Source organism: Shewanella sp. K8, assembly GCF_028823715.1.
Taxonomy (GTDB): Bacteria; Pseudomonadota; Gammaproteobacteria; order Enterobacterales; family Shewanellaceae; genus Shewanella; species Shewanella algae.
Genome location: NZ_JAPEHY010000005.1, coordinates 1 through 57,671, shown reverse-complemented (window position 1 = coordinate 57,671; position 57,671 = coordinate 1). Strand labels below are relative to the sequence as shown.

Annotated in this window: 48 protein-coding genes and 3 tRNA genes (1 of these 51 running past the window's edge); 29 read left to right on the top strand and 22 right to left on the bottom strand. The window is 52.3% G+C overall.

The features are described 5' to 3' along the window. Positions 1-277 carry the start of a DUF2989 domain-containing protein gene (locus tag ON072_RS04235; protein WP_082050296.1) on the bottom strand. It extends 671 nt beyond the left edge of the window, so the window shows 277 of its 948 coding nt (coding positions 1-277); the start codon lies at positions 275-277; the stop codon falls past the left edge of the window. Positions 278-481: 204 nt separating this feature from the next. Between ON072_RS04235 and ON072_RS04230 the strand changes: the two genes are divergently transcribed. The 7 genes from ON072_RS04230 (at position 482) to ON072_RS04200 (ending at position 7,039) form a co-directional block, all read left to right on the top strand. Beyond that, positions 482-1,924 (top strand): glyceraldehyde-3-phosphate dehydrogenase, encoded by a 1,443-nt coding sequence (locus tag ON072_RS04230; RefSeq protein WP_028779943.1) that lies wholly within the window; start codon positions 482-484, stop codon positions 1,922-1,924. Between the two features lie 643 nt (positions 1,925-2,567). Next, positions 2,568-2,643, top strand: a tRNA-Gly gene (locus tag ON072_RS04225). Between the two features lie 21 nt (positions 2,644-2,664). Beyond that, positions 2,665-2,738, top strand: a tRNA-Cys gene (locus ON072_RS04220). Between the two features lie 44 nt (positions 2,739-2,782). Continuing rightward, positions 2,783-2,869 (top strand) — tRNA-Leu (locus tag ON072_RS04215). 221 nt (positions 2,870-3,090) lie between these two features. Further along, a complete protein-coding gene (locus ON072_RS04210; protein ID WP_117201027.1) occupies positions 3,091-3,960 on the top strand; it encodes a CLCA_X family protein in 870 nt (289 codons plus the stop codon). Positions 3,961-4,052: 92 nt separating this feature from the next. Then, positions 4,053-4,742 carry an SDR family oxidoreductase gene (locus tag ON072_RS04205; protein ID WP_054744399.1) on the top strand — a complete coding sequence of 230 codons (690 nt, stop codon included), beginning with the start codon at positions 4,053-4,055 and terminating at the stop codon, positions 4,740-4,742. Positions 4,743-5,158: 416 nt separating this feature from the next. Further along, a complete protein-coding gene (locus tag ON072_RS04200; protein WP_144131049.1) occupies positions 5,159-7,039 on the top strand; it encodes a S8 family peptidase in 1,881 nt (626 codons plus the stop codon). A 122-nt stretch (positions 7,040-7,161) separates the two neighbouring features. Here ON072_RS04200 and ON072_RS04195 read toward each other — a convergent pair whose 3' ends face one another. After that, complete coding sequence (locus ON072_RS04195; RefSeq protein WP_037436989.1) at positions 7,162-8,286, bottom strand: hypothetical protein; 1,125 nt, start codon at positions 8,284-8,286, stop codon at positions 7,162-7,164. 161 nt (positions 8,287-8,447) lie between these two features. Beyond that, positions 8,448-9,512, bottom strand: a complete 1,065-nt coding sequence (locus ON072_RS04190; RefSeq protein WP_274625976.1) for a DUF3080 family protein — start codon at positions 9,510-9,512, stop codon at positions 8,448-8,450. Positions 9,513-10,057: 545 nt separating this feature from the next. Here ON072_RS04190 and ON072_RS04185 point away from each other — a divergent pair. Continuing rightward, a complete protein-coding gene (locus tag ON072_RS04185) occupies positions 10,058-10,330 on the top strand; it encodes a hypothetical protein (protein ID WP_044734518.1) in 273 nt (90 codons plus the stop codon). 129 nt (positions 10,331-10,459) lie between these two features. Continuing rightward, positions 10,460-11,911 carry a transporter substrate-binding domain-containing diguanylate cyclase gene (locus ON072_RS04180; RefSeq protein ID WP_144379746.1) on the top strand — a complete coding sequence of 484 codons (1,452 nt, stop codon included), beginning with the start codon at positions 10,460-10,462 and terminating at the stop codon, positions 11,909-11,911. 61 nt (positions 11,912-11,972) lie between these two features. Here ON072_RS04180 and dgt read toward each other — a convergent pair whose 3' ends face one another. Further along, positions 11,973-13,424 carry a dGTPase gene (dgt, locus tag ON072_RS04175; RefSeq protein WP_144379750.1) on the bottom strand — a complete coding sequence of 484 codons (1,452 nt, stop codon included), beginning with the start codon at positions 13,422-13,424 and terminating at the stop codon, positions 11,973-11,975. A 198-nt stretch (positions 13,425-13,622) separates the two neighbouring features. On the opposite strand from dgt, the gene ON072_RS04170 reads away from it, so the two are divergent. After that, a complete protein-coding gene (locus ON072_RS04170) occupies positions 13,623-14,081 on the top strand; it encodes a hypothetical protein (protein ID WP_096141944.1) in 459 nt (152 codons plus the stop codon). Positions 14,082-14,378: 297 nt separating this feature from the next. On the opposite strand, the gene ON072_RS04165 is transcribed toward ON072_RS04170, so the two are convergent. Further along, on the bottom strand, positions 14,379-15,119 hold the full coding sequence (locus ON072_RS04165) for a hypothetical protein (protein WP_071238184.1): 741 nt from the start codon (positions 15,117-15,119) through the stop codon (positions 14,379-14,381). Between the two features lie 436 nt (positions 15,120-15,555). Here ON072_RS04165 and ON072_RS04160 point away from each other — a divergent pair, with 436 nt between their 5' ends. From ON072_RS04160 to ON072_RS04140, 5 genes are all read left to right on the top strand, one after another. Next, positions 15,556-17,343 carry a DUF885 domain-containing protein gene (locus ON072_RS04160; RefSeq protein ID WP_144379744.1) on the top strand — a complete coding sequence of 596 codons (1,788 nt, stop codon included), beginning with the start codon at positions 15,556-15,558 and terminating at the stop codon, positions 17,341-17,343. A gap of 233 nt (positions 17,344-17,576) precedes the next feature. Next, the gene (locus ON072_RS04155) at positions 17,577-18,257 is read left to right on the top strand and encodes a response regulator transcription factor (protein WP_025010433.1); all 681 of its coding nucleotides are present in this window, start codon (positions 17,577-17,579) and stop codon (positions 18,255-18,257) included. 149 nt (positions 18,258-18,406) lie between these two features. After that, positions 18,407-19,534 (top strand): M14 family metallopeptidase, encoded by a 1,128-nt coding sequence (locus tag ON072_RS04150; protein ID WP_208159855.1) that lies wholly within the window; start codon positions 18,407-18,409, stop codon positions 19,532-19,534. A gap of 9 nt (positions 19,535-19,543) precedes the next feature. Further along, positions 19,544-19,861, top strand: a complete 318-nt coding sequence (locus ON072_RS04145; protein WP_144379742.1) for a zinc ribbon domain-containing protein — start codon at positions 19,544-19,546, stop codon at positions 19,859-19,861. Beyond that, entirely contained in the window at positions 19,858-20,139 is a 282-nt protein-coding gene (locus ON072_RS04140; protein WP_025887363.1) for a YeaC family protein, read from the top strand. The genes ON072_RS04145 and ON072_RS04140 overlap by 4 nt, the downstream gene beginning before the upstream one ends. A gap of 66 nt (positions 20,140-20,205) precedes the next feature. Here ON072_RS04140 and ansA read toward each other — a convergent pair whose 3' ends face one another. Next, the gene (ansA, locus tag ON072_RS04135; protein WP_044734515.1) at positions 20,206-21,222 is read right to left on the bottom strand and encodes an asparaginase; all 1,017 of its coding nucleotides are present in this window, start codon (positions 21,220-21,222) and stop codon (positions 20,206-20,208) included. 107 nt (positions 21,223-21,329) lie between these two features. Next, positions 21,330-23,183, bottom strand: coding sequence for a signal peptide peptidase SppA (sppA, locus tag ON072_RS04130; RefSeq protein WP_107111613.1), 1,854 nt, complete (start codon positions 23,181-23,183; stop codon positions 21,330-21,332). Positions 23,184-23,380: 197 nt separating this feature from the next. Between sppA and ON072_RS04125 the strand changes: the two genes are divergently transcribed. Both ON072_RS04125 and ON072_RS04120 read left to right on the top strand, forming a co-directional pair. Continuing rightward, positions 23,381-25,402, top strand: a complete 2,022-nt coding sequence (locus tag ON072_RS04125) for an oxidoreductase (RefSeq protein WP_274625975.1) — start codon at positions 23,381-23,383, stop codon at positions 25,400-25,402. 107 nt (positions 25,403-25,509) lie between these two features. Then, entirely contained in the window at positions 25,510-26,001 is a 492-nt protein-coding gene (locus tag ON072_RS04120) for a YciI family protein (protein ID WP_232785997.1), read from the top strand. Positions 26,002-26,036: 35 nt separating this feature from the next. Here the strand turns inward: ON072_RS04120 and ON072_RS04115 are convergent, their stop codons facing one another. The 10 genes from ON072_RS04115 to ubiG form a co-directional block, all read right to left on the bottom strand. Continuing rightward, positions 26,037-27,002 carry a hypothetical protein gene (locus ON072_RS04115; RefSeq protein ID WP_144225175.1) on the bottom strand — a complete coding sequence of 322 codons (966 nt, stop codon included), beginning with the start codon at positions 27,000-27,002 and terminating at the stop codon, positions 26,037-26,039. Beyond that, entirely contained in the window at positions 27,002-28,222 is a 1,221-nt protein-coding gene (locus ON072_RS04110) for a glycosyltransferase family 4 protein (RefSeq protein WP_274625974.1), read from the bottom strand. Before ON072_RS04110 ends, ON072_RS04115 begins: the two co-directional genes overlap by 1 nt. Then, the gene (locus ON072_RS04105; protein ID WP_025010425.1) at positions 28,212-28,631 is read right to left on the bottom strand and encodes a hypothetical protein; all 420 of its coding nucleotides are present in this window, start codon (positions 28,629-28,631) and stop codon (positions 28,212-28,214) included. Before ON072_RS04105 ends, ON072_RS04110 begins: the two co-directional genes overlap by 11 nt. Position 28,632: 1 nt before the next feature. Further along, positions 28,633-29,490, bottom strand: a complete 858-nt coding sequence (locus tag ON072_RS04100; protein WP_071238179.1) for a hypothetical protein — start codon at positions 29,488-29,490, stop codon at positions 28,633-28,635. A gap of 44 nt (positions 29,491-29,534) precedes the next feature. Continuing rightward, positions 29,535-30,773, bottom strand: coding sequence for a glycosyltransferase family 4 protein (locus tag ON072_RS04095; protein WP_274625973.1), 1,239 nt, complete (start codon positions 30,771-30,773; stop codon positions 29,535-29,537). 98 nt (positions 30,774-30,871) lie between these two features. Next, on the bottom strand, positions 30,872-31,201 hold the full coding sequence (gene yfaE, locus ON072_RS04090) for a class I ribonucleotide reductase maintenance protein YfaE (RefSeq protein ID WP_037436974.1): 330 nt from the start codon (positions 31,199-31,201) through the stop codon (positions 30,872-30,874). After that, entirely contained in the window at positions 31,176-32,306 is a 1,131-nt protein-coding gene (gene nrdB / locus ON072_RS04085; protein WP_025010421.1) for a class Ia ribonucleoside-diphosphate reductase subunit beta, read from the bottom strand. The genes yfaE and nrdB overlap by 26 nt, the downstream gene beginning before the upstream one ends. A 59-nt stretch (positions 32,307-32,365) precedes the next feature. Beyond that, positions 32,366-34,654 carry a class 1a ribonucleoside-diphosphate reductase subunit alpha gene (gene nrdA, locus ON072_RS04080; protein ID WP_274625972.1) on the bottom strand — a complete coding sequence of 763 codons (2,289 nt, stop codon included), beginning with the start codon at positions 34,652-34,654 and terminating at the stop codon, positions 32,366-32,368. Between the two features lie 483 nt (positions 34,655-35,137). Next, positions 35,138-35,806, bottom strand: a complete 669-nt coding sequence (locus tag ON072_RS04075; RefSeq protein ID WP_274625971.1) for an HAD family hydrolase — start codon at positions 35,804-35,806, stop codon at positions 35,138-35,140. Positions 35,807-35,810: 4 nt separating this feature from the next. Next, positions 35,811-36,521 (bottom strand): bifunctional 2-polyprenyl-6-hydroxyphenol methylase/3-demethylubiquinol 3-O-methyltransferase UbiG, encoded by a 711-nt coding sequence (ubiG, locus tag ON072_RS04070; protein WP_025887373.1) that lies wholly within the window; start codon positions 36,519-36,521, stop codon positions 35,811-35,813. Between the two features lie 358 nt (positions 36,522-36,879). Here ubiG and gyrA point away from each other — a divergent pair, with 358 nt between their 5' ends. Both gyrA and serC read left to right on the top strand, forming a co-directional pair. Continuing rightward, positions 36,880-39,519, top strand: a complete 2,640-nt coding sequence (gene gyrA, locus ON072_RS04065) for a DNA topoisomerase (ATP-hydrolyzing) subunit A (RefSeq protein WP_218997477.1) — start codon at positions 36,880-36,882, stop codon at positions 39,517-39,519. Positions 39,520-39,579: 60 nt separating this feature from the next. Next, positions 39,580-40,674 (top strand): 3-phosphoserine/phosphohydroxythreonine transaminase, encoded by a 1,095-nt coding sequence (serC, locus tag ON072_RS04060; protein WP_093982819.1) that lies wholly within the window; start codon positions 39,580-39,582, stop codon positions 40,672-40,674. 86 nt (positions 40,675-40,760) lie between these two features. On the opposite strand, the gene ON072_RS04055 is transcribed toward serC, so the two are convergent. Then, a complete protein-coding gene (locus ON072_RS04055; protein WP_025010416.1) occupies positions 40,761-41,957 on the bottom strand; it encodes an amino acid aminotransferase in 1,197 nt (398 codons plus the stop codon). Between the two features lie 462 nt (positions 41,958-42,419). Between ON072_RS04055 and aroA the strand changes: the two genes are divergently transcribed. From aroA to ON072_RS04010, 9 genes are all read left to right on the top strand, one after another. Continuing rightward, complete coding sequence (gene aroA, locus ON072_RS04050; protein WP_274625970.1) at positions 42,420-43,700, top strand: 3-phosphoshikimate 1-carboxyvinyltransferase; 1,281 nt, start codon at positions 42,420-42,422, stop codon at positions 43,698-43,700. 155 nt (positions 43,701-43,855) lie between these two features. Further along, positions 43,856-44,551 carry a (d)CMP kinase gene (gene cmk, locus ON072_RS04045; RefSeq protein ID WP_025010415.1) on the top strand — a complete coding sequence of 232 codons (696 nt, stop codon included), beginning with the start codon at positions 43,856-43,858 and terminating at the stop codon, positions 44,549-44,551. A 99-nt stretch (positions 44,552-44,650) separates the two neighbouring features. Further along, complete coding sequence (rpsA, locus tag ON072_RS04040) at positions 44,651-46,318, top strand: 30S ribosomal protein S1 (protein ID WP_025010414.1); 1,668 nt, start codon at positions 44,651-44,653, stop codon at positions 46,316-46,318. A 70-nt stretch (positions 46,319-46,388) separates the two neighbouring features. Next, positions 46,389-46,676, top strand: a complete 288-nt coding sequence (gene ihfB / locus ON072_RS04035; RefSeq protein WP_025010413.1) for an integration host factor subunit beta — start codon at positions 46,389-46,391, stop codon at positions 46,674-46,676. 122 nt (positions 46,677-46,798) lie between these two features. Continuing rightward, positions 46,799-47,068 carry a LapA family protein gene (locus ON072_RS04030; RefSeq protein WP_025010412.1) on the top strand — a complete coding sequence of 90 codons (270 nt, stop codon included), beginning with the start codon at positions 46,799-46,801 and terminating at the stop codon, positions 47,066-47,068. A gap of 1 nt (position 47,069) precedes the next feature. After that, positions 47,070-48,230: a lipopolysaccharide assembly protein LapB gene (gene lapB, locus ON072_RS04025; RefSeq protein ID WP_274625969.1), complete on the top strand. Its 1,161-nt coding sequence runs from the start codon at positions 47,070-47,072 to the stop codon at positions 48,228-48,230. Positions 48,231-48,251: 21 nt separating this feature from the next. Next, positions 48,252-48,947: an orotidine-5'-phosphate decarboxylase gene (gene pyrF / locus ON072_RS04020; protein ID WP_208141677.1), complete on the top strand. Its 696-nt coding sequence runs from the start codon at positions 48,252-48,254 to the stop codon at positions 48,945-48,947. Between the two features lie 71 nt (positions 48,948-49,018). Beyond that, the gene (locus ON072_RS04015; protein WP_208141676.1) at positions 49,019-49,837 is read left to right on the top strand and encodes an SDR family oxidoreductase; all 819 of its coding nucleotides are present in this window, start codon (positions 49,019-49,021) and stop codon (positions 49,835-49,837) included. An 18-nt stretch (positions 49,838-49,855) separates the two neighbouring features. After that, positions 49,856-50,401 (top strand): DUF2058 domain-containing protein, encoded by a 546-nt coding sequence (locus ON072_RS04010; RefSeq protein WP_101058767.1) that lies wholly within the window; start codon positions 49,856-49,858, stop codon positions 50,399-50,401. Between the two features lie 86 nt (positions 50,402-50,487). Here ON072_RS04010 and adhE read toward each other — a convergent pair whose 3' ends face one another. Next, on the bottom strand, positions 50,488-53,091 hold the full coding sequence (gene adhE / locus ON072_RS04005) for a bifunctional acetaldehyde-CoA/alcohol dehydrogenase (RefSeq protein WP_107111335.1): 2,604 nt from the start codon (positions 53,089-53,091) through the stop codon (positions 50,488-50,490). A gap of 342 nt (positions 53,092-53,433) precedes the next feature. Between adhE and ON072_RS04000 the strand changes: the two genes are divergently transcribed. Beyond that, positions 53,434-54,066 (top strand): YchE family NAAT transporter, encoded by a 633-nt coding sequence (locus tag ON072_RS04000; protein WP_025010407.1) that lies wholly within the window; start codon positions 53,434-53,436, stop codon positions 54,064-54,066. Between the two features lie 51 nt (positions 54,067-54,117). On the opposite strand, the gene ON072_RS03995 is transcribed toward ON072_RS04000, so the two are convergent. The 3 genes from ON072_RS03995 to ON072_RS03985 form a co-directional block, all read right to left on the bottom strand. Further along, positions 54,118-55,452: an anti-phage deoxyguanosine triphosphatase gene (locus ON072_RS03995; protein WP_167715992.1), complete on the bottom strand. Its 1,335-nt coding sequence runs from the start codon at positions 55,450-55,452 to the stop codon at positions 54,118-54,120. Between the two features lie 11 nt (positions 55,453-55,463). Beyond that, on the bottom strand, positions 55,464-56,051 hold the full coding sequence (yfbR, locus tag ON072_RS03990) for a 5'-deoxynucleotidase (RefSeq protein ID WP_025887388.1): 588 nt from the start codon (positions 56,049-56,051) through the stop codon (positions 55,464-55,466). A gap of 118 nt (positions 56,052-56,169) precedes the next feature. Further along, on the bottom strand, positions 56,170-57,384 hold the full coding sequence (locus tag ON072_RS03985) for a pyridoxal phosphate-dependent aminotransferase (protein WP_129979660.1): 1,215 nt from the start codon (positions 57,382-57,384) through the stop codon (positions 56,170-56,172). Positions 57,385-57,671: the final 287 nt, after the last annotated feature.

Genomic DNA, 57,671 nt, shown 5'->3' with positions numbered 1-57,671 from the left:
GCTGTACTCCGGCGGCAAGCCCCACACAGCGATTGTAGTTTTCCAGATTAACGAGCAAGCGATAGACTTGTTCGCCTGAGGGCTCCGGCGTGGTTTTGACCTGATAGCGCTGAATTATCAGGCTGGCCTTTTCCCGTCTGCACCAGCTGTCCTTATGCAAATCGTCACAAAGTTCAGGATTATTCTTACAAATAGTGGCGGGGTTACCGCCATTATCACAGCCACTAACCCCGGCTAAAAGGACAAATGATGTAATTATTACTAGATTACGCGCCAAAATACGCTCCAATTGACTAAATCTGTAATTTAATTAGAGATTTAGCGAAAATCTCCTACTAGCCTGACGCAGCAGTTTTCATTACAATAGCGCCGACCAAAAGGGGCAGGTTTAGCTGTCATAAATATGATTATTGGTCTTTTCTTTTTGTTACTCAAACCTTTCCCGACAATAAAGTGGAAAAGTGAGATAAAGGATCTGTAAATGAGCGCTGATAAACACCTACAAAGTTGGCAAGAACGCTTCGAACTGGCGGAGGCTATGCAGCCCCTGTTGGGCAAGTTGTATCGCAATCAGGGCGTAGAAGTGGTGGTTTATGGTAAACCCCTGCTGATCGCCTCCACCATCGATATTATCAAGGCCCATCGTCTGGTTCGTCGCCATGTGGGCGATAAGCTGCGCCTGCGTGAGAGCTTCCCCTTCGTAGAAGCCCTGAGCAAACTGGATGTCAAACAGTGCAAAGTGGATATAGGTAAACTGGCGGTTAAGTACTGGCGTAACCACACCGACGGCAGCGAAATCGAAGCTTATATGAGCCGCGAGCTGGCCAGTGCCATTGAAAGCAAAGATGAAGTTGAGCCACGTAACGTTGTTCTCTACGGTTTTGGCCGCATCGGTCGTCTGCTGGCCCGTTTGTTGATTGAAAAAACCGGCCGCAGCAACAAGCTGCGCCTGCGCGCTATCGTTCTGCGCGGTGGCCGTAAGGGCGATCTGGAAAAGCGTGCCAGCCTGCTGCGCCGTGATTCAGTACACGGACCTTTCAACGGCTCTGTCGAGGTGGATGAAGAGAACAACGCCATCATCGCCAACGGTACTTATATTCAGGTGATTTACGCCAACTCACCCGATGAAGTGGATTACACCAAGTACGGTATTACCGATGCCCTGGTGGTCGACAACACAGGCATCTGGAAAGATGAAGACGGTTTGGGTCTGCACCTCAAGAGCCCGGGGGCGTCCAAGGTTCTGCTGACTGCCCCTGCCAAGGGCAGCATCAAGAACATAGTCTATGGTGTTAACGACAGCGATATTCTGCCGGAAGATGTTATTGTTTCTGCCGCCAGCTGTACCACCAACGCCATTACGCCTGTACTGAAGGCCGTTAATGACAAGTACGGTATCGAAAATGGTCACGTGGAAACTATCCACTCTTATACCAATGACCAGAACCTGATCGACAACTACCACAAAGCAGACCGTCGCGGTCGCAGTGCACCGCTGAACATGGTGATCACTGAAACCGGCGCCGCCAAAGCGGTTGCCAAGGCGTTGCCGGTACTTTCCGGTAAGCTGACAGGTAATGCGATTCGGGTGCCAACTCCGAACGTGTCCATGGCCATTATCAGCCTGAACCTGAACGCCGAAACCAGCAAAGAAGATATGAACGCTTATCTGCGTGATATCGCGCTGCACTCTGAGCTGCAGAACCAGGTGGACTTTACCGAGTCTACTGAAATTGTGTCCTGTGACCTGGTGGGCTCACGCTACGCCGGTGTGGTTGATTCTCAAGCCACTATCGCCGACGGCAAGCGCGCCATCCTCTATGTGTGGTACGACAACGAATTCGGTTACAGCTGTCAGGTGGTTGGCGTAATGCAGAAGATGCTGGGGCTTAACTACCTGTCTCTGCCTCTGTCTGAAGAGTAATTTCGACTCTTGCTATCAAGGCCCGGTCTGAGTACCGGGCCTTGTTGTATTCAAGCATTGTGTAGCTAAGGAAGGTGCGAACAAGTCCCATGTGTGCTCTGCATCGGCTTACGGGCCTGGATGCAAGGCGTGGTTCGCAGCAAATGGCCCTAGTCCTTTGTAAGAAGCACAACACAGCAGGCAGGCTTGTAAGCCACGCCCTTCGGGGCTTTCACAGCAACCTGCTTTCTGCGTTATCCGACTTCGACAGGCCCCGGCATGCCTTCAGTCAGATGCCTTGAACGCCAATTGCTGTGTAAGCCAGAGTGCCGCGAGGACTTATTCGCACCTTCCCTAAGCCTCAATACGCTCATTTTACTGGAATCCTTATCAAATATTTTGATAAGGGCCTTGATAAGGGTGTTTTACAACGGCTTTTGTGATGGTATTCGGTGGGAGAGGGCGCTGACAAGCTACTGAATCGGATTGTATTTTAATCATGATAATGAAAATTTGACCCGCTTTGAGCAAATTGCCAGCATCCGAGTGATTTTGGCATAAAAATGCCAATTTGCCGATTGACTCCCGGCCTCAAATCGGTAGAATGCCAATCCGCAGTCAGGGGATAACGCTCTGGCTTTCGCTTGAATAGCGGAACAGGTATGCGACATTAGCTCAGTTGGTAGAGCGGTACCTTGCCAAGGTACAGGTCATCGGTTCGAACCCGATATGTCGCTCCAATCCCAGCCTTTATGGCTCGGGGCGCGATGGCAGAATGGCTATGCTGCGGATTGCAAATCCGTCGATCTCGGTTCGACTCCGGGTCGCGCCTCCACTCTATTAAGTGACAATGGGTAATATCTCCTTGTTACACAGTTTGCCCGAGTGGTGGAATCGGTAGACACAAGGGATTTAAAATCCCTCGCTGGTAACAGCGTGACGGTTCAAGTCCGTCCTCGGGTACCATTCTAAATGGTGCAAAAAAGGCTCCCTCGAGGAGCCTTTTTTGTGTCCAAACCCAGACGCTTTCTTTTGCTGCATTTCCATAGCGTTGCCATTCTGCCGTTTGCTATTTATCTCTGAGTCGTTCCAAAAACGATATAGCCAATGATTTCAAGCATGATGGGACATTTACGTTCCTCGGGTATACACTCGTTTTGTTTGAAATCGATTGGGAGCCAAGGGTTTTGCTGACAAGCCGCCACTATTTGCGCGAAGGACCAGATTATCGTTTCGACGAGCAGGTCAGTTTTCTCGATATCAAGCAACAGTTCGGCTTTGCCAATGTGCGGGTAGGCAAGTGGGTTAGCACTGAAGAATCACGGCTGGCTGCCAATCTGATATTTGATTCTCTGGCGGACCTGGCTTTTATACTCAAGTTGCCGCCGGACGCCATTGGACTAAGACAAACCCTGAATCTGGACTTTGGTCTAGGCGGTCAGAAAGGTGTCCAGGCGCACTACGCCCCTCATGAAAGGATATTGGCGCTGGCGAAAAATGCCGGTGCCGGCGCCTTGGCCCATGAGTTTTGGCACGCCTTTGATCACTATATTGCCAAAGCAGCCTTTGGCATTCATTCAAGTATCGACCAGCTAGCCTGCTGCAATGACTCCGGTTTGGCGTATAGTGTTGGCACTGCTATTGGTTTTGGCAGTGACCTTTATCTTAAAGATGTCGAGCTTAGACCCCATCCACTCAACCGTCATTTGGCATTCCTTTATCAAACCGTGCTTATTAGCCCGGATGGCCTTGAGCCGAGTGACTATGTGCGCCGGGCCATTGCCTTGGATAAACATTATGGCAGGCGCTATTTTTCGCTCCCTACGGAGTTGATGGCCCGGGCCTTTGAAGCCGCTATCGAGTCTTTTACCGATATACGGAACCAATACCTGGTGTCGGGTACGACTTTCTCACAGCTCAATGATGCCGGGGCCTATCCTGATGAGGCTCATAGAAAAGTGATTTTCAGCGCGCTGACAAATTACTTTGGCATGCTCGGTGAAGCGCTTATCCGCCAGAGTCATCGCGAAAGTAACAAGAAGCCAAACGGAAGTTAACTGGCTTATGATAAGCTCGATCGTGTGTCATTTAGCTAATGAGTGACGACAACCTAAAGCCCGAAATTCTCAAGTAAAAGGAGATTAACCCTATGCCACAACTATTGATAACCGGTGCCAACCGCGGCATAGGATTGGCGTTGACCCAAGTCTATCTTGCCGCCGGTTGGGACGTATTGGCCTGTTGTCGCGATCCGGAAACGGCCGACGAACTGCTGGATCTGGTCAACGAATTTCAGGGGCTGGAGGTGTTTGCTCTGGATGTGACCGACTATGAGGCGGTGGCTGATCTGGCTGCAGAGCTTGAGGGACGGGGCCTGGATCTGCTGCTCAACAATGCAGGCTATTATGGCCCCAAAGGTTTGCAGTTAGGACAATTGCCTGTGGATGAATGGCGCACAGTGTTTGAAGTAAACAGCATAGCGCCTTGTAAGCTTGCTGAAGCTTTCCTGCCTCATCTTATCCAAGCAAAAGGCATCATAGCCAATATCTCATCCAAGGTCGGTAGTATGGCCGACAACCAGAGTGGTGGTGGTTATCTGTATCGTTCATCCAAGGCCGCGCTCAACTCGATCACCAAGAGTCTTGCCTTAGATTTGGCCAATGTCGGTGTCAAAGCGGTAGCCTTGCATCCCGGTTGGGTGCAAACCAGCATGGGCGGCCCCAATGCGCTTATTGATGTAGATACCTCGGCGGCCGGTATGAAACAACTGCTGGATAACCTCAGCCAGGCACAAAGTGGCGGATTTTATGATTACTGCGGCAACAGTATACCCTGGTAACCAGATCCTTTTTATCTATGGCGCTTATTTTGCGCTTGGCCGGTAATTTGCTGAAAGGCAAGAGGAAAAAGGGCGAGAAGCTAAGCCTGAGTTTAAAATCATACTTTGGGTTGATAGCTTGCAATTCATCCGGCCCAAAAGTGTTAGTGCTGGGTGGGTTGCTGGTCAAGCAATAGAATAAAATAATTGATTTTATTAGTATAACTGGTTCATTTGTCGATACGGGCCCCCGTTTTGTATCGGTTATACTCTTGGCGGATCTTTCTGCTACTTTAGGCGGGGTAATGTAACGTTGTTGTTACATTTGCAATATCGGTTTCCGGCACAGTGCAACGCTGCAATTTAGATGCTGCTTAAAAAATGTCCTAGGTTAAAACGGCCCTCGAGGCAAAATCATAATAACCAAGGAAATCATTATGCAAAGGAAACATTTCATTGCGATTGCAGTTGCTGCAGCCCTGAGCAGCCCGCTCGTTCTGGCACAGGACTATCAAGCCCAGTTACATGCGGTCAATCCTGCCAAAGCCATCAAAGATCAGTACATAGTGGTGTTCAATACCCCGGCGGTTATCAACCTTAATGACCCGAATGGCGTCAGCGCCTACGCCAGCAGTATGGGCGCAAGGCTCGCCAACGAACACGGCATTGAAGTCAGACAAAACTTTGGCAACAGCCTCAACGGGGTATTGGTCAAGGCCAATGCGGCTCAGATCCAGAGTCTGCTTAAAGATCCCAACATCAAATATGTTGAGCAGGATCAAAGGGTGTCTATTGAACCCATGGTGGAAGCCGCCGGCGATCAAGGCGGGGCTACCTGGGGGCTTGACCGGATAGATCAGCGGGATCTGCCGCTCAACAGTAACTACCATTACGACTATGACGGCTCCGGCGTCACCGCCTTTGTCATAGACACAGGTGTACGTAACACCCACAATGAGTTTGGCGGCCGTGCCAGCAGTGGCTATGACTTTATCGATAACGATAACGACAGCAGTGACTGTAACGGTCATGGTACTCATGTTGCCGGGACTATAGGCGGCAGCACTTACGGGGTTGCCAAGAATGTCAATATTGTCGGGGTCAGGGTACTTAACTGCTCGGGCTCAGGTACCAACTCCGGAGTGATTTCCGGGATCAACTGGGTGAAAAACAACGCCCAAGGGCCTTCGGTTGCCAACATGAGTTTGGGCGGCGGCGCCTCCCAGGCGCTGGATGATGCGGTAAATGCGGCCGTAGCGGCCGGGATAAGCTTTGTTGTGGCAGCAGGCAATGACAACAGTAATGCCTGTAACTATTCACCGGCGCGGGCCGCCAATGCGGTGACTGTGGGGTCTACCACCAGCACCGACAGTCGCTCAAGCTTCTCCAACTACGGAACCTGTCTGGACATCTATGCTCCGGGTTCGTCAATCACCTCTGCCTGGTACAACTCCAACAGCGCAACTAATACCATTAGTGGTACTTCCATGGCATCCCCCCATGTTGCCGGGGTGGCGGCACTTTATCTGGCGGAAAACCCAGCCTTGAGCCCGACTCAGCTGACTAACTTGCTGGTAAGCCGCGCCTCATCCGGCAAAGTGGGCGATGCCAAGACAGGTTCACCCAACAAGCTGCTCTATTCTCTGGCCGGCGATGACGGCGGTTGTGGCAATGATTGTCCATCGGATGATACTCCATTGGATAACGGCGTGGGGATCAGTGTCAGCGGTGTCCAGGGTTCATCCAACTATTTCTATATCGATGTCCCTGCGGGCGCTGCCGACTTGAACATAGATCTGGCTGGCGGCAGTGGTGATGCCGATCTCTATGTCAGCCAAGGTAGCAAACCCACGTTAAACAGCTACCAATGCCGCCCCTACAAGAGTGGCAACAATGAGAGCTGCAGCTTCAGCTCGCCGGCAGAAGGGCGCTGGTACGTGATGCTGCAGGGCTACAGTGCCTACAGCGGCGCCACATTAACGGCAACACACAACGCCGGCGGTGGTTGTGGCAGCGATTGTCTGGAAAATGGCGTGCCGAAGAGCAACTTGAGTGGCAGTGCGGGTTCAGAGCAGCATTTCACTGTCCAGGTTCCGGCGGGTGTTAGCCTGAATATTGCTACCAGCGGCGGCAGTGGTGACGCCGATCTCTATGTTCGCGCCGGGGCTGCACCTTCTACGTCTGTGTATGATTGCCGTCCGTACAAGAATGGCAACAGTGAAAGCTGCAGCTTTCAAGTCACCCAGGCGGCGACCTATCATGTGATGATCCGCGGATACTCCGCCTTCTCGGGCATGCAACTCTTGGCAAGCTTCTGACTATAAAAGGATAAAAAGCCGCCTTCAGGCGGCTTTTTTACTGACGCTATGGTACTCATTCACATAAGAGAACATCCACTTAAAAGATCATCCACTTCAGAGACTGGGTTTGTATACCAGGATTAATCGCTCGGCAGTGAAGAAGGCCTCCCCAGAGTTCGCGGAAATGCAGCCGAGACACAGGGAATAACCTCAAAACGATAGCCATAAAGCTCGCCGGCGTCGGGCAAGATCTGCAACAGCTCGTAATCATTGAGTTCAACGCCGGTCGCATTGGCAGACATCTGGCAACGACTGCGGCCATCGGCTTCCATGCCAAAAGCGAAGTCGGCCACAAGCTGCCTGACTTTGTGCCTGTAGGCGGCGGTGAAACGGGCGTATACCAAAGCATCATCTTCCGCTTTTGTTGCGTTATTTTCCGTTTCTTGCGCTTGTGATTTCTGTCCTGCTGGATCTTGGCGTTCAGTATTCAGCTTGTTTGTCTCTTGCTCAGCGCTTAAGACATCTTTTCCTTGGGCGGTGTCCGGGACATGCAAAGGGGGGAGGTTTGCATTTGCTTTATCCTCGTTTGGCTTAAACTGACCATTAAAGGAGAAGCTGACGCCCTTGTCATCGACTCTGAAGCGGCTCTCCATGAAACGCTCCATATCGACCAGCAGCATCAGATGATGCAGGATTAAAAACGATAACATGAGCCTGAGAAAGGTTGTGCTCACAGGATAGGCGTACTTGGGCTGCCACTTGAAGCCGATAAGCCCCACCAGCTTGAGCAGCAGCAGTCCTACCAGGTAGATGGGCAGTAACATCTGCAGCAGCAACAGGGCAATACTGCTGGTGATCACCATCCAAACCGGAAGCTCCAGTAACAGGGCGAAGTTATGGGTATAGTTGAAATGCGCTGCCGAGACGCCGGTGACTTCATTGACTATGGCACCGCTACTGGCCAGCGAAAAGTTGGCTATGGTGGCATAAAACAGCAAAATGACCGCCTTGCCTGCCAAAGAGTGCCACAGTTTGTTGAATAACGGCCAGAACTCAATAACCAACGCGCTGACTGTGAGCAGGGTTGTCAACGAAGGGTGTTGTTCATAAAACGGCAGACTGAATAGCGCCAACAGGTAGAGCTTTTGGGCCGTGCTCAGCTTGGCGAGCCGTTGACTTATACCTGTGCGAAACCTCTGAAGAGAGGTTGAGATCTTATGATACGGCTGCAGGATTGCCTGCCGGATGAGTTCGGCTGTTCCCATTGAAACCCGATGAATTATTGATTTGAAATATGAGCTTATTGTCACCAAAAGATAACCTGCTGGCAACATGCTTATCCATTGATATACAAGGGCTGAGTCGGTAAATAGTGGCAGAAGACAATAGGGGAGCAAGCTGCCAGAGCCTGCGGCATCACAATGGATTATGCTCCAAGTGCAGTTCCGCTACAGGAGTCGCGTAGCTTTTGCCACCAATTCACGTGGCGTTTGAGTTCCTTGTCGAGCCGGATATTTAAGCTGTCTTTGTTAGCGGTTTCGGCAAAGAAGTACGCAACACGACTCTCCACCGCGGTTCCCTGATAGAGTTGCTGCAGCAAATCGCCCAAACGGCGTTGAATGTGGCGACTCTGGCTAAGTTGCCGTTGTATTTGCCCGATGAAGTTTTTTACCAATATTCGCTGCAATATCTCCTGACGCTGATTGTTATGGCCTGGGCGGCACAGCAGGCCATCGAGCCGAGGCTCCAACCAATCGTTGAGGCTCGAAAGCCAGAGCAGGCTGACCGCCTGACTGCGCATATTGCGGGCAATAATCCGACTGCGCGCCAATTCAGCCAGTGCCGCATCCAGAGTCTGGGTGTCCAGTGCTTGCCAGGAAAGTTGCCCGACTTGTGCTTTCACTATGTCCGTTTTGAGTTTCACCAGGGCGGCCAGTGCTAATTCTGTTTCGATTAGACCGGCAAGCGGGGATTCGCTGGACAGAGACTCAGTGTCGATAAACAACAGTTTGTCCAGTGCCCTGTCTTGCAGAAGCATCCAATCGAACCAGTCCAGTGCATCTTGTTGCTTTTGCAATAGGGCTTCTGTCAGCAACTGTTTAGTCTGACTTTCTAGCCTGGCGTCTATAAGACAAATCGGCGCGGCTTGAATAAAGGCAAGCTGATACTTAAGCTGCTCGCTGGGCTCTGCGACTCTGCCAAGGCTGGAGTTATGTGCGGCAATTAACTCTCCGAGCCTGCAATGCATTAAGCCAAAGCTTTCCAGCAGTGGCAGTCTGGCTTCCAAAGCTTCAGGTCTATTTGCTGCATTCAGGTTTTGGTCGACTTCAGGTCGATAGTCCGGAGCGATAAAGTTTTGTGCTGTGACTCTCTCAAGCCTTGCGCTGTAATCTTGCCATAGCGATTCGGTATTATCCCGACATGCTGGCAGGGTGAGCAGTATAAGCACTGCAGCAAGGCTGCGATAGACTGTTGAAGGAAAAGGTGTCATGGCAAGCCTTATTGGGAAAAGGGATTGAGCCGGGCGCAAGTAATGTTCTCATACAGTTACTTGACCATAAGTTTTATAGATTGTGATCCAAGAGGCTAAGCCCTGCCAAGCTGTCGTAACTAATACAACGTAGCGTTACGCAGACTCGTGCAGAATTGTGCTTGCTGCTATCAGTTGTTTTTGAGCGCCGTTTAACCTTGTGTAAAGCGTCGTTGGCTTTTTCACCAAGATCTTTCTGCGCAAATTTGCTACAATGATTGCTCGCTTTTTTATTGACCTTCCCCCGGAAATTTTTTGCCCGGGGATGATCTGCTTACCCAGACACGACTGCATAGCTACCGCCAATCTGCCGCGGCCGGGGAACTTTTCCCTCAGCAAAAGGCTTTTGAGTAAGACGGTACTCTACAGTCTGACCTTCTGTACTTGCTTGCGGCAAGAGGTTAATCAAGAAGGCGAAGCTACTGCCCGGGCTGCCACGGGCAAGGTCGGGCCCGTCAGGACCTTGGATTCATAGTCAGAAGCGACCCATCGGAGGTAAATGCATTATGACAATAGCTGACGTATTGACAGAGAAACACTCACCACTTTATCACACCGAAGACAAGACAGTTGTCTCCCACACCCAGCGGGATGAAGGCGACTGGATCCAACATACTCTGATGCTGGAAAATTGTGATGCGCCTTTTCGCTTCAAACGCCCTAAAAAATACCGTTCATTGAAAGGTTCCCGAGTGTCGGTCGACTATTACCCGCAAACAACCATAGTAGCCGGTTTTGAAATGGAAACCATGAAGGTGGTGCGGATCCGTCGCTGCTGAAAAAAAACTGCTGGAAGTTCTCTACAAATGTTAATATTTGGTGTGTTTCCGGTGGATGTTCTCTGAACCCGGGGCTATAACCCGGGTAGAACCCACCCAAATCATGCCTTGTAAGGATATTCCGGCCACATGAAGCTCGCTGCAACAGCCTACGTTAACTCCTTGCTCCAGCTGTCGTTGACCACCCTCTGCCGACTTTTTGTCATTTTGCCCCTGTTCCTGCCGACAACGGGCCAAAGCCAGGCCGCTGAAGATACGCACTCGGATACCGCTCAGCAACCCGCAAGAGAACTGGTTATTGCCAACTCCAATTCCTGGAAACCCTTTTCATATTTGAATGATGCCGGTGAACCGGCCGGGATCCTGGTGGATATCTGGCAGGAATATGCCAAGGCCAATAGGGTCGAAGTCCGCTTTATATTGACAGATTGGCAAGGTTCGCTGGATCTGGTTCGCAGTGGTCAGGCCGATATCCACGCCGGGCTGCTTTGGTCTCAGGACAGGGAACATTACCTGGATTATGCTCAGGGTTTGCTGGGGATCGAGAGTCAACTGTTTTTCAGTCAAGGGTTACTCGGTACCGAGCCGGACGGCTACCTGATCAACGGCGGTGAAGTCGGCGTTGTCCGTGGCGGCTATGAAGAGACGTTTGTGCGTCAGAAATACCCGAAGGCCAGCGTGCTGACTTATGCCAGCAACGATCTAATGTTAAAGGCCGCCTTTGCCGGCAGGTTAAAGGCATTTGTTGCCGATCTGCAGGTCGCCAACTTCTATCTCTATACCTCACGCGAGCCGGCGCGTTTTATTCCAGTCCGCCATCTTTACAGTGCCCAAATTCGTCCGGCTGTCAAAGAGGGGCAGAGCGCCTTGCTGGAAGAGATCCGCCAGGGACTGGCCCGGATCCCAGATTCCGAATACCAAAGGATCCTCAATCGCTGGATGTATGTGGAAACTGTCTATCCACGCTATCTGCTGCAAGGCTTGCTTGGGATACTTCTGCTCGGGATCCTGGTGTATGTGTTTATGCTGCGCCGTACCGTGGCGGCGCGCACCGCCGAGCTTGAGGCTGCCAATGCCGAGCTGGCTCACCTGGCGGCTACAGATGGGCTTACCGGTATCGCCAATCGGCGGGCATTTATGGATGCGCTCGAACAAGCCTGTGATGGCCGTGGTTATGACAGTCTGACCTTGTTACTGTTTGATATAGATGATTTCAAGCGGATTAATGACAGTTATGGTCATCATGTGGGTGATGAGGTCATTTGCCAATTGACGCAAATGGTAGTGGCCATCTTGCCGGAGGGACGCGTATTTGGCCGCATAGGCGGTGAGGAGTTTTGTATTCTGCAGCTGGGCATGACAGAAGCCGAGGCCAAGACCCTGGCCACCCGGCTGCTTTTGTCGGTAGACAGAGAGCCATTTGCCACCAAGGCCGGCAAATTGCCCCTCAGTATCAGCATAGGTGCCGTGTATGCCAAACCCGGTGCCCGGGATGCCCAGTCTGTGCTGGCCGACGCCGACCGCTTGATGTATCAGGTCAAGGCGTCCGGGCGTAACGATCTCCTGTTTAGGCGGATCTGATAGTAATGGCATTCCAGGCTCGTATCCCGAGCCTTAGTTAGTAAACAACTCTCTTTAAGAGTCAGTCAAGTACCATAAGTAGTCTGTACTCATCCAAAGCGTATTGGTCTGTCATGCCGCTGATATAATCCTGCAGCAAACGACACCTGTGGTAAAACTCAGGATACTGATTGGCTTCAATGGCCCTTTTATAGGTGGCCAGGTGCTTGCCAGGCAGCTTATGGAACAACCGGGTTTCGATAAGAGCTGTCTTGGGCAGGCCTTGTACCAGTTTGCTAAACTCATCTTCGCTCAATGCCAGCAGGGAGCGATAGTTATCCAGTAAGCCTGTGATGATCCTGTATCCCTGCAGCTCAAGTTTCTCCACTTCCCGATGGCAAAATACCTGCTTGATAGCAACTTGCTTGAGGGTTTCTGTAATGGCGTGTTCGTAGCCGCCATCTTCAAGCAGCGACTCGTTCAAGTTGCCGTGGTACACAGCTTCAATGTTGTCGATAAAGCGCTTGGCGGCGTGATTGACCAAAGGGTGGATCAGTCGAACGCGGAGGAAGGTAAAAAACTGGCTCTGTTGGTTGATTGCCAGGTGGCGGGCGCTGCTGTCTGCCGCCTCAATCGATTTGCTCATAAAGTCTTTGTGTCCGAGAGCGCCTTGCTTGACCGCAATTTGCCGTTGGTACTCGGCTATCAGACTCTGTTTTAGGGTATCCAGCTCTATGATGCCTTTTTCCACTGCGTCTTCAATGTCGGCCAGGCAATATGAGATGTCATCGGCGGCCTCCATGATGTAACTCACCGGGTGGCGACAACCGGGTGCCATCTCCATGGCTTGAGTCAGTTCGGCAACAAACCTGGACTCACTGGCGTAATAACCGACTTTTTTCATCAGATAGCTTTGCTCAGGATTGGCTTTATCTTTCACAAGCGTACCCGGACGGGTGTATTTCAAAATGCCGGCCAGTTGACTGTAGGTGAGATTGAGCCCGAGCAAGGTGTGGATCAAACGAATGCCTTGGGCATTGCCTTCAAAATGGGATAAGTCTTGGATCAACTCAGGATACCCGGAATCGAAACCCGAAGGCGCCAGAGAAACAAGGTTGCGCTTGAACCAATCACTGATCGCGGCCTCACCGAAGTGACCAAAGGGTGGATTGCCCACATCGTGCATCAGGCAGCTCATCTCCACCAGGGTTTCCAATTGCCGTTCCAGATATTGCAAGCCCCAGCGCTCGGCGTCTGACCCCAAGAGCTTGAATATCTTCTGTGCAATAAAGCGGCCTACCTGCTGAACTTCCATCGAGTGTGTCAAACGGCTTCGTACAGCGGCATTGCGTTCAAGCGGAAACACCTGGGTCTTTTGCTGCAGACGGCGGATGGCGGCCGAGTTAATGATGCGGCCACGATCGCTTTCCAGCGCCAGCTGCAATTTTTCTGGATTGTCTACCCGAGTGTCTTCCGGTTTACCAAAGGGACGCTGCGCAGTAATTTTGCGGCGAAAATCTATCTCAGAATGCATGTCAGACACCGAGAGAACCTCCAACAAGTGGTTGCCTAAGCAAGAAAATGACTTGGAATCCGTATGTTACTCCAATGTGCCACAGTTTATCCCATGGGGCCAATTTGTGACACTCAATGTAAATTTGCGATGAGTACGATAGCGTCTTCAGTCATCGCAGAGTACTATCCTGAAAAATCCTTTCTCAGAGATGTGTTAATGCTCAAGTCCTTAAGTGTGATGTTGCTGCTTATTTTGGCTGCAACGCTCGGTTTTCTGATGTTCCATGGCGATGATGCCATGCCGGACAGGCTCAAAGGGGAGTGGACCACAGGTTGTCTCAGTGACGGTAAACTGGGTAAAGAGTTTGTCATGCGCTTTGAGGAAAACCGCTACCACAGTGTCGCCAATCTTTATGACAACAACCAATGTACAGGGGCGCCGCTGAGCCAAATCAAGGGCAGTGCCTATATCGAGTCCATAGGCGGCAAAGTCACCACTTGTGAAGGCCAGGAAGCGGATGAGGCGATGCTGTATTGGGATGAACTCGGTGATGCCAAAGCTTTTGTCTATTACATCAATGAGCAAGGTGAGCTGTTAACCGGCCGACCCAACGAAGACAAGAGTGCTAAGGCTCACTGGTGTCTCGATAAGGACGCCAAGTTTCACCGCCGTTGATAGCAGATTTAGGGGGCGAGTATTTGGAAGCGCCCCCAATGATTTGAGCTTCATTGGCTTTACACCATTCTCGATAACAACCCTTTTCAGCCATCCGTCAGGCTATGCCGATGTTGGGCAATATCTAGCTCCCATTAACCAATTCATTCACTGCCGCACGGCTAGTGCACCCTAGTGGGCCAAACTTGGGGCTGTACTGCTATATCGGATATATCAGAGGGTTCGGATCCATTCAACTTAGAGTGACGTTTTCCGCCGCAGCCAGAGTAAATCTCTGGCTGCGGCGGCTATCTTTGCTTAATCGTATGACGATAGCTGTAATAAGTCCGCATGATTCATCATAGGCACCATTACGCCTTTGATATTGACGCGAACCCGGCGTTGATAGGCGTCTTCAAACTCATGATTATAGAGCTTGGTCTTTCTTACACAGTTACCTTGCCGTATGACGCGGGCACCCTTTTGGTAGTTGGCTATACCACCAGGATTACCTGTTACCCGGCCAACAGCTTTGCGCGCCTGTTTAGGGTTTTCGCCCTCTGTGTCGGTCCACAAATGTAGCATTTCGGAGTTGCGGGCTGATTTATCTTTGCGCACCGCTCTGTTGAAAACCAAATACCGTACCTGAAATAGTTCCATAGAGGCGCAGAGTTTCAGCCATTCATCGGAAAAGCTGTCAGCGATTGCCTTGGTGAGGGGATCTATATCAGCCACTTGAGTGCTGCGATGGGCGATAACATCCAGGTCGACATTGTTGCAAACAACCCCCAAGCGTTCTTGCCAGGCTCGTTCAAAGGTCATTCTGTCTACCAGTGTCATTTTGACCAAAGTGGCCTTGAGTTCGTTGTAGCAGCTATCGGAAAAATCGAGCTTCACTTGCGTCTTAACATCTTCCCATGGCTGCGCACTATCTTTCCAAAGGGAATAATGTTGTTTTTGGAACTTATTCAGTTGCTTGACTTCGATTTCTGTCAGCGGCTCGGGCAGCCAAAGTTGTAAATAATGCTCGTTTAGTTCGTCGTATTGATCGTCCACCAAACAGCGTATTCCCTGTTGCTTTAACAATTCCAGTACGTGTTGATGGGCAGCATTAAACTTCAGATTCATATTGAATTACGTCCTGTGTAATTTGGCCGCACACGCTAGCGAGTTTTTCGATGCAAATCAAGTGGTCATGCCTATTTGAACCTTCTGCAATGCCATGCAACCGGCCTTCCAAAAATCATAATTGAGCAGGGGTTATCGTTCTGCCTTCTCAACAAAAGCCGTATTTTATCTGGCAATGGGAGCTATCAAGCGAACATGGAGGATTTAACCAGAGGCTTAAAGCGGGCTGCAAACTGTAACAAAGCATGTCTCTTTAGCAACAATTGCTGAAAAGTCGTCGCGTCCATGATTTACTTGCGCACTATGCACCCGAAAAACCGATAAGAATTCAAATTTCCAACAAACGGGTGCCGGGAAGGAAAATAATATGAAAAAACTCACCCTTTGCCTGGCGGTGTCATTGGCGCTGACAGGGCTGTCTGCATGCCAAACCCAAGGCTCTCCCGAGGCGATGGCGTCCAAAGTCTCTGCTGCTGTAAAACAAGATCAGAACCAAGCGTTCAGTGCGTTCAGTCAAAGCTTTATCGATTCGCTATGGCAGGTTGCGCCGACCTGGGCACTCTATAACGGCTTTCATCAATACGATGGCAAACTCCTGGTACCGGATGCGAACAGCCGCACCGCGACGTTGAACTTTATTCAGCAACAGCGCGCCAAGATGGCGAGCTTTGATTTTGCGGCGCTGACAGCGGCTAACCTGATTGACTATCGTTTGATTGAAAATGTCCTCGGCAGCATGGAGTGGGAAATCAAGCGCTTCAAGTCCTGGCAGTGGGACCCATCCAGTTACAATGTGGCCGGTGGTTTTGCGCAAATCATCAATGAGGACTTTGCACCTTTGGATCAAAGGTTGCGGTCTGCATTGGGCCGATTGGAAAATGTGCCAGCCTATTACCTGGCGGCGCAGCAAAACATAGATAATCCTACTCTGGAGCACACAGAGTTGGCCATCATGCAAAATCAGGGTGCCTTTACTGTATTGTCCGATGAGCTGCTCGCCAAGGTGAACGCCTCCGGCCTGAGCGCTGATGAAAAGGGGTTATTCAAGCAAAGAATGGATAAAGCCGTGGTTGCTATCGAAGGGCATATCCAATTTCTGAAACAGCTGGAGCAGCAGCTCAAGCGCGAAGGTAGCCGTAGTTTCCGGATAGGTGAAGCGCTCTATGAGGAGAAGTTTGCCTTCGATATTCAGGCTGGTATGAGCGCCAAGGCCCTCTATGAAAAAGCGCTGGCCGATAAGACCAGGGTTCAGGGCGAAATGGCGAAAATTACCGATAAGCTCTGGAGCAAGTATTTCCAGGAGCCCAAGCCGCAAGACGAGAAGAAGGCTATCAGGCAGTTGATCGACAAGCTTTCGGCCCGGCATGTAAAGCGGGAAGATTTTGTGGCCGAGGTGAGGGCGCAGATCCCCGAGCTGGTGAAGTTTGTCAATCAACACGACTTGGTGACTCTGGATCCGAAAAAGCCTTTGGTGGTCAGGGAAACTCCTGAATATATGCGGGGTTTTGCCGGAGCCTCCATCAGTGCTCCCGGCCCTTATGAGAAGGGCGGCAACACCTATTACAACGTGACACCCCTCGATGGCATGACCGACGAGCAGGCCGAAAGTTACTTGCGCGAATATAACCACTGGATATTGCAGGTACTGAACATACATGAGGCGATCCCCGGCCATTACACCCAGCTGGTGTATTCCAATGAGTCACCGAGCCTGGTCAAGAGCCTGTTTGGCAACGGTGCCATGGTGGAAGGTTGGGCCGTTTATGCCGAGCGTATGATGCTGGAACAGGGCTATGGCAACTTTGAGCCGGAAATGTGGCTGATGTACTACAAGTGGAACCTCAGGGTGATTTGCAACACCATTCTGGACTACAGCATTCAGGTCAAGGGGATGACTGAAGAGCAGGCCATCAAGCTGATGATTGAAGAAGCCTTCCAGCAGCAAGCCGAGGCGGAAGGTAAATGGCGCCGGGCAACACTGAGCCAGGTACAGTTGACCAGCTATTACGCCGGATATCGTGAAATTTACGACTTAAGGGAAGAGCTCAAACAGCAGCAAGGCAAGGCGTTTGATCTCAAGAGGTTCCACGAAAGCTTCCTCAGCTATGGCAGTGCCCCGGTCAAGTACATCAGTCAATTGATGCAAGACAAGTAGCAAAGGCCGGCGTAAGCCTTGTACTGCATGGCTTACGTCAGAAGAGAGGGCTTGATCGCCGCTTGCCCAATTGCCTATAGGGACAGTTTGACCATCTGTCCCTTTTTCATTATTCCTTCTGTGTGATCCTGCGCACTTTAGCCAGTACTAAAGGAGGATTTTGCTAGCTCGGTTAGGTTAACTATGTTAACGTAAATGGTAATGGTTCTTATTTGAGAATTGTGTTGACGGAAATGACGAAAATTTTATTAGTGGATGATGACCTGGAGTTCAGGGACTTGCTCAAAGAAGCACTGGAGGGCGAGGGGCACGATGTTGTTTGTGCCGCTGATGGTTTGGATGCGCTGATGAGACTCGACACTTTTACTCCGGATGTTATCTTGCTCGACTTAATGATGCCCAAACTCAATGGCTTTGAGATGTTGCTTGCCCGTAAGGACAACACTCCTGTCATAGTGATCTCGGCTATCGACAGTGAAGAAGAAAGGATCAAAGGTTATGAACTGGGGGCAGACGATTTTCTGAGTAAGCCATTCAGTGTCAAAGAACTGCTGGTGCGGATTCAGGCGCTCATAAGAAGGATCAATATCAGTAAAGGGCAGGACACCGCCGATCTTACGCTCAACAAACATATTCAGTTTGACGAAACTGATTACACTGTGGCCATTGCCGATCAGCAGCTATCCTTGACCCAGACAGAATTTCGCCTGTTTAAGTACCTGTTTGAACGCAAGGGACAAGTGGTTACCAAGCAGGAGCTGCAGCGACGAGTGCTAAAAAAAGAACTGGGGCGGTTTGACCGTAATCTGGATATGCATATCTCCAATACCCGGCGAAAACTGGAACAGACCCGTTTGCCAAGAAGCCTTATCAATACGGTGCGCGGCCAGGGATACAGCTTCAGCCTTTGGTAAGATGCTTTAAACCCTACTGATTTCCCCCTCGAATACCAGAGCCTGTTTCGGCCGCGTTTTCAAGCGCGGTCGATTTGGTTTATCCTATAGCCCACTTGCGTGAGCCTTCCCAGGCTCCACACCCTATAAAAGCAATGAAGGAAAACATCATGCGGATCAGCGCGAATTTTGATGGTGGCAATATTCAGGTCATCAGTCTTGATAACAAGGACGACATCAGACTGGCGATCCGCCCGGATCACGGCGGAGAGTTCTACCAGTGGTTCAATTTCCGTTTTGAAGGCCAGGTAGGAAACAGCTACACCCTCAATATCATCAATGCCGGCAGCGCTTCCTATCCCAAAGGTTGGGAGAACTATCAGGCCGTTGCCAGCTATGATCGCCAGCACTGGTTCCGCCTGCCGACCAAGTATGATGACGGCAAATTGAGTATCAATGTGGAATTGGACGCCGATGCGATTCAGATAGCCTATTTTGCACCTTACAGTTATGAACGCCACCTGGACCTGCTCAGTACAGTACAGGTGCATCCTGAAGTGAGCCTGGAGCACCTGGGTCTGACCCTGGATGGTCGCGATCTGACGCTGGTCAAGGTGGGTGACGGCGATAACAGCAAGCGCAATATCTGGATCACAGCCCGTCAGCACCCAGGGGAAACCATGGCCGAATGGCTGGTGGAAGGTTTGCTGTATCGATTGCTGGACTCGGATGACCCTGTCTCCAAACAGTTGCTGGATAAGGCCAACTTCTATGTTGTACCCAACATGAATCCGGACGGCAGCGTCAGAGGCCATCTGCGTACCAATGCCGCCGGTGTAAACCTAAATCGTGAGTGGCAAACGCCAAGCCTTGAGAAGAGCCCCGAGGTGTACCATGTGGTACAAAAGATGAAAGAAACCGGCGTGGACCTCTTCTATGACGTCCACGGTGATGAAGGTCTGCCTTATGTGTTCCTGGCAGGCTGTGAAGGCATTCCTTGTTGGGATGAGCGCTTGACTCAGCTGCAGCAGGAATTTGCTTCGGCGCTCTTGCTGGTTAGCCCGGATTTCCAGAGCGAACATGGTTATGAAAAGGACGAGCCAGGCAAGGCCAACCTGACCATAGGTTCCAACTGGGTCGGCGAAACCTTCAACTGCCTGTCAAATACTCTGGAAATGCCATTTAAAGATAATGATAATCTGGCAGATCCGCTGGTGGGTTGGTCCCCCGAGCGTTGCCTATACCTGGGTGAAGCCTCATTGACCGCCATGCTGGCCGTCGTGGACAAACTCAGGTAAGGAGCAGCTATGGCACTGGTTGAATGCCCTTTATGCCACAAGCGGATCTCCAGTAAGGCACCCAGTTGCCCACACTGCAGTTCCAAACTGGGACCCAACACCGAGTCGCTGTCGAGGATCAGCCATATTCAGCAGTCGACCAAACTGATGAACCAGAGCTTTTTGGCCTTGACCCTGTTTATCGCCGGGGTGGTCATCTGGTTTTGGGGGGGAGAAGTCGCCGAAGGCAATCGAGCTATCGCCGGTGCCGCCTGCTTTACGCTCGGTTTTGTGGGTTACCTGATAACCCGGGTACGTATTATTTTGCACAAGCGGAAAAGTGTATGACAGATATCAACAAAGTGATTGAAGAGATGCCGGTTGAAGTCTATGAAAGACTGCGCAGCGCCGCCGAGATAGGTAAGTGGGAAGATGGTACTGTGCTGACCGAGGAGCAGCGGGAAAACACGCTGCAACTGGTGATGCTCTACCAAGCCAGGCGTTTGGATCAAACCGAGCACTTCACCATAGGCGCCGGTGGGCAGATCAACGAACTGTCCAAGGCGCAGCTGAAAAAGCAGTTTCGTGGTGAGAGTATTGCTGAATTCAAAGAATCTGATCTGTAATTAATTACTTGGATTCTATTTGTAAAAAAGCCCTGTATATACAGGGCTTTTTGCTATCAATTAAATTCAGTCTGCCGTGAGTTCGCCACAGAGGTTTTGCTGCATCTGCCGTCTTATCTCTTCTGTGCCCAGCCCTTGGGAGAGCAGGTAGTGCAACTTGGTCAAGGCGGCTTCCGTGGTCATATCGGCGCCACTGATAACGCCTGCCTTGGCCAGGGCGTTGCCTGTGGCATAACCGCCCATATTGACTTTTCCCTGCAGACACTGGGTCAGATTAATAAGCACTGTGCCCTTGTCGTTGGCCCGCTTGAGGGTTTCCAGCAAGGCGGGATCCTGCGGTGCATTGCCGACACCATAGGTCAGTAATATCAGGGCTTTTACCGGTTGCTGCAGTATGTTGTTGAATACCTCGGTGGAGATCCCGGGATACAGAGTGACCACACCTATGGGATGAGGAGTAATGGGCGCCACTTTCAAGGGCTTATCGCAGGGCGGCGCAATTTTTCCGGCCCGCAGGCGAATTTTGATCCCGGCTTCCAGCAATAAAGGGAAGTTCGGCGAGGCAAAGGCATCGAAGCCGTCGGCATGGGCCTTGGTAGTGCGGTTGCCGCGGAATAGCTTATTGTTGAAGAACAGGCAAACCTCGGCAACCGGATAATTGGCCGCGATATACAAGGCATTGAGCAGATTGGTCTGGCCGTCTGAGCGCAGCTGTGACAGCGGAATTTGCGAGCCGGTGACGATAACCGGCTTACCGAGATCCTGCAGCATGAAAGACAGTGCCGATGCGGTAAACGCCATGGTGTCTGTGCCGTGAAGAATGACAAAGCCATCGTACTTGTCATAGTTGGCCTGAATGTCGTCGGCTATCATCTGCCAGTGGCTGGGGGCCATATTGGAAGAGTCTATCAGCGGACAATATTCCTGGATCACGAACGTCGGCATCTCTTCATGGAAAAACTCCGGCATGGAGTTGACGCATTCTGTCAGGAAGCCGGCGACCGGGGCAAAGCCGTTACTGGTTTTTTGCATCCCTATGGTGCCGCCCGTGTATGCGACATAGATGGACTTTTTTTTGTTCATAATCTGGCTTTAGTTTTCACTGGGGCAAAAGAGAGGCCGGATTATAGCAAATCAAGCCCGGCAGCATAAGGCACAAAAAAGCCCGGCGAGCCGGGCTTTCAGGATTATCAGTAACTGCAGTTATCACAGTAGAGATAGACGCCGTTAGGGTCGTCAAAGGCGGCAAACTCTTCCAGTACCTTGCTCCATTGAGTCAGCAGTTTTTCCAGCACGCTGGACTGCTTGACGCTGTGGGGCAGATAAGCGGAGACACTGGCGAACATCTCCTGAATGAAGAGTTGCTCAGGTGTCAGCTCCTGCTCTATCACTCGGCTATCGAACTTATCCAGTCCGGCCATTTCGGCGGCCTTGGCGATGGCGCTATCGAGATCGCCCAGTTCATCCACCAGACCCAGCTCCAGAGCTTTCTTGCCGGACCAGACGCGGCCCTGGGCAATCTTATCCACCTGTTCGAGTGTCATATTGCGCTCGTTGGCGACCAGCGAGATAAAGTCTTTGTAGCCGCGTTCGATATGGCGCTGTATCACCGCCTTGACGCCATCGGAAAGTGGCCGGGTAACAGAGAGACCGGCCCAGTCGGAGGTGGCCACTCCATCAGTATTGACACCGATTGAAGACAGAGAGTCCTCGAAGGTGGTTATCATGCCGAAAATGCCGATGGATCCGGTCAGGGTAGTGGGGTTGGCATAGATATAATCGGCGCTGGCCGAAATCCAGTAACCACCGGAGGCCGCCATGCTGCTCATGCTGACTACCACAGGCTTACCGGCTTTCTTCAATGCCAGCACTTCCTGACGAATTTGCTCGGAAGCAAAGGCGCTGCCGCCGGGGCTGTCGACCCTGAGCACTACGGCCTTGATAGTGTCATCGAAGCGGGCCTTACGCAGCAGGGCAGAGGTACTTTCACCGCCGATATCACCGGCAGGTTGACTGCCGTTGAGAATATTACCCTTGGCCACTATGATGCCCACTCCTTCGGTGGGTACCAGCGCCGGCAGTGGTGCCATCAGCTTGGCATAGTCGTAGTAGCTGACCTGCTTGAAGCTATCTCCTTCCTTGCTTTTGCCTACCAGGTCCAACATCGCCAGGCGGAAGTCTTCAGCGCTGGCCAGTTTATCAACCCACTTGAGGTTAACCGCCATGGTTCCGGAATCGCCATCGGCTTGTTCCAGTTCTGCCAAATAAGCTGTGGCATTAAGGCCAAGGCTGGATTTGTCTATGCCGCGATTGGCGGCCACAGTGTCTGTGTAACTGCCCCAGATGTCGTTGAGCAGGACAGAGTTGGCTTCTTTCGCCGCTTCTGACATGTCATCACGGATAAAGGGCTCAACCGCTGACTTGAAAGTGCCGACACGGAAAATGTGCGCCTTGATTTTTAACTTATCCAGTGCCGACTTATAGTATTGGCGGTAGCGGCTCAGGCCATCTACCGCCACCATGCCCTCAGGGTTGAGGTAAACAGTATCGGCAAAACTCGCCAGGAAATACTGATTCTGATCATAATAGTTACCTATGGCGACCACAGGCTTTCCACTATCTTTGAATTCGTTGAGTGCCTGGCCTATGGCGCTGAGCTTACTCAGACCACCGTATTGCAACTCGGACAGATCCAATACCAGAGCCTTGATCCGCTTGTCATTGGTGGCGCTGTGAATGGTATAGAGCACATCACTCAATAAGATTTCGCCGTTGACATCGGGTCCTTTGCTTTGGCTTAACATCGCCTCGAACGGGTCAACCTGGCGCTTTTGATCCACTATGCCGCCGGCCAGGTTCAGTACCAGCGCCGAGCCATCCTCAACTTGGATTTCATCACTGCTGACCATGGCGATGACCACGGCTATCAAAGCGATGAAGAATAGCGGGAAGAACACTATGTTCAACACCAGCTTGCGAATGAAGTTGATCACATTCCAGATCAACATCAGGGTATTCTTGGTTGTCAGGGGTTTTGCGGACATAGCCACTCCATTTTTCCATGCATTCCGTTAATGCTAACTGAAAATAGCTGCAACGGGAAAATACATTTGTAAGTGATTTTATTCCTGAGCTTTCACTGCTTTAGCCGATGAGTCGCCGGCGGCCAATGCTTTATGTTGAGCTTGATGGCGGCTCAGGTTATGCTGATTTAAATCACTTGTTTAAAAAGGATGTTTTAATGTCGGGCTTTCCTCATTTATTAGAACCCTTGGATCTGGGGTTTACCCAGCTGAGAAACCGGGTACTCATGGGTTCCATGCATACCGGGTTGGAAGAAGAAAAGGGCGGTTTTGAGAAACTGGCACACTTCTACAAGGAGCGGGCGCTGGGTGGTGTGGGTTTGATTGTCACCGGCGGCATAGCGCCCAACTTTCGCGGCCGTTTGGCACCCAATGCCTGTCAGCTGAGCTTTCCCTGGCAAGTGGGCAAACACAAAATCGTTACCCGAGCTGTACATGAGGGCGGCGGCAAGATCTGTATGCAGATCCTTCATGCCGGCCGTTACGGCTATCATCCTTTTTCGCTGGCACCGAGCAAGGTCAAGTCACCCATTACCCCATTTACGCCGAGCGCCATGTCGTTGCGGCAAATCCGCTGCACCATAAAGGATTATGCCACTTCTGCCGAACTGGCCAAACGGGCCGGTTATGATGGCGTAGAGGTGATGGGCTCTGAAGGCTATCTCATCAATCAGTTCATCTGCGAGCGGGTCAATCAGCGCAGTGATGAGTACGGCGGCAGTTTTGCCAACCGTATTCGCCTGCCACTGGAAATTGTTCGCGCTATCCGCGCCAAGGTTGGTCCCGAGTTCATCATTATCTTTCGTCTGTCTATGTTGGATCTGGTCGACAAGGGCTCAAGCCTCGAGGAGGTCATTGAGCTCGGCAAAGCGCTGGAACAAGCCGGTGTCACTATCATCAATACCGGCATAGGTTGGCATGAAGCCAGGATCCCGACCATAGCCACCAGCGTACCCAGAGGCGCCTTTGCCTGGGTCACTGAACGTTTGAAAAAAGAACTCAGTGTTCCTTTGGTGGCTACCAACAGGATCAATACGCCTGAGATAGCCGAGCAGATCCTCGCCTCGGGGCAGGCGGATATGGTGTCTATGGCCAGGCCCTTCCTGGCCGATCCTGAGTTTGTCAACAAAGCCGCGACCAATCAAAGCGAAGCCATCAATACTTGCATCGGCTGTAATCAGGCTTGTCTCGATCATACCTTCTCGCTCAAGCGTGCTACTTGCCTTGTTAATCCAAGAGCCTGCTATGAGACAGAGATTAATTTCCCCAAAACTGAGTCCCCCAAACGCCTGGCGGTGATGGGCGCGGGCCCGGCTGGGATGGCATTTGCTGTCTACGCCGCTGAGCGGGGGCACAAGGTGACCTTGTTTGAAGCCCGAGATGAAGTCGGTGGCCAGTTTAACCTGGCGCGCAAGATCCCAGGTAAAGAGGAATTCAACGAAACCATACGCTACTTCAAGAATCGCCTCGCACATTTTAAGGTGGACTTGCGTTTGAATACGCCGCTCAACGCCTCGGTGCTCAGGGATGAACCTTTTGATGAGTTGGTGGTTGCCAGTGGTGTCTTGCCAAGAGAGCTCAACTTGCCCGGGTTTGATTCTCCCAAGGTGGTCAGCTATCAACAGGTGCTGCAGGGCGAGGTGGAAGTCGGCCAGCGGGTGGCACTTATCGGCGCCGGCGGCATAGGTTTTGACTTGGCGCATTTCCTCGGCGAGCAGGAGTCCAGTACGCTGGAGCCGGAACGTTGGTATCGTCAGTGGGGCATAGACACAAGTTACGCCGAGCGCGGCGGACTGGCCAAACAAGCACAGGCGTATGCTCCGGCCAGAGAGCTGTATTTGTTGCAACGCAAGAAGAGCAAGCTGGGTAAAGGCTTAGGTAAGACCACGGGCTGGATCCATCGCATGGTGCTTAAGCAGCACAAGGTGACAGAGCTCAGTGGGGTCAGCTATGAGCGCTTTGATGACCAGGGATTGCACATACTGATTGATGACAAGCCGCAGCTGCTGCCTGTGGATACTGTGGTGATCTGCGCAGGTCAGGAATCCAACCGTGTGCTGTTGCCGGAACTGGAAGAGTGCGGCTTGCCAATGCACCTCATTGGCGGCGTTGATGTCGCTGCCGAGTTGGATGCCAAACGCGCCATTCGTCAGGGTGCAGAATTGGCGATGAGGATCTAGTCTCTAACCGGGTTTAACTCCCCGCCACGGCGGGGATTTTTTTGCTTTACTTATAACCTTATTGTCGAAAAGTGGACATACAACAGCATCGGATTGGGGAGATATCAATGATGAAAACTACCATGGCGAGTAGCTGCGCGCTGGCGCTGTTGACCGGCTTGAGTTTAGTGGCAACCGCCGCTGGTGCAGATAATCCGGTTTCCGTTGAAACGCCTGCCTATGATAAGGCGCTGGCCCATGCACTCGGTGCCGATCAATATGGTATGAAACCTTATGTGATGGCGTTTTTAAAGGCGGGTCCCAATCGAAGTGGCAGCAAAGAACAGCGCGCCGAGCTTCAAAGAGCGCACATGAGCCATATTCAGCGTTTGGCGCAAGAGGGCAAACTCGTGTTAGCCGGGCCCTTTATCGATGGCGGCGAGTGGCGGGGGATTTATATCTTTGATGTCGCCAGTTTGGCTGAGGCTGAAGCCTTGACGGCCAGCGATCCTGCGGTTCAGGCCGGTAGCCTTATCATGGAACTTAAAGCCTGGTACGGTAGTGCGGCATTGCTGGAGGTCAACCGTATTCACACCCGAATAGCCGAGTCACAGCCTTGAGTGACAAGCTTCGATAGCAACACTAAATGAGCGTTTCAAAGCCGTTTGAGAATATCTTTCTGCACTGAGCTCAACCCGGGCGGCGGTAAAAAACCGCCCAAGCCGCGTTCGATACGCAGATGCTGCAAATCCAGTGCCCGGGTCAGGGGCACGAAGAGGGCGCCGGGATGAAGGATATATTCGCTCACCAGGTTGAAGCCACCGCCACAGATAACTCTTTGATACTGCCAGCCAATATCTGAGGCCGGGTATAGCTGCAGCCGGGTTAATCCGGGTTTGTGCTCTTTGTTGTTGCAGTTGTTGAAGTCGCTCAGAGCACTCTTATCAAGGGGTTTGCTATCAAGGGGGGCGCTATTAAAGCCTGCATCAGCGCTTGGGTGCGGCGGCGCAATAATATCTATCTCTTCTCCCGCCTTTGCGGCGTGTTCAAGCAGCAAAGCCTGCTCGGCAAGGCTTCCCGAGTGGATCACCAGAGTCTGTTTAGGCTTTTCAAGACCCTTTGGGGTTGCATCTTGGGACTTGTCTTCGCCGAGTAACGGCAGCCAGAAGCGTGGGCCCGTTTGATTGGAGAGCGCCTGTTCCTGCTCCGGGGTCGGCCATTCACAAAACCAGATTTGCTGAAAACGGGGAATATGGGCAACGCGCTGGCGATAGACATTCCAGTTGAGCAATCTGGCGATATAGACAAGTTTGCCAGGCAAGGGGATATCACCAAGCTCGCCCCAAATGCCCCCGGGAAAGGCATCTATCAGCATGAGCCGACACGCTTGTTGCTTGTTGAGCGATGCCAGTAACTGCTTGAGCCAGGCGCTGAGTTCGGCTCGGCTTTGAAGCCTGGTCGGCAGACTTAAGTGTTGAATGCCCTTTGGTAGCAGCGTGTCGACCGCTAACGGCAGTGGACTTGTGATCACCAACGCTTGCTGCGCCTTGATAAAGCCGAGCACTTTCAGTGCCCGGCTCAAGTGCCCGAGCCCGCCGCCGGGGGCGTAATAGATAAGCATCAGTGATTCGCCGTTTGAGCGACCAGTGTCTTGATGGCAGCCAAATAACGCTCGGCTTCAGCCTCGGCGCTGCACTGACTCAGTACCGTTTGGTACAAAGCCTGGCTCTTGGCGGCGCGAATCGAAGCCGTATCGGTTTGCCAACGCACCAACGCATCCAAAAGAGACTCCGCCGAAGTTGGATGAAACAGATAACCTGAGTCCGTTTGGCCGAGGAGATTATGGGCCGCGTCACTGTCAGTCAAACGGTCATCGAAGACATGCTTTTCGCGCTCATGCAGGCTGTCGAAGATAAGATCGGCCATACCGCCGCAGCAGGCGCCGAGCACAGGGATGTTAAGCGCCGCCGCCTCCAGCAGTACATTGGGGGTTCCCTCATAGAAAGAGGGAATAGCGATAAGGTCGCATACCAGATAACGGCTTATCAGCTGATACCTGTCAAGAAACGGCTCCAGGGTGTAACTGCCCTCGGGCAGGGTCTGCAACAGCTCGGCGGCGCTTTCATCCAGCTCGCCAATCAGCAACAGATGGCAGTTGTGTACCAAGGGGCTGCGTTTGAAGGTCTCGATAAAAAAGGCCAAACCTTTTTTCTCTTTCAAATGGCCGAAAAGGCCAATCACTGGCTGACTGGGATTTTCCAGGTTATTGGAACGCCAGGCTTTGGCTTGCTCTTTATCCAGCGGCAATGGCTGCCAACGTTCGCTATCCAGGCCATTACTCATGTTGTGCACTCTGACTTGCGGCCACAGGGCTTTGACCCGTTTTGCCTTGTCGGCGCTGACGGCCAATACCAGCGCGCTGGCTTGCAGCGTATCCTGCAGCACTTGATAGCGACGATGATCGAGAATACTCAAGTCAAAGTCGTTGCCGCGCAGCAATGTGATGAGCGGTAGCCCAAGCCAGGCGGCAAAGACTCGCCCGGCATGCATGGAGAAGGGATAGCCATAGGCAACGACAGCATCATATTCACCCTCCAGCTTGTGCCATAGAAGATTGAGCGAGTGCGCCGGGTTTGTACCCATGGGGAAGCTGTGATCGCAACCCTGCTCGGCAAAATAGCCGGTCTCCTTTTCCAGGCCGCCGGCGCGTAAATGATAAAGGGTGATATGTACCCCGAGCCGCCGCAAATGGCGCACCAGTCTATCGCAGGATAGTGCCATGCCGCCTTTGGCCGGCGGGTAGTGTTGAGTCAGCCACAGTAGCCTGGGGTTAGCTGTCATAGATATCCCGATATTCGTAATCCGGCAACTGCTCATCATCTTCGTCGACAGGGAGCTCAAAAGCGGCAAAGTCCTCGGCATCAAACTCCTTGTTGTAACTGCCGTGTTTGGTGTGCAGTTGGTACCAGGCACTGCCGAGATACAGTTGTTTGAGGGCGAAACCGGCAAGCGGATCCTCGGGTTTAACGCCTTGTAGGCTCAATTGCTCATACTTGGTGCCTGAGCGCGGATCTTCATAGACTTCCTTGCCGACCTTCAAGGGTTTGGCGGCGCACTGAAAACACAGACCGGTTTTGGGATCCAGGTGATGTTCGCAGACACTGGCTTGGCACTCACTGCAACTGCCAACGGCAGGTTGGCCGCAAGGGCTGAGGGTGAAAAAACCGATTTTTAGCTGACACTGACTCATATTATCCCCTGGCTCGAATACTGGTCTGTTGATAGGACTTGGCGATGGTTCTGAGAATATTCTCGGCATCCATCAAACGTGACTCACCGATAAATTTAAAGGTGGAGTTGGATTTCACCTTGGTGATGCCGTTTTGAGTCTGTGCCTTGCTCGTTGGTGCCAGTTTGGTTTTACGCAGATGGTAGTGATCAGGATTCAAGGTCAGGCAGCTGCGAATGCTGCGCCGTCCCTTGTACTTGATCTTGGTTTTGACCTTGCCTCGGGCGTTGCGACGGGTGCGTTTACGACGACAGATAACATCATCCACCCGCAGTTGCAGCTCATTGCCGTCTTTGAGTTTGGCCCTGAATTGCAACAGTGGCACTTCAAAGTAGGCCAGTTGGGTGCTCTTCTCGGGCTTTTCGGTTCGGGCCGGCTTACGTTTATGTATGGAGTCGAGATCCAGTTTCAGCTGCACGCTGTTGGTCTCCATCGCCAGTACCTGCATCAACTTGATAAGGCCGGTGCGCACATTGTCGTTGACGTCCATATTGTTGCAGCTGTGAAGCAGTAATATAGACGCCAGAGTCAAACCCACCAGGGTATACACCACCAGGTGAGGCACGGGCAGGAATATGCTGACAATAGTGAAACCTATCAACCAATTGCGGCTGCGGCGAAACTGGCGTCTCAATGGGCTGCCCATACGATCCAATCGGGTCAGGCGCTTGAGAAACAGTAACCAGTGCTGGGTCGAATGGGTTGCATCCAACTTCTTGGTGCGGATAAATTCCTGCTCCGCCGGGGTTAACTGCTTGAACACTTTGCGCATTCGCCAGTAGTGAAGCGGGGCGTTAAAAGGGTTTATGGCTGTTTCCATATCGTTTCCTTGACATTAAACAGGTGCTATTAAACGAGTAGCTATTAAGCGCTAGCTTGCATTGGGCTTTGACTCAGCTGTATATACAAGTCGCTGAGCTGAGCGCAGATCTGTTGCCATTGGAACTGCTCTGTCACCCTTTGTTGGCCCTTGAGTCCCAAATCTTTGGCCTTGGCCGGTTGACTGAGCAGCTCAATGCAGGCTCTGGCGAGCTCGGAGGGCCTGGAGGGGGGAACCAAGAGCCCATGCTTTTCATGGGTTACCAGCTCACGAATAACCGGCAGATCCGAGGCGATAACTGCGGTGCCGCAAGCCATGGATTCGAGCACTTTCAAAGGGCAGCACCCCTGAAGCATATTGCGCCTGCAGGGCGTGAGCGGCGCCAAAGATGCGCTCGCGGCCTGAATTTTTTGCCTGAGGCTTGCTTGGTCCAGCCCGAAATGCAGCGAAACACAATCTTCCAGTTCCATGGACTTGAGCCAGGCCTTTACCTGCCGGGCCTGGCGATTTTCGAGTGACAGGCAGAGATCCAGCCGGACCTCCAACTGCTGACGCACCAAGGCAAAAGCTTTGAGCAGATCTCTAAGCCCCTGCCAGCGCTGGGCAGCACCAAAATAGATGAGCCTGGGTAGACCATCCTCTGCTTGCCTCAATGGCTCGGTAGGCGGCAACTCGGCGCCGTTTGGCAGATAGACTACTGGAGTAGAAGTGCGTTTTTCAAGGCTGGCAGCCGTGAGTTTTGATGGGGTCACAATCAGATCGGCACCATCCAGGCAACGCTGCTCCCAGGCGCTGATTTTGGCCAGGGTTTTTCGCGGCAGCGACAGGTGAATAGGCAGCTCTATGCTGGGCAGGGCATTGACCTCATAGACAAGCTTGAGCGCTGGATTGTCCTTGCGATGATCCAGCAAAGGCACCCCCGCCCAGGGGTCGCGAAACTGCGCCAATGTCAGGGTATCGCGATTTTGCCTGAGCAGCGCCCCAAGCTGATTGGCATAGTCCAGCGCCTTGGCAAGCACGTTATTGCCCGAGCTTGGGTTTAGCTGGTGCCTGACGATACTGACCTCGCTGCTTACCTCGTAGGGATTGCTGCCGAGTGACAGGGTTTCCTGCTGCCAGGAAGGCATCTGGGGATCACCTTGTAGATAGAGCATACCAGGGGACTGGAAGGCAAACAGGGTTGACGCCATATAACGTATATGGGTCGAAGCGCCTTTGGGCAGAGGGTAGCGATCAAAAGCGCAATAAAGACTTTTGAATGAATAACTTGAGTCTGATTTCATAAGTCCGGCAGAGTACCGGAGTCAGGCTGGATTTACAACGAAAAAACGCTTGTTTGATTGTAGGAGATCTGCCATTGACGGTGTTTTTTGCGCTTGTGTCAGGCCAAGTGTTTAACCCGCAGCAGCGGCATGTCGGCGCCTTCGCTGGAGAGATCCAAGTCCAGATCTTCCGTGGGCACACAGCAGCAGGGCAGGCATTCATCCGCCTGTAACTCGGCCAATGGCGTGGTCAGGTAAGTGACCGCGCCACTGCGCACCCGGGTCTTGCAGGCGCCGCAAAACCCGCTGCGGCACTCGGAAAAAATGCTCACCTTACGGGCTTCGAGCGCTGCCAGGAGAGTCCTGTGCTCTGTGGTATACAGCAGCAGGGGCTCTCCGCGCAGCAGCACGATAGGGGCTTTGTTAAAGGTCAAAGTCGGAGAACTCATCGTCGTCGACAGCCGAGTCTATCTGGCCGACCAGGTAGGATGATACTTCCACTTCCTGAGGCGCGACCTGTACGGCATCGCTCTCCAGCCAGTTTTTCATCCAGGGCAGGGGATCGCTCTGCTCACTGTATGGTGCGCCCAGGTTAACCGCTTTCATTCTCTGATTGGTAATGAACTCCACATACTGGCAGAGAATGGTTTCGTTCAGGCCTATCATGGAACCATCCTTGAACAGGTACTTGGCCCAAGCCTTTTCCTGCTCGGCGGCGCGCAGGAACAGATCGTAAGCTTCCTGCTGGCACTCTTTGGCGATTTCACCCATCTCAGGGTCATCTTTGCCACCCTGCATCAGGTTGATAATGTGTTGGGTCGAGTTCAGATGCAAAGCTTCATCGCGGGCGATCAGGCGAATGATTTTGGCGTTGCCTTCCATCAGTTTGCGCTCGGCAAAGGCAAAGGAGCAGGCGAAGCTGACGTAAAAACGTATCGCTTCAAGCGCATTGACCGACATCATGCACAGATAGAGGGCTTTTTTGATGGTGCGGGTAGTGACTTCAAGCGTGCGACCGTTGACGTCAAACTTGCCTTCACCATGCAGGTGATACAGCTGAGTCAGTTCGATAAGGCGGTCATAATACTCGGCAATATCGCCGGCGCGCTTGAGGATCTCCTCATTGACCACTATGTCATCGAACACCACGGATGGGTCGTTGACAATATTGCGGATGATATGAGTGTAGGAACGGCTGTGAATGGTCTCGGAGAAGGACCAGGTTTCAATCCAGGTTTCCAGCTCAGGCAGGGACACCAGTGGCAGGAAAGCCACATTGGGGCTCCGGCCCTGAATCGAGTCCAACAGGGTTTGGTACTTGAGGTTGGAGAGGAAGATATGCTTTTCATGATCCGGCAGGGCGCCGAAATCGATTTTGTCGCGGCTGACATCCACTTCTTCCGGGCGCCAGAAGAAAGACAACTGCTTTTCGATCAGTTTCTCGAATACTTCGTACTTCTGTTGATCGTAACGGGCCACGTTAACCGCCTGACCGAGAAACATAGGTTCGCGGGTGGCATCGTTGGGGGTTTGACAAAAAATTGAATAAGCCATGATCTACTCTTTCCAAACAACGGGGCCACCTGGGCCCCGAACTTGTTACTTAATCCTGCTTAAATCTTGCAGGCGCCGCCGGCACAACCGTCGTCTTCCTTCTCGATGCTGGTAATGTCATCGAATTTGTCGGAAGCACCATCACGGGTGTTGTGGTAGTAAAGGGTCTTGACCCCGAGTTTGTAGGCGGTCAACAGATCCTTGAGCAGCAGCTTCATCGGAACCTTGTTACTTTCAAACTTGGATGGGTCATAGTTGGTATTGGCCGAAATCGCCTGATCGACAAACTTCTGCATAATACCAACCAACTGCAGGTAACCATCGTTGCCGGGCATCTGCCACAGCAGCTCGTACTTGTCCTTGAGTTCTTCATAATCGGGCACCACTTGCTTGAGCTGGCCATCTTTACTGGCCTTGACGCTGATAAGGCCGCGTGGAGGCTCAATACCATTGGTGGCGTTGGAGATCTGCGAAGAGGTCTCGGATGGCATCAGTGCCGACAGAGTCGAGTTACGCAGGCCATGCTGCTTGATATCGTGACGCAGAGCATCCCAATCCAGGTGCAGCGGCTCATCACAAATCTTGTCCAGATCCCGCTTGTAGGTATCTACCGGCATGATCCCCTGAGAATAAGTGGTCTCATGGAACAGCGGGCAGGCACCCAGCTCTTTGGCCAGATTCATCGAGGCCTTGAGCAGGTAGTACTGTATGGCTTCAAATGTTCTGTGGGTCAGGCCGTTGGCGCTGCCGTCAGAGTATTTCACGCCGTTCTTGGCCAGATAGTTGGCGAAGTTGATGACCCCGATACCCAGAGTGCGGCGGTTCATCGATGCCGTCTTGGCAGAAGGAATAGGGTAGTCCTGGTAGTCCAGCAGGTTATCCAGAGCGCGCACAGCCAAATCGGCAAGGCCTTCCAGTTCGCCCAAGTCTTTTATCGCACCCAGGTTCAGCGCTGACAAAGTACAAAGGGCGATTTCACCATTTGGGTCGTCAATATTGTTCAGTGGCTTGGTTGGCAGGGCAATCTCAAGACACAGGTTGGACTGACGCACTGGGGCCACTTCGGCGTTGAACGGACTGTGGGTGTTACAGTGATCCACGTTCTGCACATAGATACGGCCGGTGGAGGCGCGCTCCTGCATCATCAGCGAGAAGAGCTCGACCGCTTTTAGGGTCTTCTTGCGAATGCTCTGGTCCTGCTCATATTTCACATACAGGCGCTCAAACTCGTCCTGATCGGCAAAGAAGGCGTCATATAAGCCGGGAACGTCCGATGGGCTGAACAGGGTGATGTTCTCACCTTTGATCATCCGCTGATACATCAGCTTGTTGATCTGTACGCCGTAGTCCAGGTGACGGATACGGTTGTCTTCAACACCACGGTTATTTTTCAGTACCAGCAGCGATTCAACTTCCAGGTGCCAGATAGGGTAGAACAGAGTTGCAGCGCCGCCGCGAACGCCGCCCTGGGAGCAGGATTTCACCGCAGTCTGGAAATACTTGTAGAAAGGCAAACAACCTGTGTGGAAGGCTTCACCACCACGAATAGGGCTTCCCAGAGCGCGAATGCGGCCGGCATTCACACCGATACCGGCTCTCTGACTGACATACTTGACGATGGAAGAGGCCGTGGCATTGATGGAATCCAGGCTGTCGTCACACTCGATCAACACGCAAGAGCTGAACTGACGGGTCGGCGTACGCACACCGGACATGATAGGCGTCGGCAAAGAGATCTTGAAGGTAGAGACCGCATCATAGAAGTCTTTGACATACTGCAGCCGGGTTTCCTTCGGATAACGGGCAAACAAGCAAGCGGCCACCAGAATATAGAGGAACTGGGCACTTTCGTAGACTTCATGAGTCACACGGTTTTGTACCAGATACTTGCCTTCCAGCTGTTTGACGGCGGCATAGGAGAAGTTCATATCGCGCCAATGGTCGATATAGCTGTCGAGCACATCCAGCTCTTCACGGCTGTAGTCTTCCAGCAGATGCTTGTCGTACTTGCCCATGGCGACCAACTTGCTGACATGATCGTACAGTTTTGGCGGCTCAAACTGACCAAAGGCCTTCTTACGCAAATGAAAAACAGCAAGGCGAGCGGCCAGGAACTGATAGTCCGGAGAGTCGGGAGAGATCAGGTCGGCGGCAGCCTTGATAATGGTTTCATGGATGGCCTCGGTGGGGATGCCATCGAAAAACTGCAGGTGAGAACGCAACTCCACCTCGGAAACCGAGACGTTGTTTAATCCTTTGGCTGCCCAGGTGATAACACGGTGGATCTTATCGAGATCTATCGTCTCGCGTGCGCCACTGCGTTTGGTAACTGTCATAGTGCTATTCATTGAAGATAGGCCTTGGTTGTAATATCTGTGAAATGACGCGACGGCGTCATTAAACCTTCCCTTGTAAAACAATCAACCGAACAGTTAACGACGGCGGCCCGAGAGGGCTCTGTTAACCGGGAGTTTCCAGTGCAAGACTAGTATGTCTGATTGCTACCGATACACAAGATATGGTGTTTTTCTATATCTTGGATAACAAGATAGTGAGGTATGGCACTTTTTGCAAGCCTGAGTTTTGGGTATATCTTGTGGATATCTTGAGGATATTGACTGGCCGATTCCGCAAAGCGGCATCATTGCTGGCGCACAGTCGTCATGGTCAAAATTCAAGCGATCTCACTCAAGGTGATCGACTGCTAAAATAAGCAGCGATCCGCGATCCCGCGCAGATCCGGTCGGTTAAAGCAGCATCCGGACTGCGACTTTCTTTAAGGTCTTGTCTACTCAGGAAAACAGTGCCAATTTAGTGCTTGTCTTACCTTGTTACCACAATGGCAGCGACATCACTGCCTGTGGATGATTTAACTGCCAATCGGCACCCCATTCCGCCGGTTTATCCTCGGCCGCCAGATATCCCCACATGGCGATGGCAGAGGGCATATTGACCGCCTGCGCCGCTGCGATGTCGCGCTCGGCATCGCCAAGATAGAGAATACGTTCGGTCGCGCAGTTAAGCTGCTGAGCAGCCAGCAACATAGGGGCTGGGTGGGGCTTACGATAGAGGGTTGTATCGGCACTGATCACCGCATTAAAGCGCTTAAGCAGCCCCATGCGCTCTAACAAGGGGCGGGTAAAACGCGCCGGTTTATTGGTGACAATCCCCAGCGGCAAGGCTTTTGATAGGGCACTGTCCAGCAAGGCTTCTATGCCTTCAAACAAACAGGCTTTTTGGCCGTTGACCGCATCATATTCCCTGAGCATCGCTTGCCGGAGATGCTCCTGTTCCTCGGCAGATGCTTGGGGCACGGCGGCTTGCACCATGGCAAGCGAGCCGTGAGAGGCCAGAGTGCGAAGAAGTTTGCGCTTATCCTCTATCGATACCCCATGAGATGCAAGCGCCAAGGCCAGTGCTTCGGTCAGGTCCTCGGCGGTATCCACCAGAGTCCCGTCCAAGTCGAACAGAATCCCTTGAAACGGCAGCTTAGGCGTCATGGCATCAGTCCTGGCGTTGGCAGGCAATCATATAGTTGACTTCAACGCTCTTGGTGTAACTGAATACGCCACTCAAGGGGTTGTATTTGATGCCCAGCGCGTCACGGCACAATAGTTCGGTGTTTTCCGCCATGGCAATTAATTCGGATGGGCGGATAAACTTACTGTGGTCATGGGTACCGGCCGGCAGCATTTTCAGCACATACTCGGCACCGAGTATGGTTTGCACCCAGGACATGATGTTGCGGTTAATGGTGGAGAAGAACACCCAACCTCCGGGCTTGACCATATCGCAACAAGCCTGGATCACAGATTGCGGATCCGGTACATGCTCGAGCATCTCCATACAGGTAACAGTGTCGTAATGCCTCTGATGATTCTGGGCATGCACTTCGGCGGTTTCCTGCAGGTAGTCTATGCTGACGCCGGCTTCCAGTGCATGCAGCCTGGCGACTTCCAACGGCTCAAAGCCCATATCCAGACCGGTGACCTTGGCGCCAATGCGGGCCATGCTCTCGGACAGAATGCCACCGCCGCAGCCGACATCCAGTACCTGCTTGTCAAAGATACCGCCGGATTGAGCGTCTATATAATTAAGGCGCAGGGGGTTGAGTTCATGCAGTGGCTTGAATTCACCGGCAGGATCCCACCAACTGGCGGCCATACTTTCAAACTTGGCAATTTCCTGAGGGTCGACATTGGGTTGAGAAGACATATTCAGACCTGAAACAGCAATAATAAAGATGCGCCCATTATAACCATATAAGCCATAGGGAAGGGCAGCATAAATTAGCGCCTCAATGTGATCGATGGCACTAAAGGCCAAAAGCTGCACAAAATATCGGCAAGATTCGGTTTTTGATGATAAAAACAGCAACGGAACTCATGTCTATGACAGTGATATCTGCCCCCGCTCGCGACTTGTATCATGCCCTTGGCGTTTTTGGCTGCAAAGGCGGCTTTAAGGACTTCCGACATTAAATAACTGTGTTAGAATGCCAAATCACGTTTGTTGGGCTCGACAATGACACGGATTACAAGTTGTCAGCTAATTTAAGGGGATCGAGCAGTTTATGACTGATCTGGCTTTATCAATTTCGCCAATAAATATTGAAGACGAACTAAAGAACTCCTATCTGGATTACGCCATGAGCGTTATCGTCGGGCGGGCATTGCCAGACGTACGCGACGGCCTCAAGCCGGTGCATCGCCGCGTACTCTTTGCGATGAACGAGCTGAAAAACGATTGGAATAAACCCTATAAGAAGTCGGCACGTGTTGTCGGTGACGTGATAGGTAAGTATCACCCTCATGGTGATATCGCCGTATACGACACCATAGTGCGGATGGCACAGCCTTTCTCACTGCGTTACACCTTGGTGGATGGCCAAGGTAACTTCGGTTCCATCGACGGCGATGCCGCGGCGGCCATGCGTTATACCGAAATTCGTATGGAAAAGCTGGCGCATCAACTGCTGGCTGACCTTGAGAAAGAAACCGTCGATTATGTCCCCAACTACGACGGCACTGAAATGATCCCGGCCGTGTTGCCGACCCGGATCCCCAACCTGCTGGTCAACGGCTCCTCCGGTATCGCCGTGGGTATGGCCACCAATATTCCGCCGCACAACCTGACCGAAGTGGTTAAAGGCTGTTTGGCACTTATCGAAGAACCTGAGCTGTCTATCGAACAGCTGATGGATTATATCCCGGGTCCGGATTTCCCGACGGCTGCCATTATCAATGGCAAGAAAGGCATAGAGGAAGCGTACCGTACCGGTCGCGGCAAGGCGATTATGCGCGCCCGCGCTGAGGTGGAAACCGAAGACAATGGCCGCGAGCGGATCATTGTTACCGAGATCCCATACCAGGTGAACAAGGCTCGTCTGATTGAAAAGATCGCCGAGCTGGTAAAAGACAAGAAAATTGAAGGCATCAGCGGCCTGCGCGACGAGTCTGATAAAGACGGTATGCGCATTGTTGTTGAGGTCAAGCGCGGCGAAGTGGCCGAGGTGGTGCTTAACAACCTCTATGCCCAGACCCAGATGCAAACCTCTTTTGGTATCAACATGGTGGCTCTGACCAATGGTCAGCCCAAGTTGTTTAACCTTAAGGAGATGCTGGAAGCCTTTATTCTGCACCGCCGTGAAGTGGTGACTCGCAGAACCGTGTTTGAACTGCGTAAAGCCCGCGAACGCGCTCATATCCTGGAAGCCCTGGCTATCGCCCTGGCCAACATCGACCCTGTGATTGCGCTGATCAAGGCCTCGCCAACACCGGCCGAAGCCAAAGTAAAACTGGTGGAAACCGGTTGGCAGCTCGGCAACGTGCAGGGCATGTTGGAAAAAGCCGGTGATGACGCCGCCCGCCCTGAATGGTTGGAGCCGGAGTTTGGTATTCGCGATGGTCTCTACTATCTGACTGAGCAGCAAGCCCAGGCTATCCTCGAGCTACGTCTGCACCGTCTGACCGGTCTTGAGCACGAGAAGATCCTCCAGGAATATGAAGAGCTGTTGGAGCTGATCGCCGGATTGCTGCATATCCTCAGAAGTCCGGAGCGTCTGATGGAAGTGATCAAAGAAGAGCTGGAAGAAGTGCTCGAGCAATATGGCGATGAGCGCCGCACCGAGATCAACGCTTCTGCCGTGGATATCAGCCTCGAAGATCTGATCTGCGAAGAAGATGTGGTAGTGACCCTGTCGCACTTGGGTTATGCCAAGTATCAGCCACTGAGCGATTACCAGGCGCAGCGCCGCGGTGGTAAGGGCAAGGCCGCCACCAAGGTCAAAGACGAAGATTTCGTTGAGAAACTATTGGTTGCCAATACCCACGACACCATTTTGTGCTTCTCCGACTTTGGTAAACTCTACTGGCTCAAGGTCTATCAGTTGCCGCTGGCCAGCCGTCAGTCGCGCGGTAAGCCTATCGTTAACCTGCTGCCATTGTCCGAAGGCGAGCACATTACAGCGATTCTGCCGGTTCGTGAATACGAAGCCGACAAGTATGTCATCATGGCCACTTCCCACGGTACCGTGAAGAAGACATCGCTTATCGAATACAGCCGCCCCAGAGCCAACGGCATTATCGCCGTTAACCTGAAAGACGGTGACCAGTTGATTGGCGTTGACCTGACCGACGGCAGCAATGAAATCATGCTGTTCTCCAACGAAGGTAAGGTTGTACGCTTCAGCGAAGATCAGGTGCGCGCCATGGGCCGTACCGCTACCGGTGTTCGCGGTATCAAACTCGAAGACGGTCAGGAAGTGGTTTCACTGATAGTGCCAAAAGAAGATGGCGCCATTCTGACTGTGACAGAGAACGGTTTTGGTAAGCGTACCGAGCTGAGTGAATACCCAACCAAGAGCCGTGCTACCAAGGGCGTGGTTTCCATCAAGGTCAGTGAGCGTAACGGCGCCGTAGTCGGTGCAGTTCAGGTCGGCGACAATGATGAGATCATGCTGATCAGCGACAAGGGCACACTGGTGAGAACCCCTGCGGCCGGCGTTTCCATCATAGGCCGTAATACCCAGGGCGTGACGATTATCCGCACCGCCGGTGACGAGGCCGTGGTGGGTTTACAGCGTATCGATGAAATCCAGTCTGATGAAGACGAAGTGGAATTCGATGAAAACGGCGAACCCATAGTGGCCGAACCTGCAGCCGAGGATACTGAAGGCCAAGCGCCCGAAGCACCTGAAGCTGAGCAGGAATAACAGCATCAAGCATATCTGAGCGTCCATCTGGACGCTCTTTTTTTCAAGGAGAACAATGAAGTGAGCACGATTTATAATTTCTGTGCCGGACCAGCCATGTTGCCGGCCGCGGTAATGCAAAAAGCCCAGCAGGAATTACTGGACTGGCAGGGGCACGGAGTCTCCGTCATGGAGATCAGTCACCGCAGTCAGGCCTTTATCGATCTCACCAAGGCTGCAGAATCCAGATTGCGCTCACTGATGAATATTCCCGAAGATTACCATGTACTGTTTATGCATGGCGGTGGTCGCGGTCAGTTCTCGGCTGTCGTGAATAATTTTTTGGGCAATAACGGTAGAGCCCTGTATTTGGAGAGTGGTCAGTGGTCAAAGTCGGCCACAGCAGAGGCCAGAAAGCTGGCCGGAGATGACAGGATTGATAGCCAGAGCATTGTTGAAAAGGTCAATGGACTCAACAAAGTAACCTTACCTAAGCTGGAAGGTGATAGTGGTAAGTATCGCTATGTGCACTATTGCCCCAACGAGACGGTAGATGGTGTCGAAATTTTTGAAGAGTTGGAGTCTCCCTGGCCAATAGTCGCGGATATGTCATCCACTATCATGTCACGTGAAATCGATGTCAGTCGCTACGGACTCATTTATGCCGGGGCACAGAAAAATATTGGTCCTTCAGGTTTGGCCATAGTGATAGTGCGTAAAGAGATGCTGGCTTTGCCGGCCATGCCACAGTCGTCCATCATGGATTATCGCTTGGCGGCCGAAAACGATTCTATGTTTAACACTCCTCCTACTTTTGCCTGGTATCTGGCGGCCGAAGTGTTTGAGTGGCTGCACCGGATGGGCGGTATCGAGGCGATGGCAGAGCTTAACAAGGCCAAGGCCGAACTGCTTTACGCCTGTATCGATGAACTGGACTTTTACCGCAATGGGGTGGCGGCGCAAAACCGCTCGCGGATGAATGTAACTTTCCAATTGGCCGATGAGTCGCTCAATGGTGAGTTCCTGAAAGAGGCGGAGGCCGCAGGTTTGGTGGCTCTTAAAGGGCACAGAATTGTCGGCGGGATGCGCGCCAGTATCTATAACGCCATGCCTTTGGCCGGCGTTGAGGCCCTGGTTGCCTTTATGCAGGCGTTTGCGGCCAAGCACAGCAGCTGAACCCCGGCGAAAATCGCTTTATTGCAACAAGTTCCATAAAAAAGCGAATGCCTCGGCATTCGCTTTTTTCATCTAACTCTCCAATTTTAACCTTGCAACACCTTGGCGATAGACTTGGCAAGGTAATCGACATTGCTATCGCTTATCCCGGCGATACTGATCCGGCTTGAATCCACCATATAGATACCGAACTCCTGCTTAAGTTGTTCAACCTGCTCTGGCGACACCCCAAGGAAGGAGAACATCCCTTTTTGGCGGGCGATAAAGCTGAAGTCCTGCTCGACGCCTATCGCCTTTAAACGCTCAACCAGGATGGCACGGTTACCGTTTATCCTGTCACGCATCACCTTGAGTTCATCCAGCCACTGTTGTTTGAGCTGATTGTCGCCGAGAATGGTTTCCACCAACGCGGCTCCATGTGCCGGCGGCATGGAGTAGAGGCAACGCACCACGTAAAGCAGTACCGACAAGGCTACATCGGCGGCAGCACTGCTGTTGGCTATGATGCTGCAGGCGCCGATACGTTCGCGATAAAGGCCAAAATTCTTTGAGCAGGAGGAGCAGAGCAACATGTCTTCCACTGCGGCCGCCATCTTGCGAACGCCGTAGGCATCTTCCTCGACACCGTCACCAAAGCCCTGGTAAGCCATATCGATTAGCGGGGTAAAGCCGCGTTTGACGGCGACTTGTACCACTCGGTCCCATTGTTCGGTGCTGAGGTCCTGGCCCGATGGATTGTGACAACAGGCATGCAGCAGCACAACATCGTTTTCACCAAGGGTGTTGAGTTTGGCGAGCATTTCATCAAACTTCAGCGCCTTGGTGGCGTAGTCATAGTAAGGGTAACGCTCAACCTTGAGACCGGCCGCTTCAAAAAGTCCGGTGTGATTGGCCCAGGTCGGATCGCTGACCCAAACGGTTGCGCCTGGGCGACAACGTTTAATAAAGTCGGCTGCGACCCGCAGCGCGCCTGTACCGCCGGGAGTGGATACGCTGCGAATGCGTCCGGCGCTCAGGGTAGGGTGCTGCTCACCGAATGCCAGCTCGGCAATGAGCCGATTGAAATCACTGCTACCGGCAGGGCCGATATACACCTTGGTGGTTTCCGTGGCGGTGCGGCGCTGCTCGGCGGTTTTAACGCAGTCGAGGATGGGGGTATTTCCCAAGATGTCTTTATAGACACCAACGCCCAAATCAATTTTTTCACCGCGAGGGTCGTCGCGATATTGGCTGAGCAGCCCAAGAATGGGATCGGCTGGCATCGCCTTGAGTGTGCTGAACATAGGGTTCCCTGGATTGAATACTTGTTGAAGAGGACTAGCATAACGGCATTTAGGCTATTTGTTAACGGCTGGCGAGGCTGCAGCAAGCGATAGTCAGAGTGGTGCAACTGGCAAGCTGGGCTTCCAGGGTGTAAAGCTCAGTTGCAGGAAAGGAGAGTCGCATCTGTGAGTCACGTCTTCGAAAGTCAATCGGACAGCAAAGAGCTTATTTAGCGCTGCTTGAATAATTTTCCGCTGAAATCGGCTTTTTTCAGCAAAAAACGGTTGAATCCCTGTGGCGCTCAGGTAACTTTAATGCCACGAACACTTAATTCAGGCCTATCAGCACTCGCTGTATCTAATCTTTTGTCTTGATTTACCGGTTTTATCCCATAATCGGTGACAAGGTCTTTTAACCCGCTTTGGCGGTACGTGGCGTGACGCTGCAACTCCGTCAAACACAGATGCAAGAATCCAAAAAAGATGAAGCAATTGCGACTGGATCCCATAAGTAGAATGCATGGGGAGGTCAACATCCCCGGCTCCAAGAGTATTTCCAACCGGGCGCTGCTATTGGCAACCCTGGCCAAGGGCACCACAGAACTGAGCAATCTGCTCGACTCAGATGATATTCGCCACATGTTGGCAGCGCTCAAACAGCTCGGCGTGCAATTTGAGCTTTCCGAAGACAAGAGCCGCTGTAGCTTGCAGGGCCTTGGCGGCGCTATCAACAGCAACAAGCTGCAAGAGCTGTTTCTCGGTAATGCCGGCACCGCGATGCGGCCCTTGTGCGCCGCGCTGACCCTGGGGAACGGTGAGTTTGTTCTCACGGGTGAACCCAGAATGGAGGAGCGACCGATAGGAGATTTGGTCGACAGTCTCAAGGCGTTGGGCGCGGATATTCAATATCTGAAGGATCCCGGCTTCCCGCCATTAAAAATCAAGGCAACGGGCCTCAGTGGCGGGGATGTGGAAATTGCCGGTAATCTCTCCAGCCAGTTTCTTACCGCGCTCCTGATGGTTGCGCCGCTGGCCGGTGCCGCTGTCAATATCAAGGTCAAGGGTGAACTGGTTTCCAAGCCCTATATTGATATTACTTTGGCCTTGATGGCGCAATTTGGTGTCAAGGTTATCAACCACGACTATCAGCGTTTTGAGATCCCATCCGGTCAAAGCTATCTGTCACCGGGCAAGGTAATGGTGGAAGGCGATGCTTCATCGGCGTCTTATTTCCTGGCCGCAGGCGCCATCGCCGGCGGCGAAGTGAAAGTCACCGGAGTTGGCCGTCTCAGCATTCAGGGGGATGTCAAGTTTGCCGATGCGCTGGCGGCCATGGGCGCCGAGATTGAATGGGGAGATGACTTTATTATTGCCAGGGGTAGCCAGCTCAAGGGCATAGATATGGACATGAACCATATACCCGACGCAGCAATGACCATAGCCACAGCTGCGGTATTTGCCAAAGGGCCGACCCGCCTCAGTAATATCTACAACTGGCGTATCAAGGAGACAGATCGTCTCAGCGCCATGGCGACAGAACTGCGTAAAATTGGTGCCGAGGTGGAGGAGGGTGAGGATTATATTCTGGTTAATCCACCGCTTGCGCCCAAGCATGCCGCCATCGATACCTATAACGACCACCGCATGGCCATGTGTTTTTCGCTGCTGGCATTTGCCGATTGCGGCGTCACCATCAATGACCCGGATTGCACCTCAAAAACCTTCCCGGATTACTTCCAACGCTTTGCGGCCTTGGCCTGTTAAGCGGCTGAATTTCGGGCTGTTGACAGCAGCGGCCCGAAATTGACCTTGAATTCAGCATACGGAAAGCATGCAGTTGATATATAATATTGGCCGCTCATTTTCGGTGAACTCATACTGTGTCCTCATGGAAGATGACAATTACTGCGGAGGAATTTATGTCTGAACGGGCGCCTGTTGTCACAATTGACGGCCCAAGCGGTGCGGGAAAAGGCACTATAAGTCAGTTGCTTGCCAACAAACTTGGATGGAAACTGCTCGATAGCGGTGCCATATATCGAGTGCTGGCACTTGCCGCTATTCACCACGATGTGGAACTGGATAACGAAGAGGCCATCACCCTGTTGGCCGCGCATCTGGATGTACAGTTTCTGGCGGGAGCCGGAAATGAAGCCATAAAAGTGGTGCTGGAAGGCGAAGATGTCAGCCATGCCATTCGTACTCAGGAATGTTCTGACGCAGCCTCGAGAGTGGCGGCGTTTCCCCGGGTGAGAGAAGCCTTGCTCAGAAGGCAGCGTGCTTTCAGAGTTGCCCCTGGCCTTATAGCCGATGGCCGGGATATGGGAACCGTTGTTTTCCCGCATGCACCGGCAAAATTGTTTTTAACAGCCTCGGCTGAAGAAAGGGCCCAGCGGCGCTATAATCAGTTGCAGGACAAGGGCTTCGATGTTAATATCGAGCGTCTTTTAACCGAGATCCAGGAAAGAGATCACCGGGATATGAATCGCGCAGTTGCGCCTTTGGTGCCCGCAGAAGATGCCCTGGTGATAGACACTACAGGACTCGGGATTGAAACTGTGCTGGAGCTGGCGCTCAAGCACATAGTTGACAAGTTATCTGACGTCAGTCTTTGAGACTGGCGAGATAGGCATTCGCCACAGGGAAGAGGCGAGTTATTTTACTGACTCCACGTTCAGGATAGATACGTGGTTTATTACTTAAAGTTAATTAACATGACTGAATCTTTTGCTGATCTGTTTGAACAATCCCTTCAACAACTGGAATTCCGCCCAGGTTCTATCGTTCGTGGTACTGTAGTTGCCATCGAAAACGGTATGGTACTGGTTGACGCCGGTCTGAAATCTGAGAGCCCAATCCCAGCTGAGCAATTCAAAAACGCTCAAGGTGAACTGGAAATCGCCGTTGGCGACCAAGTTGACGTTGCGCTGGATAGCGTTGAAGACGGTTTCGGTGAGACTCAACTGTCTCGCGAGAAGGCCAAGCGCCACGAAGCCTGGATCGTTCTGGAAAAAGCTTACGAAGATGCTGAAACTGTAATCGGTGTCATCAATGGCAAGGTTAAAGGCGGTTTCACCGTTGAGCTGAACGGTATCCGTGCGTTCCTGCCTGGTTCTCTGGTTGACGTTCGCCCAGTACGCGATACTGCTCACCTGGAAAACAAAGAACTGGAATTCAAAGTTATCAAGCTGGACCAGAAGCGCAACAACGTTGTTGTTTCTCGTCGTGCTGTTATCGAATCTGAAAGCAGCGCTGAGCGTGATGCTCTGCTGGAAAACCTGCAAGAAGGTCAAGCAGTTAAAGGTATCGTTAAGAACCTGACCGACTACGGTGCATTCGTAGATCTGGGCGGTGTTGACGGCCTGCTGCACATCACCGACATGGCTTGGAAGCGTGTTAAGCACCCATCCGAGATCGTGAATGTTGGTGACGAAATCAACGTCAAAGTACTGAAGTACGATCGCGAGCGCACTCGTGTATCTCTGGGTCTGAAGCAACTGGGTGAAGACCCATGGCTGGAAATCAGCAAGCGCTACCCAGAAAACACTCGTCTGACTGGTCGCGTAACCAACCTGACTGACTACGGCTGCTTCGTTGAAATCGAAGAAGGCGTTGAAGGTCTGGTACACGTTTCTGAAATGGATTGGACCAACAAGAACATCCACCCATCCAAGGTTGTTAACCTGGGTGACGAAGTTGAAGTTCTGGTTCTGGACATCGATGAAGAGCGTCGTCGTATTTCTCTGGGTCTCAAGCAGTGCAAGACCAACCCATGGGAAGACTTCGCTAACCGTTATGCCAAGGGCGACAAAGTTACCGGTAAGATCAAGTCTATCACTGACTTCGGTATCTTCATCGGTCTGGACGGCGGTATCGACGGTCTGGTTCACCTGTCTGACATCTCTTGGAACGGTAGCGGCGAAGACGCTGTTGGCGAGTACAAGAAAGGCGACGAAATCACTGCAGTGGTTCTGTCTGTTGATCCAGAGCGTGAGCGTATCAGCCTGGGTGTTAAGCAGACTGAAGACGATCCATTCAACGCTTACCTGGCCGACAAGAAGAAAGGTACTATCGTAGTTGGTACTGTTACTGCTGTTGACGCCAAAGGTGTTACTGTTGAGCTGGCTGACACTGTTGAAGGTTACATCCGTGTATCTGACATCAGCCGTGACCGTGTTGAAGATGCATCAAGCGTCTACAATGTAGGTGACAGCGTTGAAGCCAAGTTCATGGGCGTAGATCGCAAGAACCGTGCAATCAGCCTGTCTGTACGTGCTAAAGACGAAGCTGAAGAAAAAGAAGTGATGGCTAACCTGAACAAGCAGGACGACGCTATCATGACTAATGCAATGGCTGAAGCGTTTAAGGCAGCTCGTAAGTAAGTGCCTGTAGTACAGGGGGCTAGCCCCCTGTTAGGTGACTGTGTTTGGCTTGATAATAGGGGTAGCTAGGATGACTAAATCCGAACTGATCGAAAAACTCGCCACTGGGCAGTCGCAACTGTCGGCGAAAGAAGTAGAAGGCGCCATCAAAGAGATGTTGGAGCAAATGGCGAAGACATTGGAAAGCGGTGATCGCATAGAGATCCGTGGCTTTGGCAGCTTTTCACTTCACTATCGTGCACCTCGCACTGGTCGTAATCCCAAGACGGGAACATCAGTCGAGTTGGATGGCAAGTACGTCCCGCACTTTAAGCCAGGCAAAGAACTGCGCGAACGCGTTGACGCTTATAACCGTTAATCGCTGTTGTATTAAAAGCCTCCGAAAGGGGGCTTTTTTATGTCTGGATCTTGGCTAAAGCTGGTCAGCTCAGTCAAATTACTGGATAATCAGAACATTGAAACGCGTTTATGGAGTGCAACGTGAAGTCATTTGTCGCAACCGTACTGGTGGCAATGCTGTTTGTAGTGGCACTGGTATTTGGCTCCCGCAATGAGCAGCTGGTCACCATCAGTTATTTTGTGGCACAGGGAGAGTTCCGCTTGCCTGTAGTGTTGGCCGTGGTATTTCTGGCGGGGTTTATCCTAAGTTGGATCATCGCCTTCTACTACATCATGAAGCTGAAACTGTCATTGCGTAATGCCCGCAAAAAGATCCAGACCTTAACTCAGCAGCAGGGGCAAGACGCCTAGTATGCTCGAACTTCTCTTTCTGTTGCTGCCTATTGCTGCGGCTTACGGTTGGTACATGGGCCGCCGCAGTTTGAGGCAGAAACAGAATTCAGCGCAAAAGAAACTGAGCCGTGACTACTTCACCGGGCTCAATTTTCTGCTCTCCAATGAGTCGGACAAGGCGGTCGATCTCTTTATCAGCATGTTGGATGTCGATGATGAAACCATAGACACTCATCTGTCGCTGGGTTCCTTGTTTCGCAAGCGTGGTGAGGTAGACAGATCCATTCGTATTCACCAAAACCTGATAGCAAGGCCCAATCTCGCCACAGAGCAAAGAGACATGGCGATGATGGAACTGGGCAAGGACTATATGGCCGCCGGGTTCTACGATAGAGCCGAGGAGATATTCCTTAATCTCGTCAGTCAGGACGATCACAGCGAAGAAGCTGAAACCCAACTGATCTCCATTTACCAAATCACCAAAGAGTGGCAGAAAGCGATTGATATCACCAAGCGCTTGCCACGTAAACGACAGCAGGGTCTGAAACCCGTTATCGCTCATTTCTATTGTCAACTGGCCGAGGAAGCCGGCGATGAAGCGGGAAAACTCAAGGGCTTTCAAGCGGCACTCAAGCAAGATTCTCAATGTGGCCGCGCCTTGTTGTCATTGGCCAAGACCTACCTGGATGCCGGGCAATTGCCTCAGGCCAAGCAGATGCTCAACCAACTGATTGACGCCGATGCCGAGCTTTTTGCCGATGCACTCGCTTGTGCCCGCCAGCTCTATCAAGAGCTCAATGATATCGACGGTTATCGCGAGCTATTGGCTCACGCGATAGATAAGGGCGCCGGTGCCTCGGTTGTGGTGGCATTGGCGCAACGCATGATTGAAGACGGCAACATCAAAAGCGCCGAAGACATGGTGATGGAAGCTCTCTATCGCCACCCCACCATGCGGGGGTTCCAGCACCTGATGCAGATGCATATCAAGCAGGCTGAGCAGGGGCAGGCGCGAGATAGCCTGGCGATGCTGGAAAAGCTGGTAGAACAACAAATAAGATTCCGTCCAAGTTACCGCTGTCGGGAGTGTGGTTTCCCGGCACACACCCTATATTGGCACTGCCCATCCTGCAAGTGCTGGGGCAGTATCAAGCGGGTGCGCGGCTTGGACGGTGAATAACCCTCAGATAACGGAGTAAAAATGACAGAGACACCTATTGTGGTCGCCTTGGACTTTGATAACAAATTCAAAGCATTGCAACTTATTGATAAGTTGGATCCGTCTATGTGCCGCCTTAAGGTAGGCAAAGAGATGTTTACCCTGTTCGGGCCTCAACTGGTGAAAGAGATCCATGACCGAGGGTTTGATCTGTTTCTTGACCTGAAGTTTCACGACATTCCCAACACAGTGGCCAAGGCGGTCACTGCTGCCGCCGAAATGGGCGTCTGGATGGTGAATGTCCACGCCAGTGGCGGCCTCGCCATGATGGAAGCCGCCCGCCGAGCATTGCTGCCTTACGGGGATAACGCCCCCTTGCTGATTGCGGTTACTGTGCTGACTTCAATGAGCGACGATGAGCTCAAGCTTATTGGTGTTGAAGGCAGTGCTGAAGATCAGGTTCGCAGGCTGGCGCGCCTGACGCAAAAAGCCGGCCTCGATGGCGTGGTCTGCTCGGCCCGTGAGTCCAGTATGCTCAAGGCTGAACTTGGCACCGATTTCAAACTGGTGACCCCGGGCATTCGTCCGGCGGGCAGTGATGCCGGCGATCAAAAACGCATCATGACCCCGGCTGAAGCGATGGCGGCTGGCTCAGATTATCTGGTCATAGGTCGACCCATTACTCAAGCGGTCGATCCTTTGGCGACACTGCAGGCGATACATCAATCGCTGGCATAAACTTGTGACATACCGGCGACTCGCAGTATGGACCGGAATAACGAATGATCAGTGGATAGGAGAGAAGCTCAATGTTCGATTATCAGGGTAAGTATGTAGTGATCGTCGGGGGTACCAGCGGCATTAACCTCTGTATCGCCAAGGCGTTCGCAGTTGCCGGTGCCCATGTGGCGGTTGCCAGCCGTAACCCGGAAAAAGTGGCAGCCGCGGTGGCGTTATTGAATGAAGCCAATCCACAAGGTCAACATCTGGGCCTGAGCTTCGATGTCAGGGATTTGCCGGCACTCGAGCAAGGCTTTGCCGTCTTGGCCCAGAGTTTCCCGCATATCGATGTGCTTGTCAGTGGCGCCGCCGGCAATTTCCCCGCCAGCGCCGCCAAGCTCAGTGCCAACGGTTTTAAATCTGTCATGGATATCGATTTGCTGGGCAGTTTTCAGGTGTTGAAGCAAGCCTATCCCATGCTTAAGCGCCCTGGCGCCAGCATTATTCAAATTTCGGCGCCGCAGGCGTATATTGCCATGCCGATGCAGATCCACGTTTGCGCCGCCAAGGCGGGCGTCGATATGTTGACCCGCACCCTGGCTTTGGAATGGGGGCCAGAGGGTATTCGGATAAACTCCCTGGTACCCGGGCCGATTGCCGGTACCGAAGGGTTCAATCGCCTGGCGCCGTCGGCGCAGTTGCAGCAACAGGTGGCCGAGAGTGTGCCGTTAAAACGCAACGGTGAGGGGGAAGACTTGGCCAATGCTGCACTCTTTATGGCATCGCCAATGGCTTCGTATATTACCGGAACCATATTACCGGTTGACGGCGGTTGGTCGCTTGGCGGTGCCAGTGCGGCCATGAGTCAGCTCGGGGCACTGGCAGCAAAGCAAGAATCAAGTAAGTAGCAAGAGAGAGATTATAAAATGGCAAACGCATTACAGGAACAGTTGCTCAAGGCGGGTCTCGCCAGCAAGCAAAAAGTTCGCGATGTCAAAACCCAAAAGAAACGTAACCGCAAGTCCAATATTGATGACGGCTCTGCTGAGCTGAAGGCGCAGATCGCTAAGCAGAAAAAGCAGCAGGCAGAAAAGGACAAGGCACTCAATGAACAACGCTTTGCCGAGGCCACAGAGAAAGGTCTGGTCCGTGGCCTGGTCACCGAAGTTAAGCAAAATGCGGTGGCGCTGCCGAAAGATGGCGAGATCAAGTTCAACTATACCCTGGAGAACAAGATATACCCCTTGTATATCAATGAAAAACTTCAGAGTCAGTTACTCGGTGGCCGCTTGGGGATAGTGCGAATTGAGCAAAGCAGCTATCTGGTGCCTCATAAACTCGCCGAGCGGGTTAATCTGTTGGTGCCGGCTTGGTGTGGCTATTTGTGGCAGGCCGAGAACAACGCCGCGCAAGTAACGGAAGAAGACGACCCTTACGCAGATTATGTCATTCCGGACGATCTTATGTGGTAAGGCGCTTATACCTACCGATTCGGTATAACGCTTGAAAGCCAAAGGCCTCCATAGGGAGGCCTTTGTTGTTTGTGCAGGTTTACCCGTCAGTCACGATACGTTTCACCATAGAAGCTCGCCAGCAGCAAAGCTTTCAGTTCACCTATCAAGGGATACCTGGGATTGGCGCCTGTACACTGATCATCAAAAGCATCTTCAGCCAGTTCATCGAGCTTATCCAGGAAATCGGCTTCTTTGACACCGGCTTCCTGAATCGAGGCCGGGATCCCCAAAGCCAGCTTCAACTGCTCGATTTTGGCTATCAAACGCTCGACTTTTTCGGCGTCACTCAGCCCAGCGTCTGTCAGCTTGAGGTGATCGGCAATGGCGGCATAGCGGCAGAGCGCCTTGGGTCTGTCATACTGGCTGAAGGCGGCTTGCTTGGTAGGCAGGTCGGTGGCGTTGAAACGGATGACATTGCTTATGAGCAGAGCATTGGCCAAACCGTGGGGCAGATGGAATTCGGCACCCAATTTATGGGCCATAGAGTGACATATTCCCAAGAAAGCGTTGGCAAAGGCGATACCGGCAATAGTGGCGCCGTTGTGCACTTTTTCGCGGGCAATCGGCGCCGCTGCGCCTTCTTCATAGGCTTTGGGCAGGTGCTCAACCAGAAGACTCAAGGCCTGCAATGCCTGGCCGTCACTGTACTCGTTGGCCATCACGCTGACATAGGCTTCCAAGGCATGGGTAATGGCATCGATACCACCAAAGGCTGTCAGGGATTTGGGCATATCCATCACCAGGTTGGGATCCACAATTGCCATATTGGGGGTCAGCTCATAATCGGCGATGGGATATTTGGCACCTGTCTTCTCATCGGTCACCACGGCAAATGGCGTGACTTCAGAGCCGGTTCCTGAAGTGGTGGGGATAGCCACCATCTTGGCCTTGCGCCCAAGTTTGGGGAACTTGTAGATACGCTTGCGGATGTCCATGAAGCGCAGCGCCAGATCGGCAAAGTCCACCTGAGGATGTTCATACATTACCCAGATGATCTTGGCGGCGTCCATGGGTGAGCCGCCACCAAGGGCTATGATCACATCCGGTTGGAAGCTCTCGGCCACCTTGGTTCCGGCGCGAACCACAGCCAGGGTAGGATCGGCCTCCACTTCATAAAACACCTCGGTATCCAGCCCCAAGCCTTTGAGGATTTTGATGGTTTCATCGCAGTAGCCGTTATTGAACAGAAACTTGTCTGTCACTATCAAGGCGCGGCGTTTGTCGGCCAACTCTTCCAGCGCTATGGGTAGGCTGCCGCGGCGGAAATAGATGGAAGATGGAAGCTTGTGCCACAACATATTCTCGGCCCTCTTGGCGACGGTTTTCTTGTTGATAAGGTGACTCGGACCCACATTCTCCGAAATGGAGTTGCCGCCCCAGGAGCCACAGCCCAAGGTGAGGGAGGGCGCCAGTTTGAAGTTATAGAGATCGCCGATCCCGCCTTGAGATGCCGGGGTGTTGATCAGAATTCGAGCGGTTTTCATTCGCTCACCGAAACGCTTGACCCGCTGCACCTGGGTATCCTGATCGGTATAGAGCCCAGAGGTATGGCCGATACCACCGAGCTTCACCAAGGCATCGGCCTTATCCAGCGCCTCGTCAAAGTCTTTGGCGCGGTACATACCAAGCAGCGGCGAAAGCTTTTCATGGGCAAAGGCTTCGGCTTCGGTTATTTCACCCACCTCACCGATCAGTACCTTGGTCCAGCTCGGTACGCTGAAGCCGGCCATTTCGGCAATGCGCGCGGCACTCTGGCCAACAATGGCGGCGTTGAGGGCGCCGTCTTTGAGAATAACCTGTTTCACCGCAAGGCATTCTTCGTCACTGAGCAGATAGCCGCCATGATGGGCGAAGCGCTCCCGCACCGCCTGATAGATGCTGTCGAGCACTACCACAGCTTGTTCGGAGGCGCACACCACACCGTTATCAAAGGTTTTTGACATCAGGATGGAGGCCACAGCCCGTTTGATATCCGCGGTTTCATCGATAACCACAGGTGTGTTACCTGCGCCGACACCGATAGCCGGTTTCCCGGAAGAGTAGGCGGCCTTCACCATACCCGGGCCGCCGGTGGCCAGTATGAGATTTATCTTTTCGTGGGTCATCAGATGATTGGATAGTGCGACACTGGGTTCATCTATCCAACCTATGATGTCCTCGGGAGCCCCGGCCTTGATGGCGGCATCCAGTACTATTCGGGCGGCCGCGACTGTTGATGCCTTGGCCCTGGGATGTGGGGAGAACACTATGGCATTACGGGTTTTCAGGCTGATAAGAGCCTTGAAGATAGCTGTGGAGGTAGGGTTGGTTGTCGGTACTATGCCGCAGATGATCCCCACGGGCTCGGCGATAGTGATGGTGCCGAAGGTGTCGTCTTCTTCCAGAATGCCGCAGGTCTTTTCATCCTTGTACTTGTTGTAGATATACTCGGAAGCAAAGTGGTTTTTAATCACTTTGTCCTCCAGTACTCCCATGGAGGTTTCGGCGGCGGCCTGTTTCGCCAGCACTATTCTGGCATCGGCGGCAGCCAGCGCTGCAGCGCGAAATATCTTGTCGACTTGCTGCTGACTGAAGCCGGCGAATTTCGCCTGAGCCTGGCTGACTCTTTCCAGTAATAGATCCAGTTCCTCGGTATTGGTGACTTTCATAATCAGTTTCCCGTAAAAAAATTTAACAAAGACTCATCTTGGTTAAACTCTCTCACATGAAATAAAATTACAACCAAACGGCGTTGCTATCTGTGATCTTGGCCACATGCATGGCGTTTTATGTAATTCAACAACGTTGGATCTCATCCAGGAGCGAAAAACAACTTTGCATTAGTGTCGACTATACTGCAGCTTTGGCTGCACTGATATTACGAAAATTTATTCGAAGTTGTGACCGAGAATAGAAAATCTCATTTCTGGGGTTTGTTAACTTAGGGTAGAGTATGCACCGTCTCAAGCTACTGTTTCCCGGTGAGTTCCCTACACTGGAAGGATACGAAATTGGATTTGACCCTGTACGTTAAATTTTTCCTCGGACTGGTGGCTATCATCAACCCGGTGGGCCTGTTGCCGGTATTTGTCAGCCTCACCAGTCACCAGACTGAGGCTGAGCGTAATCATACTGCCAAAATATCCAACTTTGCCGTGGTGGTGATCCTCCTGGTTACCACAGTGGCGGGTCAGTATATATTGAATATGTTCAGTATTTCGCTGTCGGCATTCCGAATTGCCGGCGGTACACTGATTGCCATCATCGCCATGTCCATGTTGCAGGGAAAGCTGGGCGAGGTGAAACGCAACCAGGAAGAGGACAGGGAAGCCTCGGCGATGGAATCGGTTGCTGTGGTGCCGCTGGCTTTGCCGCTAATGGCCGGTCCGGGGGCTATCAGCTCAGTCATCGTCTTTGCCGCCGAACATAAAGGCCTGGCCAATCTGCTGGCCATGTCGGTGACTGTGGCCCTGTTTGGTCTGCTCAGCTTTGCATTGTTCAGAATGGCTTCGGTTATCAATAAGCTCCTCGGCAAGACAGGGATTAACGTGATCACCCGTCTGATGGGACTCTTGATGCTATCCATCGGCATAGAGGTGATAGCTGCCGGCTTCAAGGGATTGTTTCCCAACTTACTGGGATAAAATAAAGCGCCTTCGGGCGCTTTATTGTTAGTTGGTTGCGACAATTGTTCATCAGTAATTCTGGCTCAAGTCTATGATGGCACCGCCTTTGGGGCTGAACAGTTGTTGATGCAGCCTGGCGGCAAACTCATCTGTCATTCCCGAGATATAATCTGCTATCACTCTGTGGCTGTTCTCCCCCCTGCAGTTGGCCTGCTGCCAGCGTGATTGGGTATTGTGGGGCAGGAGCCTCAGAGGATCCGAGGCAAAGGCTTCAAACAGCTCCATCACTATCTGTTGGCCCTTGTACTCCAGCATCTGGATCTCGGGCTTACGCACCACATATTTGAGGACAAACTGTTTCAGCAGCTCCAGCAGCTCGGCAAAGGCCGGTTCCAACTTGGCATTGAATCTGAGCAAGGGTTCGGCAAAGTCCGGGTTCTCGTCGATTTTGATGGCGGTTACCAGCGCATTGACCAGGGTCCCTATGGCATCCTTGCGCAAGTGATGTTTGCGGGAAAACAGCTTGAGCTCAATATTCCCGAGCTGGCTTTGGATCCACTCATCTTCAATGGCCTGTAGCGGAGCACGCATATCCTCTTGCCAATTCGAGCCGGTGACTATCCCCATTACTATGGCATCTTCGAGATCGTGCACCGCATAGGCGATATCATCGGCCAGCTCCATAATGGTGCAGTCGAACGACTTGAAGTGAGTGCGTCGGTGCAGTCCTTCCCCAGGGCTGTAATGACTGAGAAAGCTCTGCTTGTCTTTACTGTCCAGCGGCTCAAGTACCCAATCGAGGATAGCTTCATCATCATCGAAAACCCCTTTGACAGGTGGCCATTGGCTCGGCCTTAACTGACGATAGTGACTCAGTTCCGGCTGAGGTCTATCCACTTTCAGTGTGCGTACCGGCGCCGGGTATTTGAGTACACCGAGCAGGGTGCGCCGGGTCAGGTTCATGCCAAAGTGTTCGGTATAGGGTTCGAGCCGGGTAAGGATTCTGAAGGTTTGACCATTGCCTTCAAAGCCGCCGTGCTCACGCATCATGTAGTTGAGCGCCACCTCGCCGCCATGGCCGTAGGGTGGGTGACCTATATCATGGGCCAGGCATAGGGCTTCGAGCAGGCTCATGGAGTCGAGCAAAAAGGCCATTTCGGGATAGTGCTGCTTCAACTGGGCGGCAATGCCAGTGCCTATTTGCGAGACTTCCAGTGAGTGGGTCAGGCGGGTGCGGTAAAAGTCGTTCATGCCCACCCCAAGCACCTGAGTCTTGGCCTGTAAGCGCCGAAAGGCGGCAGAGTGCAGAATTCTGGCTCTGTCTCTCTGATAGGGACTGCGATTATCGTCTCGGCGCTGACTGTTATTGGGCTCGCGCCTGGCTTGCCAGTGGGCTTGGCTCATAATCTCTCCTGCTAGAGCAGTTGATTGATTTCATCCAGATCCAGGGTGAAACTGGGAATAAAATGCTCGCGAAAATACGCCACTGCCGGGTCGGGGTTGGCATCCAGCATGGTTTCGAGTCGCTTGCGGGCACTGTTGAACTCGTTGTTTCCGGCGCGTTTTTCTTCGAGACACTTGAGATAAGCGCACAGCGTATCGGCGGACTTGACCAACTTGCGATGGCTGAGCTCGGCGCTATCACTGATAAACAGCGAGCGGTAATCATCACGAAACTCTTCAGGCACCATCTCCAGCAGCCTGGCTTCGGCTATGGCTTCAATCTTCTTGTATTCGGCCTCTATCTCGGCATTGAAGTATTTGACCGGGGTGGGCAGATCGCCGGTAAGAATTTCACCGGCATCGTGAAAGATGGCCAGGGTCGCGGCGCGATCGGGCGAATATTGGCCATTGAACTTACGGTTACTGATGATGGCCAGCGCATGGGCCACCATGGCAACCTGCAATGAATGTTCCTGCACATTCTCGGGGCGGACGTTATACATCAAAGGCCAACGCTGAATTAACTTCATCCTGGCCAGGTGGGCAAAAAGGTGACTCATACAACTTCCTTTGGTAGCTAAGTTTTTTGCTCGTTTCCCTTACTTTACCTCAGTGGTTAAAGGCTGTCAGTGCCGGGCGGGGATAAAAAAGCCGCCTCGATGGGCGGCTGGCATTGTGTTATTGGCGGTAGTACTCAAGGAAGTCACCGAAGGCGAGCAGGGCCCGTTGTAAGTCTTCCTTATGAGGCAGGAACACCACTCGCAGGTGATCCGGCTCCGGCCAGTTAAAGGCGGTGCCCTGTACCAAGAGAATTTTCTTCTCTTTCAGTAGATCCAACACCAGGCGCTCATCGTCCCTGAGACCGAAACGCTTGCTGTCGAGGCGGGGGAATGCATACATGGCGCCCTTGGGTTTCACCACACTCACACCGGGAATTTGATTGAGCAGCTCATAACAGATATCCCGCTGCTGAGTCAGGCGGCCATCGATGGCGGTAAGCTCATTGATACTCTGATAACCCCCCAATGCGGTTTGAATCGCATGCTGATTGGGCACGTTGGCGCAAAGGCGCATAGAGGAGAGCATCTCCAGCCCTTCAATATAGCTGCGCGCCGCCTTGAGGTTGCCGGATAGCATCATCCAACCGACCCGGAAACCGGCAACTCTATAGGCTTTGGAAAGTCCATTAAACGTCACGGTGAGAATATCGTCCGACAGGCTGCAGGCCGGGATATGCACAGCGCCATCGTAAAGAATTTTGTCATAGATCTCATCGGCAAACAGTATGATGGAGTGCTGCCGACACAGCTCAACAATCTCCAGCAACAGCTCGCGACTGTATACGGCCCCGGTTGGATTGTTGGGGTTGATAATCACAATTCCGCGGGTTCTTGGGCCAATCTTGCTCTTGATATCCTCAAGGTCGGGAAACCAGTCGGCCGCTTCATCGCAGCGATAGTGGCGCGCCTTGCCGCCGGCCAGGTTAACCGCCGCGGTCCACAGTGGATAGTCAGGGGAGGGAACCAACACCTCATCATCGGTATTGAGTAGCCCCTGCATGGCCATCACAATCAATTCGGAAACACCATTACCTATATAGATATCTTCGATATCGACACCGAAGATCCCCTGGGACTGGTAATGCTGCACTATCGCCTTGCGGGCAGAGAACAAACCTTTGGACTCACAATACCCTTGGGCCGATGGCAGGTTGAGGATAACGTCACGAACTATCTCTTCCGGGGCTTCAAAGCCAAAGGGGGCCGGGTTACCTATATTGAGCTTAAGAATACGATGACCTTCATCCTCCAACCGACGCGCTTCTTTATGTACCGGCCCTCGAATATCGTAACAAACACTGTCGAGCTTATTGGATTTGATGATTGGCCGCATTACTACCTCGAAACTGGCTGATATGAAAGAGTTTAACCTTCGGCACAATACCTAATTTCAAGCGCCTTAGAAAGAGGGGTAAAGCCAAATTTTGTATTTGCGGCAGAACTTTCATCTTTAAAAGCAAAAAAATACGCATGATAAAAAGATAAAAACTCTGAGTTTGTTACAAAATTAAGTTTGAAGGACTGCTTTGAGTGCTAAACAATAGCAGTTATCACAAAGTCGCCTTAGGAAGGTGCGAACAAGTCCCATGTGTGCTCTGCGTCGGCTTACGGGCTTGGATG

Coding starts and splice junctions, on each gene's coding strand:
- ON072_RS04155 (WP_025010433.1), top strand. CDS start 17,577: ATGACGAAAATTTTATTAGTGGATGATGACCTGGAGTTCAGGGACTTG.
- nrdB (WP_025010421.1), bottom strand. CDS start 32,306: ATGGCTTATTCAATTTTTTGTCAAACCCCCAACGATGCCACCCGCGAA.
- adhE (WP_107111335.1), bottom strand. CDS start 53,091: ATGAAAGTCACCAATACCGAGGAACTGGATCTATTACTGGAAAGAGTC.
- sppA (WP_107111613.1), bottom strand. CDS start 23,183: ATGTCCGCAAAACCCCTGACAACCAAGAATACCCTGATGTTGATCTGG.
- ON072_RS04150 (WP_208159855.1), top strand. CDS start 18,407: ATGCGGATCAGCGCGAATTTTGATGGTGGCAATATTCAGGTCATCAGT.
- ON072_RS04230 (WP_028779943.1), top strand. CDS start 482: ATGAGCGCTGATAAACACCTACAAAGTTGGCAAGAACGCTTCGAACTG.
- gyrA (WP_218997477.1), top strand. CDS start 36,880: ATGACTGATCTGGCTTTATCAATTTCGCCAATAAATATTGAAGACGAA.
- ansA (WP_044734515.1), bottom strand. CDS start 21,222: ATGAACAAAAAAAAGTCCATCTATGTCGCATACACGGGCGGCACCATA.
- ON072_RS04100 (WP_071238179.1), bottom strand. CDS start 29,490: ATGGAAACAGCCATAAACCCTTTTAACGCCCCGCTTCACTACTGGCGA.
- ON072_RS04095 (WP_274625973.1), bottom strand. CDS start 30,773: ATGAAATCAGACTCAAGTTATTCATTCAAAAGTCTTTATTGCGCTTTT.
- ON072_RS04160 (WP_144379744.1), top strand. CDS start 15,556: ATGAAAAAACTCACCCTTTGCCTGGCGGTGTCATTGGCGCTGACAGGG.
- dgt (WP_144379750.1), bottom strand. CDS start 13,424: ATGCATTCTGAGATAGATTTTCGCCGCAAAATTACTGCGCAGCGTCCC.
- ON072_RS04015 (WP_208141676.1), top strand. CDS start 49,019: ATGTTCGATTATCAGGGTAAGTATGTAGTGATCGTCGGGGGTACCAGC.
- yfbR (WP_025887388.1), bottom strand. CDS start 56,051: ATGAGTCACCTTTTTGCCCACCTGGCCAGGATGAAGTTAATTCAGCGT.
- ON072_RS04145 (WP_144379742.1), top strand. CDS start 19,544: ATGGCACTGGTTGAATGCCCTTTATGCCACAAGCGGATCTCCAGTAAG.
- ON072_RS04120 (WP_232785997.1), top strand. CDS start 25,510: ATGATGAAAACTACCATGGCGAGTAGCTGCGCGCTGGCGCTGTTGACC.
- ON072_RS04190 (WP_274625976.1), bottom strand. CDS start 9,512: ATGACACCTTTTCCTTCAACAGTCTATCGCAGCCTTGCTGCAGTGCTT.
- ON072_RS04180 (WP_144379746.1), top strand. CDS start 10,460: ATGAAGCTCGCTGCAACAGCCTACGTTAACTCCTTGCTCCAGCTGTCG.
- ON072_RS04010 (WP_101058767.1), top strand. CDS start 49,856: ATGGCAAACGCATTACAGGAACAGTTGCTCAAGGCGGGTCTCGCCAGC.
- pyrF (WP_208141677.1), top strand. CDS start 48,252: ATGACAGAGACACCTATTGTGGTCGCCTTGGACTTTGATAACAAATTC.
- rpsA (WP_025010414.1), top strand. CDS start 44,651: ATGACTGAATCTTTTGCTGATCTGTTTGAACAATCCCTTCAACAACTG.
- aroA (WP_274625970.1), top strand. CDS start 42,420: ATGAAGCAATTGCGACTGGATCCCATAAGTAGAATGCATGGGGAGGTC.
- ON072_RS04140 (WP_025887363.1), top strand. CDS start 19,858: ATGACAGATATCAACAAAGTGATTGAAGAGATGCCGGTTGAAGTCTAT.
- ON072_RS04105 (WP_025010425.1), bottom strand. CDS start 28,631: ATGAGTCAGTGTCAGCTAAAAATCGGTTTTTTCACCCTCAGCCCTTGC.
- lapB (WP_274625969.1), top strand. CDS start 47,070: ATGCTCGAACTTCTCTTTCTGTTGCTGCCTATTGCTGCGGCTTACGGT.
- nrdA (WP_274625972.1), bottom strand. CDS start 34,654: ATGAATAGCACTATGACAGTTACCAAACGCAGTGGCGCACGCGAGACG.
- ON072_RS04185 (WP_044734518.1), top strand. CDS start 10,058: ATGACAATAGCTGACGTATTGACAGAGAAACACTCACCACTTTATCAC.
- ON072_RS04125 (WP_274625975.1), top strand. CDS start 23,381: ATGTCGGGCTTTCCTCATTTATTAGAACCCTTGGATCTGGGGTTTACC.
- ON072_RS04205 (WP_054744399.1), top strand. CDS start 4,053: ATGCCACAACTATTGATAACCGGTGCCAACCGCGGCATAGGATTGGCG.
- yfaE (WP_037436974.1), bottom strand. CDS start 31,201: ATGAGTTCTCCGACTTTGACCTTTAACAAAGCCCCTATCGTGCTGCTG.
- ubiG (WP_025887373.1), bottom strand. CDS start 36,521: ATGTCTTCTCAACCCAATGTCGACCCTCAGGAAATTGCCAAGTTTGAA.
- ihfB (WP_025010413.1), top strand. CDS start 46,389: ATGACTAAATCCGAACTGATCGAAAAACTCGCCACTGGGCAGTCGCAA.
- ON072_RS04170 (WP_096141944.1), top strand. CDS start 13,623: ATGCTCAAGTCCTTAAGTGTGATGTTGCTGCTTATTTTGGCTGCAACG.
- ON072_RS04195 (WP_037436989.1), bottom strand. CDS start 8,286: ATGGGAACAGCCGAACTCATCCGGCAGGCAATCCTGCAGCCGTATCAT.
- ON072_RS04110 (WP_274625974.1), bottom strand. CDS start 28,222: ATGACAGCTAACCCCAGGCTACTGTGGCTGACTCAACACTACCCGCCG.
- ON072_RS03985 (WP_129979660.1), bottom strand. CDS start 57,384: ATGCGGCCAATCATCAAATCCAATAAGCTCGACAGTGTTTGTTACGAT.
- cmk (WP_025010415.1), top strand. CDS start 43,856: ATGTCTGAACGGGCGCCTGTTGTCACAATTGACGGCCCAAGCGGTGCG.
- ON072_RS04055 (WP_025010416.1), bottom strand. CDS start 41,957: ATGTTCAGCACACTCAAGGCGATGCCAGCCGATCCCATTCTTGGGCTG.
- ON072_RS04200 (WP_144131049.1), top strand. CDS start 5,159: ATGCAAAGGAAACATTTCATTGCGATTGCAGTTGCTGCAGCCCTGAGC.
- ON072_RS04115 (WP_144225175.1), bottom strand. CDS start 27,002: ATGCTTATCTATTACGCCCCCGGCGGCGGGCTCGGGCACTTGAGCCGG.
- ON072_RS04075 (WP_274625971.1), bottom strand. CDS start 35,806: ATGACGCCTAAGCTGCCGTTTCAAGGGATTCTGTTCGACTTGGACGGG.
- ON072_RS03995 (WP_167715992.1), bottom strand. CDS start 55,452: ATGAGCCAAGCCCACTGGCAAGCCAGGCGCGAGCCCAATAACAGTCAG.